This is a genomic window from Microbacterium sp. LS_15, assembly GCF_041954735.1.
Classification (GTDB): domain Bacteria; phylum Actinomycetota; class Actinomycetes; order Actinomycetales; family Microbacteriaceae; genus Microbacterium.
The window spans coordinates 1-43,960 of the sequence record NZ_JAVAYD010000018.1 but is presented as its reverse complement, the minus strand read 5'-3'; the positions used below and the strand labels follow the sequence as shown (position 1 = coordinate 43,960).

The window sequence follows — 43,960 nt, the reverse complement described above, 5'->3', positions numbered from 1 at the left end:
AAAGGGGTGGTTCGCGGAAGGGGTGGGCCGCGGGGGAAGTGGGTCGCGGTGAGGTCTCGCGCAGAACGCGCGTGGAAAGGCGGTGGGTCGCGCAGGTCGCGCACCGGAACGACCCCGACCGTGCCTGCCCGGGCTAGTCTCGAACCATGGCGGGGAACGGGGAGAGGCGATGACGGCCGTACCCGTCGCGATCGGGCGGCGGACGACCGCTTCCGACGCTGCGCTCGCGGCCATGGGCGACCGCCTCGTCGACACCCACGGTCGCGTCCACCGCGACCTGCGCGTCTCGCTGACCGACCGCTGCTCGCTGCGCTGCACCTACTGCATGCCCGAGCAGGGTAACGAGTGGCTCGCGCGCTCCAGCATCCTGTCGACCGACGAGATCGTCGAGGTCGCCGAGGTGGCGGCGAGCCTCGGCATCCGCACGTTCCGTCTCACCGGTGGCGAGCCGCTGCTCCGTCCCGACATCGTCGACGTGGTGCGGCGGGTCGCGCGGATCGAGGGTCCGGACGGTCCCGTCGAGGTCGCCATGACGACGAACGGCATCACGCTCGCGGCCAAGCTGCCTGACCTCATCGACGCGGGGCTCACGCGGCTCAACATCAGCATCGACACGGTCGACCGACAGAAGTTCGCCGACCTGACCCGCCGTGACCGCCTCGGCGACGTCCTGGAGGGGATCGCCGCGGCCGCGGCATCCGAACTCCGCCCGCTCAAGCTGAACGCCGTCGCGATGCGCGGCGTGAACGACGACGAGCTCGTCGACCTCGTGCAGTTCGCGATGGACGTGGGCGCCCAGTTGCGGTTCATCGAGCAGATGCCGTTGGATGCCGGACACACCTGGGACCGCGCCTCGATGGTGACCCGCGAAGAGATCCTCGGCGCGCTCGGCACGCGGTGGCGGCTCGACCCCGTGCCCGGCCGAGGGGGAGCGCCCGCCGAGAAGTGGCGCATCGACGACGGACCGCACGAGGTGGGTGTGATCGCCTCGGTGACCGCCCCGTTCTGCGGCGCGTGCGACCGGCTGCGGCTCACCGCCGACGGGCAGTTCCGCAACTGCCTGTTCTCGAACTCCGAGTACGACCTCGCGGCTGTGCTGCGGCAGGAGTCGGCATCCACCACCGCCGTCCGCGCCGATGCGATCGCCGACCTGCTGCGATCCTGCGTGCACGGCAAGCTGCCCGGTCATGCGATCGACGACCCGTCGTTCCTGCAGCCGGCGCGCGGCATGAACGCCATCGGCGGCTGACCGGCGCGGCGCGTCAACTCCTGCGGCCATCGTCACGTTCTGCGGTCTCGGCTGCGCCCCTTGGCCGCAGAAGTCGACGATGGCCGCAGAAGTGACGGGCCCCGTCAGCCCAGGAACTCCCGGGCGGCGGCCGACAGCGCCGTGACGCCGACCTCGATGGTCGGGTGGATCTCGGGAGCGAAGAACGGCGAGTGGTTGGTGGGGATGTCCCTGTCGAGCGTGCCGGCGGCCATCGCGGTCTGGAACGCCACCGGGTCGACGCCGCCCCAGAACCAGAACACGAGCGGCGCGCCCGAGTCGCGGGCGAACCACGACACGTCCTCGCTGCCGGTGAACATGCCAGGGTCGATGACGGCAGTCTCGCCGAGCGCCTTCTGCAGAGCGGATGTGACGCGGGCGGTCGCCTCGGCGTCGTTGATGGTCGGCGGCAGGGTGTGGTCGGTGCGGATCTCGGGCTCGCGCTCGGCTCCGGAGGCCGCGGCCTCGGCGCGCACGATGCGCTCGACGCTCGCCAGCACCTTGTCGCGCATCTCGTCGGTGGGGTAGCGCAGGCTCAGTTCGAGCTTCGCCTCGGCCGGGATGATGTTGTTCTTCAGTCCCGCGTGGATCGATCCGACCGTCACGACCGCGACGTCGCGCGGGTCGACCTCGCGCGACGCGATCGTCTGCAGCCGCATGACCGTGGCCGCCGCCATGACGACGGGGTCGATGGTGGAGTGGGGGCGGGAGCCGTGCCCGCCGCGCCCGTGCAGGGTGACGGTGAGTCCATCGGATGCCGCCATCTGCGTGCCCGGGCGCACGCCGATCGTTCCGGCCGGCAGCGGCGTCACGTGCTGGCCGAGCACCACATCGGGGCGGGGGAGGCGGTCGAGGATGCCGTCGTCGAGCATCGCGCGCGCACCGGCGCCGTACTCCTCGGCGGGCTGGATGATCACGACGAGCGTGCCGGACCAGTCGGCGCGGTCGGCGACGAGGCGCTCGACGGCGCCGATCATCGCGGTCACGTGCATGTCGTGGCCGCACGCGTGCATGACGGGCACGGTGTTGCCGGCGGGGTCGATGCCGGTCGCGGTGCTGGCGTAGGCGAGGCCGGTCTCCTCACCGACGGGGAGGGCGTCCATGTCGGCTCGGGCCCACACGACCGGGCCGTCGCCGTTCTCGAGCACTCCGATCACCCCGGTGATGCCCACGCCCTCCTGCACGTCGAGTCCGAGGTCGCGCAGATGGGCGGCGGCGATGCCGGCCGTGCGCGTCTCCTGGAACGAGAGCTCGGGATGCTGGTGCAGGTCGATGTAGAGCGCTTCGAGGTCGATCGTCATGGCCCCGAGCCTACTCGCGCGGGTCAGTGCCGGTACGAGGAGAGCGACGGGCCGGGATGCAGCACGCCGTTCACGATCGCGCGGATCGCGAACTCGCTCGCCTCGCCCAGGTCGAACACGTCGCGGTGGAGGAGCCACTGCAGCTGCAGTCCGTCCATGACGGCGAGGATGCTGGCGGCCGCCGTCGCGATCGTGTCGGGCTCGGTCACGCCCTCCTGGGCGCACAGTTCGCGGAACGCCTCGGTGACCTCGCGGCGGAGCGTGGTGTAGCGCTCCTCGAAGTACTCGCGTCCCGGATGGTTGTCGGTGACCGACTCCGACGAGAGCACGGTGTACGCCTGCACGATTCCGGGTCGGCGCTCGTTGGCGATGGCCGTGCGCACGAGGTGCAGGAAGAGCTCGGGTCCGCCCGGGATGTGCTTCTCGGCGAGGTTCTGCACGTCGGCCTGGTCGCGGTAGGCGAGCACCTCGAGCAGCAGCTTCTGCTTCGATCCGAAGTGGTGGAGCACTCCGGCATGCGTGATGCCGACCTGCTCGGCGACGTCGGCGAGGGTGCCGTTCGTGGAGCCCTTGTTGCCGAAGATCTCGACGGCGGCCTTGAGGATCTGCTCGCGCTTCTCACGCGTGGCAGGGCGAACGGGCGCTTTCGCGACGGCATCCTTCGGCATGGCTCCTCCTCTCGTGCACGACCCTACTTGCCAACCTTACTTACTAACGAGTAACCTCGCACCAGCTTACTTTCTCGCCAGTAAGCAAAACAGGAGCGGATGCCCGAGCATCCGTCGCCCACAGCACAACGACCCGTGCCCAAGGAGAAGCAATGAAGCTCAGAAAGTCCCTCATCGCCGCGCTCGCGGTCGGCGCCCTCGGCGCCACGGTCCTCGCAGGATGCTCGTCGGACGGAGGGTCCGGCGACGGCTCCGACGGCGGCGCCGCCCTCACGATCGCGAAGCCCGACGGCGCGATCACCACCGAGTCGAACAACCCCTTCGTCGGCGACTCGTCGGCGTCGAAGTACGGCTACGGCAAGGTCATCTTCGAGACCCTCGGCCTCGTCAACCAGACCGGCGACCGCGGCGTCACCCCCTGGCTCGCCGAGAGCATCGAGTGGAACGACGACTACACCGCGCTGACCGTCGTCCCCCGCAAGGACGTCACCTGGAGCGACGGCGAGCCCTTCACCGCCGACGACATCGTCTACACCTACGAGCTCGTCTCGACGCCCGCGCTCGACACCGCCGGCCTAAAATTCGAGAGCGCCACCGTCGACGGAGACGCCGTGACCCTCACCTTCGGCGAGTCGAAGTTCGTGAACCAGGCGCGCGTTCTGCACGTGCCGATCGTGCCCAAGCACATCTGGGAGAACCTCGACGACCCGGCCACCGACCCCGTCAAGGGCGACGACCTGGTCGGCACCGGACCCTACGCGCTCTCGAACTGGTCGACCGAGTCGGTCACCCTCGAGGCTCGCGACGACTACTGGGGCGGCGACCTGGCCGTGCCCGAGCTGCACTACGTCTCGTACGGCGACAACACGGCGCTGACGACCGCGCTGTCGCAGGGCGAGGCCGATTGGGCGCAGGCGTTCATCCCGCAGATCCAGGAGCAGTTCCTCGACGCCGACCCGGAGCACAACAAGTTCTGGGCGGCCCCGACGACGGGTTCCGCGACCCTGTTCATGAACCTGCAGCAGAAGCCGTTCGACGACGTCGTCTTCCGCCAGGCGCTCGCCTGGGTCATCGACCGCGACGCCTACGTCGACATCGCCCGCGAGGGTGCGAGCGAGCCCGTGTGGTCGGTCACCGGTCTGTCGTCGATCCTCGACGACGAGATCCAGCCGGAGTTCCAGGGCCAGGACTACTCGGTGGATGCCGAGAAGGCGCGCGATCTGCTCGAGTCCGCCGGCTACACGTGGAAGGACGACGCGCTGATCGACCCCGACGGCACCCCCGTCTCGTTCACCCTCTCCGTGCCCTCCGGCTGGAGCGACTGGAACACCGCCCAGGAGCTCATCGCCGAGGACGTCAAGGAGGGCATCGGCGCCGAGGTCAAGATCGACATGCCCGACTGGGGCGGCTGGGCCGACCCGCGCGACAACGGCACGTTCTCGGCCATCATCCACTGGCTGGAGGACAGCGGCACGGCCTACGGCCTCTACACGTCGACCATGGACCCGCGCTGGATCTCGCCCGAGGGCGTCGCCGGCTTCAACTTCGGCCGCTTCGACGACCCCGCCGCGACCGAGGCGCTGAACGCCTACGCCAACGCGTCGTCCGACGAGGAGCGCACCGCCGCCCTCGACATCCTGCAGAAGACGTTCGTCGCACAGGTGCCGGCGATCCCGCTCGGAGCCCACCCGCTGCTCGGCGAGTTCAACACCCGCAACTACGTGGGGTGGCCCTCGGAGGAGGACCCGTACGCGTCGGCCGACCCGACGCAGCAGAACATCGTGCAGATCCTCACGAAGCTGAAGCCGGCCGAGTAAGAAGCAGCCTCACCCGGTCGTTGAGCGAGGACCGAAGGACCGAGACGAAACGCGTCCGTCCCGGAGCGGAACGTCGCACGCAGGCGCAGCGCGTCTCGTCTCGCTCCGCTCGCTCAACGACCGGGTGTTCAGCACCCGACGAAGGACACCACTCATGTCAGAACCCCTGCTCAGCGTGCGCGACTTCTCGGTCGTGTACGACGTCGATCCACCCGTCGAGGCGGTGAGGAACGTCACGCTCGAACTGCAGCGCGGCGAGATCCTCGGCCTCGCCGGAGAGAGCGGATGCGGCAAGACCACCCTCGCGTACGGCGTGCAGCGTCTGCTGCGGGCACCGGCCGTGATCGCCGGAGGCAGCGTGACGTTCCACGATGCATCCGGGGTCGACGTCGACGTGAACGCGCTCGACGTCGAGGCGATGCAGCGTTTCCGCTGGGACAAGGTGTCGATGGTGTTCCAGGGCGCGATGAACGCCCTGAATCCCGTGGCGACGATCGGATCGCAGCTCGAGGACGTCTTCGAGATCCATCGCCCCGACATGACCAGGCGCCAGCGGCGCGCAGAGGCCGAGGACCTGCTCGAGATCGTCAAGGTCGGCCGTCAGCGCATCTCCTCGTTCCCGCATGAGCTGTCGGGCGGCATGCGGCAGCGCGTGATGATCGCGATGGCGCTCGCGCTGCGTCCGCAGCTCATGGTCATGGACGAGCCGACCACCGCGCTCGACGTGCTCGTGCAGCGGGAGATCCTCAAGCAGATCTCGCAGCTGCGGCACGAGTTCGGCTTCTCGGTCATCTTCATCACCCACGACCTGCCGTTGCTGCTGGAGATCAGCGACCGCATCGCGATCATGCGGGCGGGCGAGATCGTCGAGCTGGCGCCGGCCGAGCAGATCTGGACCGACCCGCAGCACGAGTACACGAGGACGCTGCTGTCGTCGTTCCCGCGGCTGACGGGCGAGAGAGGAGTGCTGACGCGATGACCACCCTCGAATTCGCGAACGTCACGAAGGTCTACAACGTCCGGGGAGCCGGGCAGCTCAGGGCCCTCGACGACGTCAGCTTCACCCTCACCTCCGGCCGCACGATCGGACTCGTCGGGCAGTCGGGCAGCGGCAAGTCGACGATCGCGAAGATCCTCACCCAGCTCGAGACGCCGACCAGCGGAGAGGTGCGCCTCGACGGCAAGCCGATCCCGCGACGCGGCAAGGGCCTGCGCGCCTACCGTCAGCAGCTGCGCATGGTCTTCCAGGATCCGTTCGCCTCGCTCAACCCGTACCACTCCATCCGGTACCACCTGGAGCGCCCGATCCGCCTCGACGACGTCGTGCCGAAGAAGGAGACCGAGACCGAGGTGCGCCGCCTCCTCGAGCGCGTGCGCCTCGACGCGGATGCCGTGATCGACCGCCGTCCGCACGAGCTGTCCGGCGGTCAGCGTCAGCGGGTCGCGATCGCGCGCGCCCTGGCATCCCGCCCGACACTGCTCGTCGCCGACGAGCCCGTGTCGATGCTCGACGTGTCGATCCGCCTCGGGGTGCTCACGCTGCTCGCCGACCTGCAGCGCGAGGAGGGGCTCGGGGTGCTGTACATCACGCACGACCTCGCGACGGCCCGTCACTTCAGCGACGAGATCATGGTGCTTAACCAGGGTCGCGTCGTCGAGTACGGCGACGCCGACGACGTCATCCTCGACCCGCAGGACCCGTACACCCGCGAGCTGCGGGCGGCATCGCCCGATCCCGAGAAGCACTTCGCCTCGGCCGGACACCACGGCGTCGGCAACCCAGGAGGAGCCCAGTGACCACCGCATCGCCCGAGCTCGGGCAGACCGGGGTGAATCCCGAGGACGGCAGGCCGGACGCGCTGGAGGTCGGCACCACGGCGACCGCCGCCCGGAAGGGCCGCAAGATCGTGCCGTGGCGCTTCTTCGTGGGGCGCGCGGGCTTCTACCTGTTCACCCTGTGGGCGGCCATCACGATCAACTTCTTCCTGCCGCGGTTCATGAAGGGCGACGCGGTCAGCTCGTACCTCGCCCGCAACCGCAACGTCAGTCCCGAGGCGGCGGAATCCCTCCGCATCCTGCTCGGCATCGACTCCGACAAGTCGCTGTGGCAGCAGTACGTCGAGTACTGGGCCACCCTGCTCCGCGGCGACCTCGGCATCTCGACGCTGCACGGCCTGCGGCCCGTGGCCGAGGTGCTCGGTGCCGCGCTGCCGTGGACCCTCGGCCTCGTCGGCCTCGCGACGATCATCTCGTTCGCGCTGGGCACGGTAGGCGGCGCGATCGTCGGATGGAAGCGGGGGAGCCGGCTCGACGCCCTCATCCCGATCACGACGTTCTTCAACACCATCCCGTACTTCTGGCTCGGTCTCATCGCGATCGCGGTGTTCTCGTCGACCCTGAAGTGGTTCCCGTCGTCGCACGCCTACGACAAGGGGCAGTCGCCGGAGTGGAGCCTCGACTTCATCGGCCAGGTCATCGCGCACGGCACGCTGCCCGCGGTCACGATCATCATCGCCTCGCTCGGCGGCTGGATGCTGGGCATGCGCAACATGATGCTGACCGTGCTCGACGAGGACTACATCACCGTCGCGCAGGCCAAGGGCATGCCGAACCGCCGGGTGCTGTGGGCCTACGCCGCCCGCAACGCGGTGCTGCCGCAGATCCAGAGCTTCGCGCTGTCGATCGGCTTCATCGTCGGCGGCACCATCGTCATGGAGATGGTGTTCAGCTACCCCGGCGTCGGCAAGCTGCTGCTCGACGCCACCAACGCGAAGGACTTCGCTCTCATGCAGGGCGTGTTCCTCGTGATCACCCTGTCGGTGCTGATCGCCAACATCCTCGCCGACATCGTCTACGCATACCTCGACCCGCGCACGCGCCAGACGGAGGCCTGACATGAGCGTCCCCACCCAGTCGGACACCACCGCACCCGACGGCAGCGCCCTCGCCACCGGGATGCCGGAGACGGCGACCTTCCGCACGGCCGGCGCCGACCAGCCCCCGCGCAAGACGTTCTGGTCGCAGTTGGCGCAGGCGTTCGCGATGTTCCGCAACCGCAAGTCGATCGCCGGCCTGATCATCCTCGGGGTGTTCGTGCTCGTGGCGATCTTCGCTCCGCTCATCGCGCCGTACGGAGCGACGCAGAAGGACCGCACGGCTCTGCGCCAGCCGCCCTCGTTCGAGCACTGGCTCGGCACCACCCACATGGGAGAGGACGTGCTCAGCCAGATCATCTTCGGCACCCGCGGCGTGGTCGTGGTCGGCTTCCTGTCGGCGATCATCGCGACCCTCATCGCCATCACGATCGGCGTGATCGCCGGATACGTGCGCGGGTGGAAGAGCGAGTCGCTGTCGGCGCTGACCAACGTGTTCCTCGTGATCCCCGGCATCCCGCTGATCATCATCGTCGCGTCGCAGTTCGAGAACCCGCCGCTCATCGTGATCGCCGCCGTGCTCGGGCTCACCGGCTGGGCATGGGGCGCGCGCGTGCTGCGCGCGCAGACCATGTCGCTGCGCAACCGGGACTTCATCCAAGCGGCCCGTGCGAACGGCGAGCCGCTGCGGCGCATCATCACGGTCGAGATGCTGCCGAACCTCATGGCGCTCATCGCGTCGAGCTTCGTCGGCACCGTGACCGCCGCGATCCTCGGCCTCACCACGCTCGCCTTCATCGGCGTGATCCCCGTGAGCAACCTCAACTGGGGCACGATCCTCTTCTGGGCGCAGCAGAACGGCGCCTTCCCGCGGCTGTGGTGGTGGTACGTGCCGGCCGGACTCTGCATCGCGATCATCGGCGTCGCGCTCTCGCTCATCAACTTCGGCATCGACGAGTACGTCAACCCGCGACTGCGCTCCGCGGGCGAGCGGGCCCGAGCCATGAAGAAGAAGGGCTTGAACGTGAACGACCCGGTGACGGCGGTGCGCAGCATCCCGACCCCGGCGTCCGCCCCGCTCGCCCCGAACGACCCGCACACCGAGAACGCGAAGTGATGACCTCTCCCACCCTGACCGAATCCCTGCCCTACCTCGACCCCGAACTGCCCATCGCCGCCCGCGTCGCCGATCTCCTCGACCGCATGACGGTCGAGGAGAAGGTCGGGCAGATGCTGCAGCTCGACGCCCGCGACGATCTCGACGACCACGTCCTGCGTCGTCATGTCGGGTCGATCCTGCACACCTCGCCCGAGCGGCTGATCCGCGCGAACGAGCTGACGGCGCAGACGCGGCTGCGCATCCCGCTGCTCGTCGGCGAGGACTGCATCCACGGGCACTCGTTCTGGCCGGGCGCCACGATCTACCCGACCCAGCTGGGGATGGCGGCGTCGTGGGACGCCGAGCTCGTCGAGAGAGTGGCTCGCGCCACCGCGGTCGAGGTCGCCGCGACCGGCATCCACTGGACCTTCTCGCCGGTGCTGTGCATCGCCCGCGATCTGCGCTGGGGTCGCGTGGACGAGACGTTCGGAGAGGACCCGTTCCTCATCGGCGAGCTCGCCTCGGCCATGGTGCGGGGGTACCAGGGCGACGGTCTCGACGACCCGACCGCGATCCTCGCGACCGCCAAGCACTTCGCCGGATACTCCGAGACGCAGGGCGGACGCGACGCGAGCGAGGCCGACATCTCGCGGCGCAAGCTGCGCTCGTGGTTCCTTCCGCCGTTCGAGCGCGTCGCGCGCGAGGGATGCCGCACCTTCATGCTCGGCTACCAGACCACCGACGGCGTGCCGATCACCGTCAACGACTGGCTGCTCAGCGACGTGCTGCGCGGCGAGTGGGGGTACACCGGCACCCTCATCACCGACTGGGACAACGTCGGCCGCATGGTGTGGGAGCAGCAGGTGCAGCCCGACTACACGCACGCCGCCGCCGCGGCGGTGAAGGCCGGCAACGACATGGTCATGACGACGCCGAGGTTCTTCGAGGGGGCGCTCGACGCGGTCGCCCGAGGGATGCTGTCGTCCAGTGACTTCGACACCGCGGTCACCCGCATCCTCACGCTCAAGTTCGAGCTCGGCCTGTTCGAGGACCCGCGACTCCCCCGGGACGGACGGGATGCCGTCGTCGGCAGCCCCGCGCACGCCGACCTCAACCTCGAGATCGCCCGCCGCTCGCTCGTGCTGCTCGAGAACGACGGCACACTGCCGCTCTCGCCCACCGCCCCGCTGTCGGTGGCGGTGGTCGGTCCGCTCGCCGACGACGCGCAGACGCAGCTCGGCGACTGGGCGGGAGGATCCGGCCAGGCAGGATGGCTCGACGGCCAGCCCCGCGACATGATCACCACGGTGCTCGACGGCCTCTCCGGCGTCGAGGGCTGGACCGTGACGCACGCACGCGGCGCCGACATCCTCACGCTCGAGGAGGACCCCCGCGGGTCGACGTTCCCCGACGGGCAGCCGCGCCCTCCGGTCGTCGTGCCCGCCGTGCCCGACGAGGCGCTGATCGCCGAGGCGGTCGCCGCAGCCTCGGCATCCGATGTCGTCGTCGCCGTCGTGGGAGACCGCATCGAGCTCGTGGGAGAGGGCCGCTCGACCGCGACGCTCGAGCTGATCGGCGGGCAGAACGCCCTGCTCGACGCGCTGATCGCGACCGGGAAGCCCGTCGTCGTCGTGCTGTTGGCGTCGAAACCGCTCGTGCTCCCGGCATCCGTCTCGCAGGCCGCAGCCGTCATCTGGGCGGCGAATCCCGGCATGCAGGGTGGCAGGGCGCTCGCCGAGATCGTCACGGGAGCCGTGGAGCCGTCGGGGCGCCTGCCGATCTCGTTCGCGCGTCACGTGGGACAGCAGCCGACGTACTACAACCAGATCCGCGGGCAGCACGGCGACCGGTACGCCGACCTCACGCAGTCGCCCGCCTGGGCGTTCGGCGAGGGACTGTCGTACTCGACCGTGGCGTACTCCGATCTCGTGGTGTCGGAGGGGTCGCTCGCGCTCGGCGACACCGTGGTGGCGGAGGTCACCGTGACGAACACCGGATCGCGTCCGGTGCGCGAGACCGTGCAGGTGTACGTGCGCGACGTCGTGACGAGCGTCAGCTGGACCGACCGCGAGCTCAAGGCCTACCGGCAGGTGGACCTCGCGCCGGGGGAGAGCCGCGTCGTGCGGGTCGACCTGCCCGTGGTCGAGTGCTCGATCGTCGACGCGGCCGGTGTGCGCCTCGTGGAGCCGGGGGAGTTCGCCCTGCTCGTCGGACCGAGTTCGCGCGAGCAGTCGCTGCTGTCCGCGTCGTTCACGGTGGTGTAGCGCGCGGCCCGCTCAGTCCTGCAGGCGCTGGGGTCCCGCGCCCTGGCTGCCGAGCGCGTCGTCGGGGTTGAGCAGCCCGCACGCCTTCATCGACAGGCAGCCGCAGCCGATGCATCCGGTCAGCTCGCGTTCGAGGCGCTCGATGCCCTCCCGGCGCTTCTCGAGCTCGCGCTTCCACCGGCGCGATGCGCGCTGCCAGTCGTCATGGCTCGGGGTCTGCGTGAGGGGGACGTCGGCGAACGCCTCCTGCACGTCGGAGAGGGGGATGCCGAGGCGCTTCGCGACCGTGATGAGCGACACCCGGCGCAGCATGTGCCTGGCGTACCGGCGCTGGTTGCCCGGCGTGCGGGTCGAGGCGATGAGTCCCAGACTCTCGTAGAAGTGCAGGGCCGAGGGGGCGACGCCGGTGCGCCGGCTCATCTCGCCGATCGTGAGCGGCTCGTCGGCGGCGTGCGCCGAGCGGTCGGAATCGTTGTGCGCTGTCAAGGGGTCTCCATGATTTGACCTCAAGTGTACTTGAGGTCTTACGGTGGAACCGTGACTCGGAGGAAGACCACTCGATGACCTACGTGATCGCGCTGCCCTGCGTCGACGTCAAGGACCGCGCCTGCATCGACGAATGCCCGGTCGACTGCATCTACGAGGGCGAGCGCTCGCTCTACATCCACCCCGACGAATGCGTCGACTGCGGGGCGTGCGAACCGGTCTGCCCCGTCGAGGCGATCTTCTACGAAGACGATCTGCCCCCAGAATGGCAGGACTACTACAAGGCGAACGTCGAGTTCTTCGACGACATCGGATCCCCCGGTGGCGCCGCCAAGGTCGGCATGATCGAGCACGACCACCCGCTCATCGCCGCACTCCCGCCGCAGGAGGCACACGAATGACCACCACACCGCCGCCCGCACCGGTGCCCTCGCCCGTCGGCGAAGGACTCAAGGCCGCGTTCCGACAGCATCCAGCCGGCGTCGCCATCATCACGGCGACGACCCCCGACGGTCCGGTGGGGCTCACGGCATCCAGCGTCGCCTCCGTCGCGGTCGACCCCGCGGCGATCGTGTTCTCGGTGACCCGCGCCACCGGCAGCGCCGGGGCGATCCTGTCGTCCGACAGCTTCGTCGTGCACCTGATCGACGACGAGCACTCCGACCTCGCGCAGAGCTTCGCGATCAGCGGCGCGGAGCGCTTCACCGACGCGCAGGGCTGGAGCACCCTGCCCACCGGCGAGCCGTACCTGCGCGAGGCGCGCGTCGCGATGCGCTGCCACCCGATGACCACGGTGGCCGTCGGATCGTCGACGGTCGTCATCGCCGAGGTCGATGAGGTGCTGCTCGGCCGCCCTGGTCGCCCGCTCGTCTACATCGACCGCCGCTTCCACTCGCTACCGGGCGCGCAGGACTGACCGGCTCCGTCTCCAGACCATCGAAGGAAGGAATCACCATGTCCAGTCCGTACACCCTCCCCGAGCTGCCGTACGACTACTCGGCGCTCGCCCCGCACATCTCCGGCAAGATCATGGAGCTGCACCACTCGAAGCACCACCAGGCCTACGTCACCGGCGCGAACACGGCGCTCGAGCAGCTGGCGGCCGCGCGCGACGCGGGCGACCTCGCCGCCGTGAACAAGCTCGAGAAGGACCTCGCGTTCAACCTCGGCGGGCACATCAACCACTCGGTGTTCTGGCAGAACCTGTCGCCGGAGGGCGGCGGCAACCCCGAGGGCGAACTGTCGGCGGCGCTCGACGACGCGTTCGGCTCGATCGACGCGTTCCGCGCGCACTTCACCGCCACGGCGCTCGGCGTGCAGGGATCCGGCTGGGCCGTGCTCGCCTGGGACTCGGTCGGCGCCCGCCCCGTGATCTTCCAGCTGTTCGACCAGCAGGGCAACGCTCCTCTCGGCGTCACCCCGCTGCTGCAGCTCGACGTGTGGGAGCACGCCTACTACCTCGACTACCTCAACGTGCGCGCCGACTATGTGAAGGCGTTCTGGGAGATCGTGAACTGGGAGGACGTGCAGCGTCGGTTCCAGCTCGCGCAGGAGAAGACCGCGGGACTCATCGTCCCCTGACCCCCGTCGTCGCCGAAACCCCTCACCGTCGCCGAAACCCCCCGGTACATACGCGCGTATCGGGGGGTTTCGACGCGCACGGTGGGCTCGGCGAGCGGCGCGTCAGACGCGCCGACGGGCATCAGGCGAGCAGCTCGGCGGCCAGCGTCTCGATCCGACGGCGGATGTCGTCGCGGATCGGCCGCACGGCGTCGATGCCCTGCCCGGCGGGATCGTCGAGCTCCCAATCCTCGTAGCGCTTCCCCGGGAAGAACGGGCACGCGTCACCGCATCCCATCGTGATCACCACGTCGGATGCCTGCACGGCATCCGTCGTCAGCACCTTCGGGGACTCGGCGGTGATGTCGATGCCGAGCTCCGCCATCGCCTCGACCGCGACCGGGTTGATGTGCTCGGCGGGCAGCGATCCGGCCGAGCGCACGTCGATGCGGTCGCCCGCGACGGCGCGCAGGAAGCCGGCCGCCATCTGCGAGCGGCCCGCGTTGTGCACGCACACGAACAGGACGGAGGGGATGCCGGGGGCCATGCGTCCAGCATCCCACGCTTCGTGTACTCCCGCTCCCGCCGCCTCACCTTCCTCTCGACGAGAGAGAGCCTCTCGACGAGAGAGGATGCGGGTCAGGCTGTCGTGTACCAGACGGCCGTGTCGACGGGCAGCGCGTCGCCGTCGAACGGCTGACTCGCGACGATCACCGTGGCACCGGCGGGCAGGTCGAGCGGCTCCGTGCCGAGGTTCGCGACGACGTGCACGGCCCCGCGGCGGAAGGCGACGGCATCCGGCCCCGCGTCCTCCCAGATGAGCGAGCCCGAACCGAAGTCGTGCTGCCGGCGCACCGCGAGCAGCCGCGTGTAGAGGGCCAGGGTCGACGTCTCGTCGCCCTTCTCGACGTCGCGGGCGTAGGTCGCCCACTCCGCGGGCTGCGGGAGCCACGAGGCGCCGGTCGCGTTGAAGCCGAACGCCGGGGCGTCGGCCTCCCACGGGATCGGCACGCGGCATCCGTCCCGCCCGTAGCGCTCGCCGTTGGTGCGGAACCAGGTCGGGTCCTGGCGGAACGCGTCGGGGATCTCCATCGCCTCCGGCAGTCCGAGCTCCTCGCCCTGGTAGATGTACGCGGATCCGGGCAGTGCGAGCATCAGGGTCGTCGCCGCGCGGCCCCGGGCGAGACCGATCGCGGTGTCTGGCTTGTTCGGGGTGTTCGGGCCGATGCCGTCGCCCTGCGGGTTCTCCTCGGTGAGGGCCAGGCGCGTCGCGTGGCGCACGACATCGTGGTTCGACAGCACCCAGGTGCTGGGAGCCCCGACGGCGCCGAACTCCTCGAGCGATTCGCGGATGACGTCGCGCAGCGCCTCGGCATCCCACTCGGTCATGAGGTACGGGAAGTTGAACGTCTGGTGCATCTCATCGGGGCGCACCCAGAGCGCGGTCTGCTTCAGCGTCGGCATCCACGCCTCGCCGCACAGCGCGCGGTCGCCGTCGTACTCGGCCAGCACGCGGTGCCAGTCGCGGTAGATGTCGTGCACGCCGTCCTGGCCCCAGTAGGGGACGTCGGTCTCGCCGCCGCCCATCGAGTCGGCGTCGGCCGGCGGGGTGTAGTCGGGCAGGCCGTCGGCCTTGATCATGCCGTGCGCCACGTCGACGCGGAAGCCGTCGACCCCGCGGTCGAGCCAGAAGCGGAGGATCGAGCGGAACTCCTCGCGGACCTCCTCGTTCGTCCAGTCGAAGTCGGGCTGCGTGGGGTCGAAGATGTGCAGGTACCACTGGCCGGGTGTGCCGTCGGCCTCGGTCACGCGCTCCCACATGCCGCCGCCGAACACCGACTCCCAGTTGTTGGGCGGGAGCTCGCCGTTCTCGCCCTTGCCGTCGCGGAAGATGTAGCGCGCGCGCTCGGGGCTCCCAGGCGCCGCCCGCAGCGCGGCCTGGAACCAGGCGTGCTGCGCGGAAGAGTGGTTCGGCACGAGATCGACCACGACGCGGATGCCGCGGCGGTGCGCCTCGTTCAGCATGGTGTCGAAGTCGTCGAGGGTGCCGAACAGCGGGTCTACGTCGCGGTAGTCGGCGACGTCGTAGCCGGCGTCACGCTGCGGGCTCGTCATGAACGGGCTCAGCCAGATCGCGTCGACGCCGAGCTCCTTGAGGGAGTCGAGTCGGCTCGTGATGCCGGGAAGGTCGCCGATGCCGTCGCCCGATGCGTCGGCGAACGAACGGGGGTAGATCTGGTAGATGACGGCGCTGCGCCACCACTCGGAACCGGGGGCTGCGATCTGCTCATGCTGTGCCATGGGATCAGGCTATTGCACGCGTCGCTGCCGGCACCACGCCGGTATCGAATCGTTTCGGGACTGACGCCTTCAGGGCTGTCGCTGCACGAGTCCCAGACGAATGGATGCAGAGACATAGACCTTCGCCACTACTGCGCCCCCATCCGGAATGCCAAAATTCTGCCGTGACCTGCAGGTCGCCCGCGCTGTCGCATCGCGCGGTTCCGACCGAGGGGGTCATGATGTCCGGTACCGCGCGCCGTCCCGTGAGACGGATGGTCGCTGCGATGGTCGTCGCGACGACCGTGCTCGCCGGCGCCGCGACCGTCATCTCCACCGCCGTCGCCTCGGCCGACGATCCGACCCCCGAGGGCACCGCCCCCGACCCCAGTCTCTCGGTCGCGCGGGCGTACGAGTTCCTCGACGGACGCGTCGACGAGTTCTGCGACGGCGCGGGCATGTGCCTGCCGCGCAGCTACCAGGGGGGATTCTTCACCGACCTCCCGACCTGGGACTTCACGCCCTCGTTCGTCTACGACGACGCCCTCGTCATCATCGCGTACACCGCACGCGGCCTCCCCGACGACCTCCGTCGCGCGCAGGCCGTCGGCGACACCCTGCTCTTCGTGCAGGAGAACGACCCGATCGGCGACGGACGGGTGCGCACCTCGTACGAGCCGCACGGCATCCGCCAGGGCCGGATGGAGATCACCGGTCCCGGCACGTTCACCGGCAACCAGGCCTGGGTCGGGATGGCGCTCGCGCGTCTGTTCCACGCGACGGGTGAGCAGAAGTACCTCGACGGCGCTCTCGACATCGCGCAGTGGATCCAGACGAACACCGCCGACATGGCTCGCGTCCCCTACGGCTACACGGGCGGGCAGCTCGAGGACGGCACCTCGCTGGTGTGGAAGTCCACCGAGCACAACAGCGACATCGCGGGCTTCTTCGGCCAGCTCGCCCAGCTCACCGGCGACCCGGTGTGGGCGCAGCGCGCGGGTGTCGCGGCCGATTTCGTCGCGGCCATGCAGGCGGCCGACGGCCACGTCGACACCGGTACCCTGCTCGACGGGAGCACCGTCAACACCCACCCCAAGCCGCTCGACGCGCAGACCTGGAGCTACCTCGGCACGGGCGACGGCCGCTTCGGCGCGGCCCTCGACTGGACCCTCTCGAACCTCGTCGCCAGCGACGGCCCGTACAGCGGCCCGTCGATCAGCGACGTGGACGTGTCGAAGGTGTGGTTCGAGGGGGCAGGGCACCTGGCGCTCTCGTTGAGACTGCGCGACGGGGCCGGTGATGCGGATGCCGCGGAGTCGCTGCTCAGCAGCATCCGTCTCGCGCAGCGGGATGCCCCGAACGGCGACGGCAAGGGTATCGTCGCGACGTCGACCGATGGCCTCGACTCCGGATTCGGCGACCTGTACTACGCGAGTCTGCACACCGGGACGACGGCCTGGTACCTGCTCGCCGCCGCCGGCGACAACCCGTTCGCGCTCCCGGCTCCCTGACCCGCGCCGCGCTGTCCCGTCGTCCCGCGCACTCCCGCGCCCCCCTGACGCGCCCGCCGCTCGCGAGCCACCCTCTTCGTGCCGAACCACCCCCGCATGTGCCGCACGCACGGGGGTGGCTCGGCGCTTCGGGGGTGGCTCGGCGCTGGGAGGACGGCTCGGCGGCGCAGGCGCTGGCCCGCGCCGCTCAGCCGATGTTGGCGGTGATGCGGGCGAGGTGCGCGGCTGCCTCCTCGGCCGAACGCGTCCGTCCGCTGACGCCCGGCCGCTCCTGCCACGGACGCGGTCCGTCGGCGTGCCGGTACTCGACGCCCGCGGCATCCAGACGTGCGAGGTGCTCGGACAGGCGCGGCGCGAACTCCTCGTAGTCGCGGTGGCCGATGGTCCACAGCGCCTCGGCGACGGCCGAGAGGCGGGGGAACGCGCGGTAGTCGAGGCCGCGCATCGAGTCGATGTGCTCGGTCCAGAGGTTCGCCTGGCCGCCGAGCACGTGCTTCGCCTGCTCGGCGTCGAGCTCCGCGGGCACGGGGTCGAAAGCGTAGGCCTTCTCGACGGTCGTGACGGTGCCGGTGGGGATCGGCTCCGACGGCAGGTCGGACTCGCGGTAGTCGAGGTACACCGTGTCCTCGGGGCAGGCCACGACGTCGTTGCCCGAGCGGGCAGCGGTCAGCGCGCCCACCCGTCCGCGCCACGACAGCACGGTCGCCCCGTCGGCGAGGCCGCCCTCGAGGATCTCGTCCCACCCGAGCAGCTTGCGGCCGCGGGATGCCAGGTGCTGGCCGATGCGGCTGACGAACCAGCTCTGCAGCTCCTCCTCGTCGTGCAGGCCGAGTTCCCGCATCCGCTCCTGGGTGCGCTCGTCCTCCGCCCACTGGATCTTCGGGCACTCGTCGCCGCCGATGCAGATGTACTCGGAGGGGAACAGGTCGATCACCTCGTCGAGGACGTCGCAGAGGAAGCCGATGGTCGACTCCTCGACGTTGAAGATCACCGGGTTGATGCCCCACAGCGTCCACGGCGTGGTCGGAGCGCTGTCGCCGACCCCGAGCTCGGGGTATGCGGCGACCGCTGCCTGCGCGTGCCCAGGCAGCTCGATCTCGGGGACGACGGTGATGCCGCGCGCTCCCGCGTAGGCGACGATCTCACGGATGTCGTCCTGCGTGTAGAAGCCACCGTGCGGCCGGCCGTCGGTGTCTGAGCCGTGCGCTGCGCCGAGCTGCGTCTCGGGGCGCCACCCGCCGACCTCGGTGAGGCGCGGGTAGCGGGCGATCTCGACGCGCCAGCCCTGGTCGTCGGTCAGGTGCAGGTGCAGCGTGTTGAGGCGGTGCATCGCGAGCAGATCGATGAACCGCAGCACGTCGCGGGTCGGTGCGAAGTGGCGCACCACGTCGAGCATCGCACCGCGCCAGGGGAACTTCGGCGCGTCGGCGACGCGGGCGGCGGGGGCGGTCCAGCGGATGCCGGGGGCCGGCGACCGGCGGTGGACCGCGGCGGGGAACAGCTGCAGCAGCGCCTGCGCAGCCCAGTGCGCGCCGCGATCGGTCGCGGCGGCGATGCGGACCGCCCGGGGGGTCGTCTCGAGCGCGAAGCCCTCGGCCGCGAGCCCCGGGTCGAGGTCGAGGCGGATGGCGACGGGGGCGTCGGAGGCCTCCTCCACGACGTCGAGCGGCAGCAGGAAGCCGGTCGCCGCGCGCAGCCGTTCCTGGAGCCGTTGCGCCGGCTGGACGAGGTCGGGGTGGGTCGACAGAGCGCTGTCACGGGTGAGTTCGAACTCGCCGTCGGTGAATTCCTGATGGGCGGGACGGGGTAGAAGGGTGGGCATTTCTCGGCGACTCCCTGGTGATTTCGCGGTGGCATGAATTAGTTGGTTACATGCCCTAATAGTTAGTAAATAAAGTGACCTAATTCAGGCGGCGACTGCAGCGCCCGAAGGCGAAACATCGCCGTCATATTGCGGAAACGTCACGGTTCAACTAATACCAACATAATGATTGACAAAGGATATGCAACAGATGTGTACTAACTTTCACCGCGCGACACATCGACGTATCCGAATGCGGTATCCCACCTACCAAGGAGATTCACGTGGCAATCAAGAAAATGACGGCCGTCGGTGCATTGGGCATCGCCTCCGTCCTCGCGCTCAGCGCGTGCTCGGGTCCCGCCGGCACCGGCGACGCCGGTGCACCCAGCGACGGCAAGGTCCCCGAGGTCGACGGCAAAGGCGAGACCCTCACCGTCTGGGTCATGCAGAACGACTACACCGAAGAGACCCTCGCGGCCATCAACGAGGAGTTCACGAAGCAGACCGGCGCCGAGGTCACCATCCAGTCGCAGACCTGGGACGGTATCACGACCAAGCTGACCACGGCCCTCGCCACCGACACCCCGCCCGACGTCGTCGACGTGGGCAACACGCAGATCGCGAGCTACGCGGCGACCGGCGGTCTGCTCGACCTCACCCCGTACAAGGACGACCTCGCGCAGGGCCAGACCTGGCTCGACGGACTCGTCGACCCCGCCACGATCGACGGCGACCTGTACGGCGTCCCCGGCTTCGCCGGCGCCCGCGCCGTCATCTACAACAAGACGATGTGGGCGGCGGCCGGAGTCACCGAGGTGCCCACGACGTTCGACGAGCTCACGGCCGCACTCGACAAGGTGAAGGCCGCCAACGCCCAGACCTCCGACTTCTCGGCCTTCTACCTCCCCGGCCAGTACTTCTACGCGGGCATGCAGTTCGTGTGGGACGCCGGAGGTGACATCGCGACCGACGACGACGGGGAATGGAAGTCGGGCTTCTCGTCCGACGAGGCCATCGAGGGACTGACCGCCTTCAAGGAGTTCCAGAACGAGTACTCGACCGCAGCCTCCGCGACCCTCGACACGTTCGAGCCGAACCAGAGCCAGCTCTTCGCCGACGGCAAGACCTCCGCGATCCTCAACACGAACACCGGCGCGATCCTCAAGATCAACCCCGACCTCGAGGCCGACCTGGGCACCTTCCCGATGCCCGGCATCTCGGGTGAGGCGCAGCCTGTCATGCTCGGTGGTTCCGACTGGGCCGTGCCGGTGAAGTCGAAGAACTCCGACCTGGCTCTGAACTGGGTGAAGATCGCGACGAGCCCCGACATCCAGAAGGACTACGTCTACGGCGTCGACGGGTGGATCCCGAACAGCGTCGAGGGCATCGAGTTCGCCCAGGAGTCCGTGCCCGAGCTGCGCTCGAGCTTCTTCACGGCCGCGCTGAACTCGAAGGCCACCCCGGCCAACGCGAACTGGACGACGATCGAGAGCAACAAGGCCATCAACAATCTGTTCTCCGCCGTCGCCTCCGGCTCGAAGAGCGTCGAGGACGCGGCGAAGGACTTCGACGCCGACGCCGACAAGACGCTCAACATCGAGTGACCCCGGGGATGCCGCGCGCTCGCCGCGCGGCATCCCTCCCCCCTCGACCTCCCCGGCCGCCCCTCTGACGGCCCGTCCGCTCCGACGAAAGGCGAGCCCTTGACCACCACCGCAGTCGAGTCCCCGCCGGCTCCCGCATCATCCCCGCGCCGGGGTCGGCCCGCGTCCGCACGACGGCCTGGCGGCACCACCCGGTCGTCCGCGCCGTTCTGGTTGCTGAGCCCCGCGGGTCTCATGATCGTGTTCGTGACGCTGCTGCCCATCGGGTTCCTCGTCTTCACGTCGTTCACGAACTACAACCAGCGCACGCTGTTCACGGGCGCCTTCGACGTCGTCGGACTCGACCAGTACGCCGCCGTGCTGGCCGACGAGAGCTTCTGGCTCTCGCTCGTCCGCACGATCGTCTTCACCGCAGCGCTCGTCGTGGGCAGCGTTGCGATCGGCGCCGGCATGTCGCATCTGATGACCCGCCTGCCCGCCTCTCTCCGGCACGTCACGACGGTCGTGCTGATCCTCGCCTGGGCGATGCCGAATGTCGCCTCGTCGATCGTGTGGTCGTGGCTGTTCCAGCCGCAGTACGGCGTCATCAACTGGATGCTGACGCAGCTGCGCGTCTTCGGCGACATGACCAGCCGCGACTGGGCGTCCGACCCCGTGCTCGCCTGGATCTGCATCTGGCTGCTCGTCGTCTGGGGCGCGGTCCCGTTCATCGCCCTCACGCTGTACGCCGCCGAGACCCAGGTCGCGGTCGAGCTCAAGGAGGCTGCGCGCCTCGACGGCGCCTCGGAGTGGACGGTCTACCGCGTGGTGGTGCTGCCCTCGATCGCCCCCACGCTCCTGCTGGTGACGATGCTCTCGATCATCTGGGACTTCAACGTCTTCAACCAGATCTGGCTCATCTCGGAGGGCGGACCGAACGGCGCGACCTCGACCCTCGGCGTCTTCACCTACACGACGGCGTTCTCAGGCAACCTGCAGATCGGCACCGGGTCGGCCATCGCGGTCGCCTCGACGATCATCCTCGCGGCGCTCAGCGCCCTGTACATCCGGAACCTCGTGCGCTCGGGAGAGGACCTCTGATGACCACCCGCACCCGCCGTCTGCGTCGACGCCCCTGGATCAGCAGCACCATCGCGATCGTGTTCTGCATCGTGTGGGCGTTCCCCGTCTACTGGATGGTGAACACGGCGTTCAAGCCCCGCTCGGAGATGCTCAGCACGACGCCGCATTTCCTCCCCGAAGCACCCACCCTCGAGAACTTCTTCACGGCGATCGGCAGGGGCCAGTTCCTCGTCTACCTGCAGAACTCCGTGATCGTCGTCGCCGGCGCGGTGATCTTCGCGATCGTCCTCGGCATCTTCGCGGCGGCGGCGCTGTCGCGGTTCCGCTTCCGCGGACGCCGCCCGATCCTCGTGCTCATCCTCATCGTGCAGATGCTCCCGGGCACCGCGCTGCTCATCCCGCAGTTCCTCATCTTCAACTCGATGGGTCTGCTCGGCACCTACTGGGGACTGATCTTCGCGTACGTCGCGAGCGTGCTGCCGTTCTCCATCTGGGTCATGCGCGGGTTCTTCCTCGCGATCCCGATCGAGATCGACGAGGCGGCGCGCATCGACGGCGCCTCCACCTGGCAGGTCCTCACCCGGGTGCTCTTCCCGCTCGTGATGCCGGGCATCGTGTCGAGCAGCGTGTTCGCGTTCATCGCGGCGTGGAACGACTACATCGTGGCGTTCACGTTCATGAAGGACCAGGCGAACTACACGCTGCCGGTCTGGCTGAACTCCTTCACCGTGTCGGTCGGGGGCGAGATGGGCACCGACTACGGAGGGCAGATGGCCGCGGCCACGCTGTTCTCGCTCCCGGTCGTGGTCTTCTTCATGATCATCCAACGCAACCTCGTCACCGGTATGTCCGCCGGTGCGGTGAAGGGCTGACGATGGGCGCCCACGGCATCCCGACCCGCACGACGGTGCGTCTCGCCACGGCGGCCCTGGCCGTCACGACCCTGCTCGGCCTCGGCGTCGCCCCGGCCGCCGCCGCGCAGGCCGCGGCCGCCGACTGGTACGTCGACCCGGCCGGCGAGGTGGACTACGAACGGTCGGCCGACCTCGCCTATGAGTTCCTCGACGACCGCGTCGACGAGTACTGCAGCGCCGACGCGATGTGCCTGCCGCGCAGCTATCAGGGCGGCTTCTTCACCACACCCGACTGGGATTACACCTCGTCGTTCCTCTACGACGACGCCCTGATCGTCATGGCGTACGCCGCGCGCGGCCTGCCCGACGACATCAGGCGCGCGCAGTCGATCGGCGACGCGCTTCTGTTCGTGCAGGCGAACGAGCCGGTGTTCTCCGACGGCCGCACGCGCGCCTCGTATCAGCCGGTCAGCCTGCGCGAGGGTGCGGTGGAGATCGGATCCGGCGCCTCGAACACCGGCAACCAGGCCTGGGTCGGCATGGCGCTCGCCCGTCTCTTCGACCTCACCGGGGAACAGCGCTACCTCGACGGCGCCCTGCGTCTCGCCGACTGGATCGTCACGAACACCGTCGACACCGACCGGGGGCCGTTCGGCTACATCGGCGGCCAGGACGCCGAGGGCAACTCGCTCACGTTCAAATCGACCGAGCACAACATCGACGTCACGGCGTTCTTCACCCAGCTGTCTGTCCTCACCGGCGACGCGTCGTGGACCGACCGTGCCGCGCTCGCCGCGGGCTTCGTCGCGGCCATGCAGACGGACGACGGATTCCTCTGGACCGGCACGCACACCGACGGCGTCTCGACGAACTACTACCCGGTCCCGCTGGATCCGCAGACGTGGAGCTTCCTCGCGACCGGCGATGAGCGATACGGGTCGGCGCTCGCCTGGACGGTCGAGAACCTGCACGCCGTCGACGCGCCGTACGAGGGCCCGGCGTTCAGCAGCGCCGACGTCTCGAAGGTGTGGTTCGAGGGGACGGGGCAGCTCGCCCTCGCCCTGCGCCTCCGCGATGCGCCCGAGGACGCCGCGTACACACGGTCGATCCTCGCCGCAGCCGAGCTCGCGCAGCGTCAGGCCGGGAACGGCGACGGTCGAGGCATCGTCGCGGCGTCCAGTGACGGCCTCGACACCGGGTTCGGGGACCTGTATTACTCGAGCCTGCACACGGGTGCGACATCCTGGTACCTGCTCGCGCTCGCCGCGTACAACCCGTTCCGCCTGGACGACGACGACGCGACGCCGCCGGTCACCGGGACGCCGACGGCGCCCGAGGGAGGAGAAGCGTCGGGCGCCGCCCTCTCACCGAGCGACTCGGCCTCAGCCGCAGCCGCACTCGCGGAGAGCGGAGGGGGCGCGCCGCTCTCCGCTGCGTTCCTCGCCGGGGCTGCGGTGCTCGCCGGCGCCGCGTTGCTGCGTCGTCGCGGCACTGCTCGGCGATGACGTCGGAGGCGCGGCAGGGCTGGACGGATCGGCGCGTCGGGAGACAATGGGCTGTGGCCGATCTCCGCATCACGACCAAGGCGCTCCCCGAGCACAACCGCCTGCGCAATCGCGCCATGCTGCTGCAGACCCTCTTCCACGACGGGCCGCGCAGCCGCGCCGACATCGCGCGCGGTTCGGGTCTGAACAAGGTCACCGTGTCGGCGATCGTCGCCGACCTCATCGAGCAGGGCATCCTCGCCGAGCTCGGACACTCGACCGACGTGCGCGTCGGCAAGCCGGCCACCCTCGTGGCGATCGACGACGACTCGCGATCGATCATCAGCCTCGATCTGTCCGACACCCTGTCGTTCCGCGGTGCCGTGATGAACCTGCGGGGCCGGGTCGTGCACCAGAAGCGCGTCGACATCGTCACCGAGCGGGGAGCCGACGCCGTCGCGCAGGCCATCGCACTCGCCGAGGAGCTCTTCGCCCTCGCCCCGGCACCGGTGCTCGGCATCGGAGTGGGAAGTCCCGGCGTCGTCGACCGGGAGGGTGTCGTGCGCTTCGCCCCGCACCTCGGACTCTTCGACACCGACCTGCGCGGGGCGCTCGGCGATCGGTTCGACCTGCCCGTCCACGTCGTCAACGATGCGAACGGCATGGCGCTGGCCGTGCACACGTTCCGCGAGAACGACGGCCGCAGCATCCTCATCGTCACGATCCAGCGCGGAGCGGGTGCCGGGCTCATCGTGGGGGAGAACCTCATCGACGGTATGGACTTCACGGCCGGCGAGATCGGACACGTCGTCGTCGACCCGCGCCGCCGGACCGAATGCCTCTGCGGACGCTCGGGCTGCCTCGACGCGATCGTCGCCGTGCCGGCCCTCCGGCGCCGGCTCGAGGCAGGCGAGGAGCGGACGGACGTGATCGACGACGCGGCGGATGCCCTCGCCGCCGCCGTCGCGCCCATCATCTCGCTGCTGGGAGCGACCCACGTCGTGATCGTCGGGCCGGAGGACGTGTACGACGAGGAGTTCGCGCAGCGCACCCGTGCGCACCTGGCCGAGCGCACCCTGCCCTCCACGACGAGCTCGATCGGCGTCGACATCGCGTCTGACGGCGCGCTGCTCGCGCTGCAGGGTCCGCTGGTCGCTGTGTTGTCGGCCGAACTGGGCATCTCGTGAGGGTCGGAGGGGAGAAGGCCCTTCCGGAGCACACCCGGCAGGCGAACCGCTCGCTCATCCTGCGCACGCTCTTCCGCAGCGACCCGATGAGTCGCGCCGACCTCGCACGGGCGACCGAGCTCACCAGGGTGAGCGTGTCGCGCATCGTCGACGACCTCGCTGCGGAGGGCATCGTGCGCGAGAGTGGCCCGAGTCCCGAGGGCCGCGTCGGCAAGCCGAGCATGCTCATCGCGCTGAACCCCGACGCGTACCACGTCGTCACCCTCGACCTCTCGGCCTACGCCGAGCTGACGGGCGCGATCATGAACCTCGCCGGCGACGTCGTGCACACCATGGTCGTGCCGACCGACGGCGCGCGCGGCGACGAGCTGCTCGCGAAGGTGTGCGCACTGGCATCCGCCCTCGTGAAGCGGTCGACCGTGCGCGTGCTGGGCGTCGGCGTCGGATCACCCGGTGTCGTCAACGCCGACGGCGTCGTGCGCGAAGCCGTCGCCTTCGGCTGGCGCGACCTCGACGTCGGTGCGGCCGTGTCGGCCGTCGTGCCCGTGCCCGTGCACGTGGCGAACGACGCCAACGCCGCAGCCCTCGCCGCCCGCACCTACGGGCAGCCGGTCGTCGACAACCTCGCCCTCGTGCGCATCGGCCAGGGCATCGGAAGCGGCGTGATCGTCGCAGGAGCGCTCGTGACCGGCGAGCGCTTCACAGCGGGAGAGATCGGGCACGTGCTCGTCGACGAGGGCGGCGAGGTGTGCCGCTGCGGTCGGCGCGGATGCCTCGAGGTCGTCGCGGCGACCCCGTTCCTGCGCCGCCGACTGGCGGATGCCGGAGACGACACCGACGCCGTGCTCGCCGCCGCCGGTCAGGCGCTCGGACGGGTGCTCACGCCGGTCGTGGCCGCTCTCGGCCTTGAGCAGGTGGTGCTGTCCGGGCCTCCGGACGTGGTCGGAGACGTGTTCCTCGAGGCGGCGAAGGCGGCGATCGAGCACGAGGCGCTGGCCATCGTCACCGACGACTTCGAGATCCGCGTGGCGGTGCGCGGCGACGACATCGTGCTGCTCGGCGGCACCGCCCTCGTCGTCGCCGAGGAGCTGGGCATCCGCTGACGCGTCCCGCTCTCGTCGCCGTCTGCGCCCCCGCGCGGAACCACCCCTTTTGCGCCGAGCCACCCCCTTTTGCGCTGTACGCACGGGGGTGGCTCGCGTGGAAGGGGCGGCTCGCGTGGAAAGGGGTGGGGCCGGGGCGGTTCGCGCCGGCGTCAGGCGGCGGCGCGGGCGACTGCGGCGACGGCGCTCGTGAAGAAGTCGAGGCCGTCGACACCGCTGCGCATCGCGGCGGTCGTGTCAGGGCCGAAGCCCGGCTCCGTGGCGTGCTCGGGGTGGGGCATGAGACCCACGACGTTGCCCGCCTCGTTCGTCAGACCCGCGATGTCGCGCAGCGATCCGTTGGGGTTGACGCCCGCGTAGCGGAACGCCACGAGCCCCTCGCCCTCGATGCGGTCGAGCGTCTCGTCGTCGGCGATGTAGCCGCCGTCGGCGTTCTTCAGCGGGATGACGATCTCCTGGCCGGTGCGGAACCGGTTGGTCCACGCGGTGTCGGAGTTCTCGACGATGAGTCTCTGGTCGCGACGCACGAAGTGCTGGTGGTCGTTGCGGATCAGGCCGCCGGGCAGCAGGTGCGCCTCGACGAGCATCTGGAATCCGTTGCAGATGCCGAGCACGGGCATGCCCTTCGCCGCGGCATCCTTCACCTCGGCCATGATCGGCGAGAGCGCGGCGATCGCGCCGGCACGCAGATAGTCGCCGTAGCTGAAGCCACCGGGCAGCACGAGCGCGTCGACGCCTTCGAGGTCGTGCGATCCGTGCCACAGGGCGACGGGCTCGGCACCGGCGATGCGGACGGCGCGCTGCGCGTCGCGGTCGTCGAGCGAACCGGGGAACGTGATGACCCCGATGCGCGTGGTCATTCGGCGACCTCGATGCCGACCACGTCCTCGATCACGGAGTTCGACAGCACGTCGTCGGCGATGCGACGGGCCTCGGCGAGCACCTCTTCGGTGACCTCGCCCTCGACGGTGAGCTCGAAGCGCTTGCCGATGCGGACGTCGGTGAAGCCCTCGACGCCGAGGCGCGCGAACGCTCCGGAGACGGCCTTCCCCTGCGGGTCGAGCAGTTCGGGCTTGGGCATGACGTCGACGACGATGGTGGGCATGACGGCTCCAAGAGTCGCGGGCGGACGGGCACCCTCAGTCTACCGGCTCGCCGGCGCGTCGATTCGCGAGCGGGCGCGGGTCAGGCGTGGAAGACGGTGTGCAGGTCGCCGATCGCCTCGCGCCCGCCCAGGCCGTCGATCTCGAACAGCACCGAGATGCCGACGACGTGGCTGCCGAGGCGCTCCACGAGCTCGCGTCCGGCCGCGAGCGTGCCGCCTGTCGCGAGCACGTCGTCGATCAGCAGCACGCGTGACCCCACGGGCAGGTCGTCGTGCATCTCGATCGTCGCCGTTCCGTACTCGAGGGCGTAGTCGACGGATGCCGCGGGGCGCGGCAGCTTGCCCGCCTTGCGGATCGGGATGAGGCCGACACCCGCCGCGATGGCCGCGGCACCGGCGAGGATGAACCCTCGCGCCTCGATGCCGGCGACCACGTCGAACTGACCGGCGAACGGCTCGACGATCGCGTCGGTCGTGGCCTTTAGTGCCTCGGCATCCGCCAGCAGCGGCGTGATGTCGCGGAAGATGATGCCCGGTTCCGGGTAGTCCGGAATGCTGCGGATCAGCGACTCGGCGCGGGTGAGGGCGGGGGAGAGTTCGGTGTCGGGCACCGGTCAAGGGTACGCCGTCTCCGCACTGTCGAGAATCTCGGACGGGAGCACGTTCTGCGGCCTGGGACGCCAGTGACGGGCCGCAAAGCGTGGCGATGGCCGCAGAAGTTCGCACCATGCTCGCGCTTGACATCGATGGGAGCGCTCCCATAGAGTCGCCACCATTGCTGTGGGAGCGCTCCCACAGCATCCACGACCTTGCATCACCACCGCACGACCCACCACGAAGGAGTGACCTGTGAACACACGTGCCCGCACCCGGATCCTGACGGCGACAGCCGCGGCATCCGTCTCCGCCCTCGCCCTCGCCGGCTGCGCAGCGACCGGATCCGGCGACGCCGAAGGAGGCGACGGTGACATCACGCTCACCGTCACCACGTTCGGCACCTTCGGCTACGACGACCTCTACGACGAGTACGAGAAGGCGCACCCGAACATCACGATCGAGGCGACCAATATCGACACCGGCGGCAACGCCCGCACCGACGCGTTCACCAAGATCGCCGCCGGCTCCGGCCTCAGCGACATCGTCGCGATCGAGGAGGGGTGGCTCGGCGCCATCATGGACGTCTCCGACACCTTCGTCGATCTGCGCGACTACGGCATCGAGGATCGCAAGGGCGACTGGGTCGACTGGAAGTACGGACAGGCGACGGATGCCGAGGGCCGCGTCATCGGCTACGGCACCGACATCGGCCCGAGCGGCATCTGCTACAACGGCGCCGCGTTCGAAGCAGCGGGCCTGCCGAGCGACCGCGAGTCGGTCGCCCAGCTGCTCGACGGCGACTGGGAGAACTACTTCACCGTCGGCGCCGACTACACCGCCAAGACCGGCAAGGCCTGGTACGACCACTCCGGCTTCGTGTGGAACGCCATGGTGAACCAGCTCGACGAGGGCTACTACACCGCCGACGGCGAGCTCAACGTCGAGGGCAACGCCGAGCTGCAGGAGCGCTTCGAGCTGCTCGGCGCGGCGACCGAGGGCGGACAGTCGGCCGCGCAGACCGCGTGGGACTGGAACGGAGGCAAGTCGTTCGTCGACGGCACCTTCGCCACGTTCGTCTGCCCGGGCTGGATGCTGGGCGTCGTGCAGGGGCAGGTCGAGGCAGGCGGCGGCGACGCGACCACCGGCTGGGACTTCGCCGACGTCTTCCCCGGCGGCGCGGCCAACTGGGGCGGTGCGTTCCTGTCGATCCCGGAGTCGTCGCAGCACAAGGAGGCGGCGGCCGAGCTGGCCGACTGGCTGACGCAGCCCGAGCAGCAGGTCAAGCAGTCGGCGGCAGCGGGCAACTTCCCGTCGACCGTGGAGGCGCAGGAGACGCTCGCCGCGGATGCCACACCCAACGCGTTCTTCAACGACGCGCCGACCGGTGCGATCCTCGCCGAGCGCGCCAAGGGCGTGGTCGCGCAGTTCAAGGGCGCAGACGACTCCGTCATCCAGGAGAACGTGTTCGGGCCCGCTCTCAGTGCACTCGACCGCGGTGAGACCGACACCCAGGGCGCCTGGGAGCAGGCGATCGGTCTGCTGAACGAGCTCGTCGGCTGACCTCGTCGCGCGCGTAGGTCACCGCGTTCCGTCTCGCTCCGCTCGCTCGACGACCCGCCGGTCACCCCCGGGTCGTCGAGCGAGGACGACCGAGTCGACCGAGACGAAACGCGGTGACCGGGTCACACTCCGCACCCGGCATCCGACCATCGATAAGGAACCCCCATGACTCTCACCGAAGAGCGTCCGGCGACGGCATCCGTCGCGTCGAAGACGGATGCCGTGCCGCCGCGCTCCTGGCGCCACCGCCTCTCGCGGTTCGACCAGAACGCCTCGCCGTACTTCTACATCTCCCCGTTCTTCCTGTTGTTCGGCCTCGTCGGGCTCTTCCCGCTGCTGTACACGGTGTGGGTGGCGGTGCACGAGTGGGATCTGCTGAAGGGGCAGGGCGAGTTCGTCGGGGCAGGCAACTTCGCCGAGATCCTCGCCGACGGCATGTTCTGGAACTCGGTGGGCAACACCCTGAGCATCTTCGTGCTCTCGGCCGTCCCGCAGCTGGCCGTGGCCCTGCTGATCGCGTACCTCCTCGACCGGGGTCTGCGGGCGCCGACGTTCTGGCGCATGAGCGTGCTGATACCGTTCGTGGTGACGCCGGTCGCGGTGGCGATCATCTTCTCGAGCATCTTCAACGAGGCCGACGGTCTCGCCAACAACCTCCTCAACCTCATGGGGATCGCCGACCAGCAGTGGAAGCACGACACGTTCCTGTCGCACATCGCGATCGCGGTGATGGTGAACTTCCGTTGGACGGGCTACAACGCGCTGATCCTCCTCGCGGCGATGCAGGCCGTGCCCCGAGACCTGTACGAGTCGGCGGCGCTGGACGGCGCGGGGGCGGCTCGGCGGTTCTTCTCGATCACCATCCCGACGATCCGGCCGACGCTGATCTTCGTGATCATCACGGCGACGATCGGCGGTCTGCAGATCTTCGCCGAGCCGCGGCTGTTCGACGTGTCGACGGCCGGCGGCATCGGCGGCAGCGACCGGCAGTTCCAGACGACCGTGCTGTTCCTGTGGGAGATGGCGTTCTTCCGCCGCGACCTCGGCGAGGCGTCGGCGGTCGCCATCCTGCTGTTCCTGCTGATCGTCGGCATCGGCGTCATCAACTTCCTGCTCTCCCGACGGATCTCGACGGGAGACGGGCCACGGACCCGCTCGGCACGACGACGAGCTCGCACCACGACCTCGGAGGACGCACGATGACCGCCACGCAGGCACTCAGCGTGCCGGAGAAGATCCGTCGGCGCAGGGCCGCCGGCGGCAACGCGGGCATCGGCAGCCGTCCCGGCTTCCTCACCTACGGGCTGCTCGCGGCATTCATCATCGGCAGCGTGTATCCGCTGTGGTGGTCGATCGTCGTGGCGAGCGGCACCAACGCGACGCGCGGCGAGACGCTGCCGCTCGTCCCGGGTGGCAACTTCTTCGCCAATGCCGTGAAGGTGCTCGACGCGATCCCGTTCTGGCTCGCGCTCGGCAACTCCTTCCTCATCTCCGCGATCATCACGCTCTCGGTCGTGACGTTCTCGACGCTCGCCGGCTACGCCTTCGCGAAGCTCCGGTTCCGCGGCAGGGACGGGCTCATGGTCTTCGTGATCGCGACCATGGCGATCCCCACGCAGCTCGGCATCATCCCGCTCTTCATGCTCATGCGCGAGCTGGGCTGGACCGGGTCGATCGGCGCCGTGATCGTGCCGACCCTGGTGACGGCGTTCGGCGTCTTCTTCATGCGGCAGTACCTCGTCGACGTGATCCCCGACGAGCTCATCGAGGCGGCGCGGGTCGACGGCGCCAACCAGTTCCGCACGTTCCTCACGGTGGGCGTGCCGGCGGCTCGTCCGGCCATGGCCATCCTGGGACTGTTCACGTTCATGACCGCCTGGACCGACTATCTCTGGCCTCTGATCGTGCTGTCGCCGCAGAACCCGACCCTGCAGACCGCGCTCAGCCAGTTGCAGTCGGGCTACTACATCGACTACTCGATCGTGCTCGCGGGTGCCGTGCTCGCGACGCTCCCGCTGCTCGCGCTGTTCGTCGTCGCGGGGCGCCAGCTCGTGAGTGGCATCATGGCCGGCGCGGTGAAAGGATGACGTCCATGACCCGAGCCTTCCCCGAGGACTTCCTGTTCGGAGCCGCCACGGCGGCCTATCAGATCGAGGGCGCGGCGTTCGAAGACGGCCGGACGGCGTCGATCTGGGATGCATTCAGCAGGGAGCCCGGTGCCGTGGTGCGCGGCGACAACGGCGACGTGGCGTGCGACCACTACCACCGTTACCCGCAGGACGTCGGGCTCATGAAGGAGCTCGGGCTGCAGACCTACCGTTTCTCGACATCGTGGTCGCGGGTGCGTCCGGACGGCGGCGCCGTGAATGCGCAGGGCGTCGACTTCTACGACAGGCTCGTCGACGAGCTGCTCGGCGCCGGCATCCTGCCCTGGCTGACGCTGTACCACTGGGACATGCCGCAGGCGCTGCAGGAGTCGGGCGGCTGGACGAATCGCGACACCGTCGGGCGGTTCCTCGAGTACGCGGGAACGATGCACGACGCGCTCGGCGACCGCGTGAACGTGTGGACGACGCTCAACGAGCCGTGGTGCTCGTCGTTCCTGTCGTACACGGGAGGGGAGCACGCACCCGGCCACACGAGTATCGCCGAGGGGCTGCTCGCCTCGCACCACCTGCTGCTCGCGCACGGCGAGACGGTGCGCGAGCTGCGCGCACGCGACGCGAGCCTCAACCTCGGCATCACGCTCAACCACACGGTCGCGGACCCGGCCGACCCCGCGAACCCGGCCGACGTCGACGCCGCGCGGCGGGTCGACGGGCAGTTCAACCGCTGGTTCCTCGACCCCATCTACCTGGCGCAGTATCCCGCCGACATCGTCGAGGACATCCGTGCGGTCGACGCCGGGGCGATGGCCCGCTTCGAGGATGCCGTGCACGACGGCGACCTCGCGACGATCGCGCAGCGCATCGACACGCAGGGCGTCAACTACTACCACGGAGACCTCGTGGCAGGAGAGGCGCAGGCCGAGCCGCCGCAGGTCAGTGGACCGGCGACCGACCGCCCCGGCCGCAGCCCGTACCCGTCGAGCGCTGGCATCCACCCGGTGGAGCGCGGTCTGCCGCGCACGGCCCAGGACTGGGAGGTGCAGCCCGAGGGTCTCACGCGTCTGCTGCAGCGGGTGTGGACGGAGTACGCCGAGCCCGCAGGCACGGTGCTCTCCGTCACCGAGAACGGCGCCGCCTACGACGACGTCGCCGTGATCGAGGATGGCGAGACCCGGGTGCACGACGAGGACCGCGCGGAGTTCCTCCGCCTGCACCTGGATGCCGTGCTCGACGCGGCGGACGCGGGGGTCGACGTGCGCGGCTTCTTCTACTGGTCGCTGTTCGACAACTTCGAGTGGGCCTGGGGCTACGACAAGCGCTTCGGCATCGTGCGGGTCGACTACGACACGCAGGAGCGGAGCGTGAAGGACTCGGGCCGGGAGTACGCTCGGATCATCGCCGCCCGAGCGCTCTGACACCGGTCGGCGGATCTGGGAAGACCCGACCGTCGGCCGGGTGGAGGGGAGAGCCGTGGCGACTCGCGCGACCATCGAAGAGGTGGCCTCGGCGGCCGGGGTGTCCCGATCGACGGTGTCCCGTGTGGTGAACGGCTCGACCGCGGTGAGCCCCGAGGCGCTCGACGCCGTGCAGCGTGCGATCGCCGAGCTCAACTACGTGCCCAACCGTGCGGCGCGGTCGCTCGCGTCGCGGCAGACGCACGCGATCGCCCTGATCGTGCCCGAGGACACGACGACGTTCTTCGGCGACCCCTTCTTCGCGGCGATCGTCGCGGGCATCACGGGCGCGCTGCGCGGTTCGGACTATCTGCTCAACCTGCTCATCGCGACCGACGACCCCGGCGACAAGATGGCCAGCTTCGTGCGCAACGGCGGCGTCGACGGCGCGCTGATCGTCTCGCACCACACGAGCGACGTGTTCATCGAGCGCGTGGCAGACGCCGTGCCCGTGGTGTGGGGCGGTCGCCCGATGCAGCGCCGCGAGGGCGACTTCGTGGTCGACGTCGACAACGTCGCGGGCGCCCGCGCCGCGACGCAGCATCTGCTCAGCACCGGTCGCCGCCGCATCGCGACGATCACGGGTCCCCTCACCATGGTGTCGTCGGGGGACCGGCTGCAGGGCTTCCGCAACGCGCTGGCGGATGCCGGTCTCGCGCCCTTCGCCGAGGAGGCCGGCGACTACAGCGAGGCCAGCGGGGCGGATGCCGCGCGCCGCATCCTCGCGACGGGCACCCCCGACGCGATCTTCGTCGCGAGCGACCTCATGGCGAGGGGGGCGCTGACGGCCCTGCGCGCCACCGGCATCCGCGTGCCGGACGACGTGGCGCTGGTCGGGTACGACGACTCCTCGGTCGCGCTGACGACGGATCCGCAACTGACGACCGTTCGCCAGCCGATGTACGCGCAGGGCGAGGCGATGGCGGGCGTGCTGCTCTCGCACCTCGCCGGTGAGGCGCCGGAGACGACGACGATCCTGCCGACCGAGCTGGTCGTGCGCGGCTCCGCCTGACCTGGGCGGGAGATACACGGGTGCGGACCCGACGCCCCTCCGAGGGGGCCCGCACCCGTGTGGCCTGCGCGAGCGGTCTGTCATGTGACGGATCGCGAAAGATTGAATGTTCGTTCAAAGGATATCGTAGAGGCGTGGCATCGATTTCGATGTCGTCCGATCCTGGGGAAGTGGACACCATGGCCCGTTCCGACGAGCAGAACAGGCAGGCCCGTGAGCGGGCGCGCGAGAAGATCCTCCTCGCGGCGATAGAACTCTTCGGGGAGAAGGGCGTCGCGGGCGCCAGCATCTCCGACATCACCCGCCGCGCCGGCGTCGCGCAGGGACTCGCGAACTACCACTTCGGCGGCAAGGACCAGCTGATCTCCGCCGTCATCGACCGGTGGTTCGAGACGCTGTTCGGCATCCCGCAGGTTCCCGGCACCCCCGACGAGCGTCTCGCCGGCATCATCGACGGTGTCTTCCTGGCGACAGGCTTCGCGATGCCCGTGCAACGTGCCGTGCTGTCGATGCAGCAGCAGCCGGTCACGCACCGCCTCTTCGCAGAGTCCGAGCAGCGCTTCGGACAGCAGGCCACGGAGTCCGAGAACATCGTGCGCGAGCTCTTCCGCGAGCGCGGCGCCGACGACCCCGCTCTCGAAGAGGTCATGCTGCGCAGCACCCTCGAGGGCGCGATCATCAAGTACGCCGTGTACGGCGAGTCGTTCCCGCTCGAAGACGCCCGGCGTTGGATGCACAGGATCTACGGACTCCCCGAGCCCACGGCACCGCTCGACCTCGACCTGCCCCCGCGCGACGAGGACCTGCGCATCCGCGCGATCCGCGCCGTGCGCAGCTGATGAGGAACGGGCGACGGCTCGGACTCCGGATGCCGCAGCGCGCCGCATCCGGAGTTCGAGCCGTCGTCTGTGTCCCGAGCGGTCAGGCGGGGTCGCCGCCGAGCGGTCCCACCGCCTCGAGGGGCTTCGGGTCGTCGGCGCCCGTCTTGCGCGCCCGGGCGATGAGGTTGCCCAGGTGGTAGATGAGCAGGGCGGCGACCGTGCCGAGCACGATGCCGCCGAACGCGAAGTCGCCGAGGTTCATCGAGAAGCCGGCGATGCCGATCACGAGCGACACCGCGGCCGTGTACTGGTTCACGGGGCGTGAGAAGTCGACCTTGCTGTCGACCCAGATCTTGATGCCGATGATGCCGATCAGGCCGTAGAGCGCCGTCGTCGCTCCGCCGAGTACGCCCGCCGGGATCGAGTTGAACACCTCGCCGACCTTCGGCGAGAACGCCAGCAGGATCGCGAAGAGGCCGGCCACCCAGTACACCGCTGTCGAGTAGACGCGGGTCGCGGCCATCACGCCGATGTTCTCGCCGTAGGTCGTGGTGCCCGAGCCGCCGAAGCCGCCGGCGATGGTCGTCGCGACGCCGTCGGCGATCAGCGCGCGGCCGGTCTGCTTGTTGATCGACGCGTCCTCGGTCATGGTCGCGACGCCGCGCACGTGACCGACGTTCTCGGCGATGAGCACGAGCACGACGGGCAGGAACATCGCGATCGTCGACCAGGTGCCCGGCTCGACGAAGTCGGGGAGCTGGAAGTCGGGGAGGCCGATCCAGGGGGCGTCGGCGATGAGCTCGGCGGGAGTCTTGCCGTCGCGGAGCGCATTCGGCACGTCGAACGACCCGGTGAAGGCGGCCCAGACGAAACCGACCGCGACGCCGAGGAAGATCGAGATACGACCGAGGAACCCGCGGAACAGCACCGCGAACAGGATGATCGCGACGAGCGTGATGGTCGCGGTCACCGGGTCGAGCTGGAAGTTGTTCCACGCGGTCGGCGCGAGGTTGAAGCCGATCAGCGCGACGATCGCGCCGGCGACGACCGGGGGCATCAGCGCGTCGACCCAGCGCAGGCCGGCGAACTGCACGACCAGGCCGACGACCGCGAGCAGGATGCCGACGGCGACCACGCCCGCGAGGGCCGAACGCGTGCCGCCGGCGGCGACCGCGGCGGTGATCGGCGCGATGAACGCGAACGATGAGCCGAGGTAGCTGGGCAGCTGGTTCTTCGTGATCAGCAGGAAGACGAGGGTGCCGAGACCGCTGAACAGCAGGGTCGTCGAGACGGGGAATCCGGTGAGCGTCGGCACGAGGAACGTGGCGCCGAACATCGCCACGACGTGCTGGGCGCCGATCGCGATCGTGGCGGGCCAGTTCAGGCGCTCACCCGGGGTGACGACGGCGCCTGGTTCGACCGTGCGGCCGTTTCCGTGGATCTTCCACAGGGGCATACGGGCTCCTCAGTGATCGGGGGTGTGGGAGTGCTGGAGCAACCCTATCGATTCCTGAGTGTTCCCTGGGTGCGGGGCCGCTCGCGGTGCGGTGTCAGGCTCCCAGGCGGTCGATCAGCTCGCGGTAGCGGTCGGCGGTGCGCTCGACGACATCCTCGGGGAGCGCCGGCGGCTCGCCCCGCTTGTCCCAATTCGCGGCGAGCCAGTCGCGCACGATCTGCTTGTCGAAGCTGGCCATGCGCTCGCTCGGGGTCGTCCCGGTGCGCCAGGCCTCGGCATCCCAGTACCTCGACGAGTCGCTGGTGAGCACCTCGTCGGCCAGGCGCAGCACACCGTCGACGTCGGTGCCGAACTCGAACTTCGTGTCGGCGAGGACGAGGCCGTGCTCCTCTGCGATCGCGGCAGCGCGGGCGTATATCGCGAGGGAGGCGTCACGCAGCTCGGCGGCGCGCTCGGGGCCGACGAGTTCCTCGACCTTCTCGAAGGTGATGTTCTCGTCGTGCTCGCCCATCGGCGCCTTGTATGCCGGCGTGAACAGGGGCTCGGGCAGGCGATCGCCGTTCTGCAGACCCTCGGGAAGGGGGATGCCGCAGACGGTGCCCCTCTCGGTGTACTCCGCCCATCCGGAGCCGGTGATGTATCCGCGCACGACGCACTCGATCGGCAGCATCTCGAGCGATTGGGCGAGCATGGCGCGGTCGGCGACCGACGCGGGCACGTCGCCCTCGGCGAGGTGGTTCGGCACCTCGAGGCGGTCGAACCACCAGCGGCTCAGCCGCGTGAGCAGGGCGCCCTTCTGCGGGATGCCGGGCGACAGCACGAAGTCGAACGCGCTGACACGATCGGACGCCACGACGAGGATGCGGGTGTCTCCCGGCTCGGCGGAGGCATACAGGTCGCGGACCTTGCCCGAGTAGAGGTGGCGCCAGCCGGGGATCGTCTGCGGCGTGCTGTCGGAGGACGTGCGGTCGGAAGCGGTGCCGTCGGAAGGTGTGCTCACCCGCCCATTATCGCGGGTCGTCGAGCGGCTGTCGGCCCTGTGTCAAGGGCTGGTGTCGGCATCCACTGTCCGCGACGCTCGAAGTGACGAGCGGAGGAATCATGTCGAAGGACCTGTCCAAAGGCGACCGGGTGAGCTGGAACACCTCGCAGGGCCGCACCCGCGGCACCGTGCAGCAGAAGAAGACCGCCGACTTCGAGTTCGCGGGGCAGCACTTCACGGCATCCGCCGACGAGCCGGCGTACATCGTGAAGTCGGAGAAGAGCGGAGACGAGGCGGCGCACAAGGGGTCGGCGCTGCGCAAGCTCAAGAGCTGAATCGGGCGGGACTCGCGCAGGCGGCCCCGACGCTCGCTCCCGCCCATCCCGCACGCGACCCTTCGTCCTCCACCGGATGTGCAGGGGATGCCCAGCATCCGGAACATCGATGAGACCGAACATCAGCTGTGCGCGGAGGTGACCCACGGGGGCTGGGTCCGCCCTCGCGCGCTCGCGCACATGTCGGTCGAGGAAGGGCGAGAGTCGTCAGGTGTGCGAAGGGTGGGAGGAGCATCTGGGGTGCGTCCTCCCGCCCGCATCCGGATGCCGGGGCGAAACCGACGCGCGAAGGCGCTGAGACGGGTTGCGTGCGGTGCTCTGCGAAGCGTATAGTCCACCTGGACTAGTCGAGATGGAGGATGCGGTGAAGAGCCCGGTCGACACACTCACGCCCATGGGGGTCATGGTGCTCGCGCTGCTGCGCGAGAGCGACATGCACCCCTATGAGATGGTGCGTCTGCTGCGCGCCCGCCACGACGACCGCCTCATCGCCATCACCAACGGGACGCTGTACCACACCGTCTCCCGGCTGCAGAAGAACGGGCTGATCGACGAGATCGGCATCGACCGTGACGGCAACCGCCCCGAGCGCACCACCTACACGCTGACGGATGCCGGGCGCGACACCGTCATCGCGTGGGTGCGCCGCGAGCTGCCGCGCGTCGATCGGGAGACCGACTTCCGCATCGCGCTCGCCGAATCCCACAACCTCGAACGAGACGACGTGCGCGCGCTGCTGCAGGAGCGTCGCGCCGCACTCGTCGAGACCCACGACATGCACCGCCACGGCCTCGACAAGGCCAGGGCGAAGGGCGTCCCCGCCCAGGTGCTCGTCGAGATCGAGAGGGAGGAGATCCTGCTCGGCGCCGAACTGCGCTGGCTCGACTCGCTCCTCGCCCGACTCGACGGCGACGACCTCCCCTGGGGGCCGACCGCCTTCACCGACACAGATCGCTACCTCGCTCAGCGAAAGGCTGCACAGCAATGACCGAATCCCGTCAGGCGACAGGACCCGACACCGGGACCTTCGCCGCCGGACAGCGCCCCGCGAGCCCCTGGCCCGCCCTGTGGGCGCTCGTCATCGGCTTCTTCATGATCCTCGTCGACACGACGATCGTCTCGGTCGCGAACCCGGCGATCAAGGCCGCGCTCGACCCGAACACCAACAACCTCGACAACGTCGTGTGGGTCACCAGCGCCTACCTGCTCACCTACGCCGTGCCGCTGCTCATCACCGGACGCCTCGGCGACCGCTTCGGCCCGAAGAACATCTACCTCATCGGCCTCGCGATCTTCACGCTCGCGTCGCTCTGGTGCGGTCTGTCGACCTCGCTCGAGGGGCTGATCGTGGCGCGCGCCGCGCAGGGACTCGGCGCGGCGTTCATGACGCCGCAGACGATGGCGGTCATCACGCGCACATTCCCGCCGAACCGCCGGGGCGCCGCCATGGGCCTCTGGGGTGCGACCGCCGGTGTGGCGACGCTCGTCGGCCCGCTGCTCGGCGGCGTCCTCGTCGACGGCCTCGGCTGGGAGTGGATCTTCTTCGTGAACCTCCCCGTCGGCGTCATCGCGTTCATCGCCGCGTGGATCCTCGTACCCAAGCTGCAGACGCACCCGCACCGCTTCGACATCCTCGGCGTCCTGCTCAGCGCGGCCGCCATCTTCCTCGTCGTCTTCGGACTGCAGGAGGGCGAGAAGTACGACTGGGGCGTCATCTGGGGCCCGATCTCGGTGTGGGGCCTGATCATCGCGGGCATCGTCGTGATGGGACTGTTCATCTTGCAGCAGTGGAAGACGAAGAGCGAGGCGCTCGTGCCCCTCGAACTCTTCCGCGACCGCAACTTCTCGGGCGCCAACATCGCGATCGCGACCGTCGGCTTCGCCGTGACGAGCATGTCGCTGCCGCTGATGTTCTTCCTGCAGATCGCGCGCGGACTCGCGCCGACCCAGGCGGCGCTGCTGATGATCCCGATGGCCGTGTTCTCGGGCGTGCTCGCTCCACTGGCCGGGAAGATCCTCGACCGCACCGACCCGCGGTTCATCCTCATCCCCGGGCTCGTCATCTTCGCGTCGGCGCTCGCCTGGTACTCGTCGCTGGTGCGCATGGACACCGAGATCTGGATGTTCCTGTTCCCGTCGGCGCTGCTCGGCATCGGCAGCGCGGGCATGTGGGGGCCGCTCGCCACCACGGCCACGCGTCGCCTCCCGATGCGTCAAGCAGGGGCCGGCGCCGGCATCTACAACACGACCCGCACGATCGGCTCGGTCATCGGATCGGCCGCGATCGCGACGTTCATGCAGGCGCGGCTCGAGGCGAACCTGCCCGGCATGGGCGATTCCGCCGGGTCGATAAGCTCGGGCGGCACCCTGCCCCCGCAGGTCGCCGACGGGTTCGCCGCGGCCATGTCGCAGGCGATCCTGCTCCCGGCGAGCGTGATCGTCATCGGATTGATCGCGGCGTTCTTCCTGCGCGGAGCGCCCAAGGCGACGGATGCCGGTGCGCCCGCCGCATCCGCTCCCGCCGCCGACCCCGCGCCGACGGCCTGACGGGGAGCGGCCTGCAGCGCGTCATGTGTCGCGGAGAGCCGCCTCCCGCAACAAATCCGGGTAGGCATCCGCCACTTCGTCGGAGTCGATTGACGTGATCATCCACGGCAGTTCGTCGTAGGGTTCTGCCTCCAATAGTCTCGCGAGCTCACGCTTCAATCTTCCTGTTATCTCAGAATCTGCGATGAGCGCGATTCGAAACTCCACGACATGGGCTTCAGATGAATTCGCCATAATGCGCCTCTTCTCAGAATCGACGTCCGCCAGGACGACCACTGCGTGAAGACACATCGACTTGGCAGTGGCGCTTGTACTGCCCAGTCTCAATCCGAGTATCGACGTCCTTCAGCGCGGCCGAACGGGCGTTCAGTTCGCTGTTACTCTCACCGTAGCCTTCGACGTAGCCCAAGACGCTATGAGGCTTGATCTGCACCACCTGGCATTTCGCGGTTGCCTTGTACACGGCAGCTTCCGCAGCCGTGGGAAGGCTGAACCCGAGAAAGGCAACCAGTGCGAGGCTAAGAAGAGCTATGCGCCGCCTGGTTTTTGGGGACATGTTGAACTCCTTGTCGTCTGAATCACGCGAGCCTCAGTCGCTCGCGTCACCAGTGAAATGGAGAGCAAAGGTCCCGAAAAGAGGATGAGACCGCTCTATACCGAGATAGCGACATCCTCGGTGCCTCTTGACCTCTAACGAGGAGTCGCTCATCCCGCCCTACCTGCACACGGCGTCTGACCGGATGACAAGACGGCTCGGCACGTTTCGTCTCGCTTCGCTCGCTCAACGACCGGCGGGATGCTGCTCATCCGACGCCAGCCGACGGCCCGCGGTTTGGCGGGCGGGACGGGGTGTGATTGCATCGGGCGATGAGCGTCGAACTCGTCCGCCCCACGTCCGCCCTCTTCGACTCCTGGGCCTCGGCCGTCGCCGAGTTCGGTGAGGGTCACATCGACGGATCGGGTCTCCACGCGCCGGTCACGCCCGACCGGGCCACGCTCGACGCCCTCATCGCGAAGTCCGAACTGCTGGCGGACACGTCGGCCGAACTCCCCGCCGACTCCGTGCACAACGACCTGTACTGGATCGTCGATGACGGCGAGGTCGTCGGGTTCGTCTCGTTCCGGCACGAGCTCAACGAATGGCTGCGCGAGGTCGGCGGCCACATCGGGTACGCGGTGCGCGCATCGCGGCGCCGCGAGGGGTACGCCTCGGCGGGCCTCGCGCTCGCACTGGATCGCGCCCGCGAACTCGGCCTCGATCGGGTGCTCGTCACCTGCGACGACGACAACGTGGGGTCGTACCGCACGATCGAGCGGGCGGGCGGGGTGCTGCAGGACGTGACGGACCAGAGCGCTCGCGGCCACTCGATGCTGCGCCGGTACTGGATCGACGTCGCGGGGCCGCAGGCGCGCGCCAAGTAGGGTGGAACCTCGGCGGCTGTCCGGTCGCAACATCCGATCCGAGGAGCATCCGTCGTGATCCCGAATCCCTTCCCCGCGACCGCGCGCCTGCGCCGACTCGGTCGCACCGTCGGCGCGATGGCGCTGACGGCGTTCGTCGCCGCGGGCGCCCTGCTCGGCGGCGCGACCGCCGCCACGGCCGACACCACCGGCGAGACCTACGTCATCGGCACCGACACCACGTTCGCGCCGTTCGAGTTCACCTCGCCCGAGGGCGACCTCGTCGGCATCGACATGGACCTGCTCCGCGCGATCGCGGAGGACCAGGGGTTCGAGGTCGAGATCCGCCAGCTCGGCTTCGACGCCGCGGTCCAGGCGCTGCAGGCCAACCAGGTCGACGCGGTCATGGCCGGCATGTCGATCACCGACGAGCGCACGCAGACCTTCGACTTCAGCGACCCGTACTTCACCAGCGGCATCCAGCTCGGTGTGCTCGACTCCAGCGACATCCAGTCTCTCGACGACCTCGACGGCAAGGCCGTGGCGGTCAAGACGGGTACGCAGGGTCAGACCTTCGCCGAGGAGAACCAGGACGAGTACGGCTTCCGCATCACGCCGTATCAGGACACGACCGACATGGTGGATGCCGTGAAGGCCGGCCAGGCCGTCGGATACTTCGAGGACTTCCCGGTGCTCGCGTACGGCATCCAGCAGGGCTCGGGCTTCCGCCTGGTCGGCGACCCGGAGCTCGGCGGCGAGTACGGCTTCGCCGTCAACAAGGGGATGAACCCCGAGCTCATCGAGATGTTCAACGCGGGGCTCAAGAACCTGCAGGACTCGGGCGAGTACGACGAGATCGTCGACCGCTACCTCGGCGACGCGGAGGCCGGCGAGGGCGGACAGGCCCAGGCCACCGACATCATCTCGGTCGCCGTGAAGTACTGGCCAGCGCTCATGCAGGGCCTGTGGCTCACGATCCTCGCGACGCTCGTCGCGATCGTGGCGGCCTTCATCCTCGGGCTCGTCTTCGGGTTCGGGCGCATCTCGCGCATCGCGCCGTTCCGCTGGATCGCCACGGCGTACGTCTTCGTGTTCCGCGGCACCCCGATCCTCGTGCAGGCGTTCTTCGTGTTCTTCGCCATCCCGCAGCTGATCCCTGGCCTCACGTTCGACCCGTTCGTCGCAGGGGCGATCACCCTCTCGCTGAACACCGGCGCGTACATGACCGAGATCATCCGCGGCGGCATCCAGGCCGTCGACCCCGGCCAGAACGAGGCGTCGCGGTCGCTGGGTCTCAGCCACTGGAAGACGATGCGCAAGGTCGTGCTGCCGCAGGCGTTCCGCATCATGATCCCGTCGTTCGTGAACCAGGGCATCATCACCCTCAAGGACACGTCGCTCATCAGCGTGATCGGTCTCGCGGAGCTCACGTTCCAGTCGCGGCAGATCATCGCCTCGACGTACCTGTCGGCCCAGGTGCTGACGATCGTCGCCATCATCTACTTCGTCGTGATCACGCTGCTGACGCTGCTCGCGAACCGCCTGGAGAGGACGTTCAACGCATGAGCAAGATCGAGGTCAAGGACCTGCACAAGTCCTTCGGCGACAACGAGGTGCTCAAGGGCATCGACCTGACTGTCGAAGACGGCGAGGTCATCGCGGTGATCGGCCCGTCGGGCTCGGGCAAGTCGACGCTGCTGCGCTGCCTCAACAAGCTGGAGGAGCCCACGTCGGGACACGTCGTCATCGACGGCGTCGACCTCACCGACAAGAGCGTCAAGCTCGACGAGGTGCGGCAGCGCATCGGGATGGTGTTCCAGCACTTCAACCTCTTCCCGCACATGACGGTGCTCGAGAACATCACGCTCGCGCCGGTCGAGACGGGGCAGATGACGAAGGCGGAGGCCCGCGAGCGCGCCCTCGCGCTGCTCGACCGGGTCGGTCTCTCGGAGAAGGCCGGTGCGAAGCCGGCATCCCTCTCCGGCGGTCAGAAGCAGCGTGTGGCGATCGCCCGCGCGCTCGCGATGGACCCCGAGATCATGCTCTTCGACGAGGCGACCAGCGCACTCGACCCCGAGATGGTCGGAGAGGTGCTGCAGGTCATCCGCGACCTCGCGTCCGGTGGCATGACCATGGTGCTCGTCACCCACGAGATGGGGTTCGCGCGCGAGGTCTCTGGTCGCACGGTGTTCATGGACGGCGGTGTCGTCGTCGAGCAGGCGCCTCCCGCCGAGCTGTTCGGAGCCCCCAAGAACGAGCGTCTGAAGGACTTCCTCTCGAAGGTGCTCTGACCCGCCCCTTATTCCCTTCCCGCGAACCACCCCTTTCGCGTCGAACCACCCCTTTCGCGTCGAACCA

41 protein-coding genes are annotated in these 43,960 nt (G+C 69.2%); 29 read left to right on the top strand and 12 right to left on the bottom strand.

From position 1 onward, the window contains the following. The first annotated feature begins 169 nt into the window (after positions 1 to 169). Positions 170 to 1,249, top strand: a complete 1,080-nt coding sequence (gene moaA, locus RAC69_RS15805) for a GTP 3',8-cyclase MoaA (protein WP_375087670.1) — start codon at positions 170 to 172, stop codon at positions 1,247 to 1,249. A 104-nt stretch (positions 1,250 to 1,353) separates the two neighbouring features. Here the strand turns inward: moaA and RAC69_RS15800 are convergent, their stop codons facing one another. Together RAC69_RS15800 and RAC69_RS15795 are read right to left on the bottom strand one after the other, a co-directional pair. Then, a complete protein-coding gene (locus RAC69_RS15800) occupies positions 1,354 to 2,568 on the bottom strand; it encodes an amidohydrolase (protein ID WP_375087669.1) in 1,215 nt (404 codons plus the stop codon). Positions 2,569 to 2,591: 23 nt separating this feature from the next. Next, positions 2,592 to 3,236, bottom strand: coding sequence for a TetR/AcrR family transcriptional regulator (locus RAC69_RS15795; protein WP_375087668.1), 645 nt, complete (start codon positions 3,234 to 3,236; stop codon positions 2,592 to 2,594). Between the two features lie 152 nt (positions 3,237 to 3,388). Here RAC69_RS15795 and RAC69_RS15790 point away from each other — a divergent pair, with 152 nt between their 5' ends. From RAC69_RS15790 to RAC69_RS15765, 6 genes are all read left to right on the top strand, one after another. Further along, positions 3,389 to 5,053 carry an ABC transporter substrate-binding protein gene (locus RAC69_RS15790; protein ID WP_375087667.1) on the top strand — a complete coding sequence of 555 codons (1,665 nt, stop codon included), beginning with the start codon at positions 3,389 to 3,391 and terminating at the stop codon, positions 5,051 to 5,053. Between the two features lie 154 nt (positions 5,054 to 5,207). Further along, positions 5,208 to 6,032 (top strand): ABC transporter ATP-binding protein, encoded by an 825-nt coding sequence (locus RAC69_RS15785; RefSeq protein ID WP_375087666.1) that lies wholly within the window; start codon positions 5,208 to 5,210, stop codon positions 6,030 to 6,032. Continuing rightward, a complete protein-coding gene (locus RAC69_RS15780; RefSeq protein WP_375087665.1) occupies positions 6,029 to 6,850 on the top strand; it encodes an ABC transporter ATP-binding protein in 822 nt (273 codons plus the stop codon). The genes RAC69_RS15785 and RAC69_RS15780 overlap by 4 nt, the downstream gene beginning before the upstream one ends. Continuing rightward, entirely contained in the window at positions 6,847 to 7,947 is a 1,101-nt protein-coding gene (locus RAC69_RS15775; RefSeq protein ID WP_375087664.1) for an ABC transporter permease, read from the top strand. Before RAC69_RS15780 ends, RAC69_RS15775 begins: the two co-directional genes overlap by 4 nt. A 1-nt stretch (position 7,948) precedes the next feature. Continuing rightward, a complete protein-coding gene (locus tag RAC69_RS15770) occupies positions 7,949 to 9,043 on the top strand; it encodes an ABC transporter permease (protein WP_375087663.1) in 1,095 nt (364 codons plus the stop codon). Further along, on the top strand, positions 9,043 to 11,289 hold the full coding sequence (locus tag RAC69_RS15765; RefSeq protein WP_375087662.1) for a glycoside hydrolase family 3 N-terminal domain-containing protein: 2,247 nt from the start codon (positions 9,043 to 9,045) through the stop codon (positions 11,287 to 11,289). The genes RAC69_RS15770 and RAC69_RS15765 overlap by 1 nt, the downstream gene beginning before the upstream one ends. A 12-nt stretch (positions 11,290 to 11,301) precedes the next feature. Here the strand turns inward: RAC69_RS15765 and soxR are convergent, their stop codons facing one another. Beyond that, entirely contained in the window at positions 11,302 to 11,709 is a 408-nt protein-coding gene (gene soxR, locus RAC69_RS15760) for a redox-sensitive transcriptional activator SoxR (protein ID WP_375087671.1), read from the bottom strand. A 140-nt stretch (positions 11,710 to 11,849) separates the two neighbouring features. On the opposite strand from soxR, the gene fdxA reads away from it, so the two are divergent. The 3 genes from fdxA to RAC69_RS15745 are packed head-to-tail and all read left to right on the top strand — an operon-like array spanning position 11,850 to position 13,356. Further along, complete coding sequence (fdxA, locus tag RAC69_RS15755) at positions 11,850 to 12,176, top strand: ferredoxin (protein ID WP_375087661.1); 327 nt, start codon at positions 11,850 to 11,852, stop codon at positions 12,174 to 12,176. After that, positions 12,173 to 12,691, top strand: a complete 519-nt coding sequence (locus RAC69_RS15750) for a flavin reductase family protein (protein WP_375087660.1) — start codon at positions 12,173 to 12,175, stop codon at positions 12,689 to 12,691. Before fdxA ends, RAC69_RS15750 begins: the two co-directional genes overlap by 4 nt. Before the next feature lie 38 nt (positions 12,692 to 12,729). After that, positions 12,730 to 13,356: a superoxide dismutase gene (locus tag RAC69_RS15745; protein ID WP_375087659.1), complete on the top strand. Its 627-nt coding sequence runs from the start codon at positions 12,730 to 12,732 to the stop codon at positions 13,354 to 13,356. Positions 13,357 to 13,477: 121 nt separating this feature from the next. On the opposite strand, the gene RAC69_RS15740 is transcribed toward RAC69_RS15745, so the two are convergent. Next, a complete protein-coding gene (locus RAC69_RS15740; RefSeq protein ID WP_375087658.1) occupies positions 13,478 to 13,882 on the bottom strand; it encodes an arsenate reductase ArsC in 405 nt (134 codons plus the stop codon). Positions 13,883 to 13,974: 92 nt separating this feature from the next. Further along, complete coding sequence (locus tag RAC69_RS15735) at positions 13,975 to 15,636, bottom strand: glycoside hydrolase family 13 protein (protein ID WP_375087657.1); 1,662 nt, start codon at positions 15,634 to 15,636, stop codon at positions 13,975 to 13,977. 254 nt (positions 15,637 to 15,890) lie between these two features. Between RAC69_RS15735 and RAC69_RS15730 the strand changes: the two genes are divergently transcribed. Further along, positions 15,891 to 17,126 (top strand): hypothetical protein, encoded by a 1,236-nt coding sequence (locus RAC69_RS15730; RefSeq protein ID WP_375087656.1) that lies wholly within the window; start codon positions 15,891 to 15,893, stop codon positions 17,124 to 17,126. Positions 17,127 to 17,313: 187 nt separating this feature from the next. On the opposite strand, the gene RAC69_RS15725 is transcribed toward RAC69_RS15730, so the two are convergent. Beyond that, a complete protein-coding gene (locus RAC69_RS15725) occupies positions 17,314 to 18,948 on the bottom strand; it encodes a beta-N-acetylhexosaminidase (protein ID WP_375087655.1) in 1,635 nt (544 codons plus the stop codon). Between the two features lie 263 nt (positions 18,949 to 19,211). Here RAC69_RS15725 and RAC69_RS15720 point away from each other — a divergent pair, with 263 nt between their 5' ends. The 6 genes from RAC69_RS15720 to RAC69_RS15695 all read left to right on the top strand — a co-directional run bounded on the left by RAC69_RS15720 (position 19,212) and on the right by RAC69_RS15695 (position 26,224). Continuing rightward, on the top strand, positions 19,212 to 20,534 hold the full coding sequence (locus tag RAC69_RS15720) for an extracellular solute-binding protein (RefSeq protein ID WP_375087654.1): 1,323 nt from the start codon (positions 19,212 to 19,214) through the stop codon (positions 20,532 to 20,534). A 99-nt stretch (positions 20,535 to 20,633) separates the two neighbouring features. Next, on the top strand, positions 20,634 to 21,614 hold the full coding sequence (locus RAC69_RS15715; protein WP_375087653.1) for a carbohydrate ABC transporter permease: 981 nt from the start codon (positions 20,634 to 20,636) through the stop codon (positions 21,612 to 21,614). Further along, a complete protein-coding gene (locus RAC69_RS15710; RefSeq protein ID WP_375087652.1) occupies positions 21,614 to 22,468 on the top strand; it encodes a carbohydrate ABC transporter permease in 855 nt (284 codons plus the stop codon). The genes RAC69_RS15715 and RAC69_RS15710 overlap by 1 nt, the downstream gene beginning before the upstream one ends. 2 nt (positions 22,469 to 22,470) lie before the next feature. Continuing rightward, positions 22,471 to 23,955: a hypothetical protein gene (locus RAC69_RS15705; RefSeq protein WP_375087651.1), complete on the top strand. Its 1,485-nt coding sequence runs from the start codon at positions 22,471 to 22,473 to the stop codon at positions 23,953 to 23,955. A gap of 53 nt (positions 23,956 to 24,008) precedes the next feature. Continuing rightward, positions 24,009 to 25,121 (top strand): ROK family protein, encoded by a 1,113-nt coding sequence (locus tag RAC69_RS15700; RefSeq protein WP_375087650.1) that lies wholly within the window; start codon positions 24,009 to 24,011, stop codon positions 25,119 to 25,121. Beyond that, complete coding sequence (locus RAC69_RS15695) at positions 25,118 to 26,224, top strand: ROK family protein (protein ID WP_375087649.1); 1,107 nt, start codon at positions 25,118 to 25,120, stop codon at positions 26,222 to 26,224. Before RAC69_RS15700 ends, RAC69_RS15695 begins: the two co-directional genes overlap by 4 nt. A gap of 152 nt (positions 26,225 to 26,376) precedes the next feature. Here the strand turns inward: RAC69_RS15695 and purQ are convergent, their stop codons facing one another. The 3 genes from purQ to RAC69_RS15680 form a co-directional block, all read right to left on the bottom strand. Next, a complete protein-coding gene (purQ, locus tag RAC69_RS15690; protein WP_375087648.1) occupies positions 26,377 to 27,084 on the bottom strand; it encodes a phosphoribosylformylglycinamidine synthase subunit PurQ in 708 nt (235 codons plus the stop codon). After that, on the bottom strand, positions 27,081 to 27,329 hold the full coding sequence (gene purS, locus RAC69_RS15685) for a phosphoribosylformylglycinamidine synthase subunit PurS (RefSeq protein ID WP_341935756.1): 249 nt from the start codon (positions 27,327 to 27,329) through the stop codon (positions 27,081 to 27,083). Before purS ends, purQ begins: the two co-directional genes overlap by 4 nt. Before the next feature lie 80 nt (positions 27,330 to 27,409). Then, positions 27,410 to 27,940, bottom strand: a complete 531-nt coding sequence (locus RAC69_RS15680) for an adenine phosphoribosyltransferase (protein WP_341935755.1) — start codon at positions 27,938 to 27,940, stop codon at positions 27,410 to 27,412. A 238-nt stretch (positions 27,941 to 28,178) separates the two neighbouring features. Here RAC69_RS15680 and RAC69_RS15675 point away from each other — a divergent pair, with 238 nt between their 5' ends. From RAC69_RS15675 to RAC69_RS15650, 6 genes are all read left to right on the top strand, one after another. Further along, complete coding sequence (locus RAC69_RS15675; protein WP_375087647.1) at positions 28,179 to 29,486, top strand: ABC transporter substrate-binding protein; 1,308 nt, start codon at positions 28,179 to 28,181, stop codon at positions 29,484 to 29,486. Positions 29,487 to 29,651: 165 nt separating this feature from the next. Next, entirely contained in the window at positions 29,652 to 30,689 is a 1,038-nt protein-coding gene (locus tag RAC69_RS15670) for a carbohydrate ABC transporter permease (protein ID WP_375087646.1), read from the top strand. Next, complete coding sequence (locus tag RAC69_RS15665) at positions 30,686 to 31,573, top strand: carbohydrate ABC transporter permease (RefSeq protein ID WP_375087645.1); 888 nt, start codon at positions 30,686 to 30,688, stop codon at positions 31,571 to 31,573. The genes RAC69_RS15670 and RAC69_RS15665 overlap by 4 nt, the downstream gene beginning before the upstream one ends. Before the next feature lie 5 nt (positions 31,574 to 31,578). Then, the gene (locus RAC69_RS15660) at positions 31,579 to 33,009 is read left to right on the top strand and encodes a GH1 family beta-glucosidase (RefSeq protein ID WP_375087644.1); all 1,431 of its coding nucleotides are present in this window, start codon (positions 31,579 to 31,581) and stop codon (positions 33,007 to 33,009) included. Between the two features lie 55 nt (positions 33,010 to 33,064). Then, positions 33,065 to 34,060: a LacI family DNA-binding transcriptional regulator gene (locus RAC69_RS15655; RefSeq protein ID WP_375087643.1), complete on the top strand. Its 996-nt coding sequence runs from the start codon at positions 33,065 to 33,067 to the stop codon at positions 34,058 to 34,060. Between the two features lie 179 nt (positions 34,061 to 34,239). Then, positions 34,240 to 34,899, top strand: a complete 660-nt coding sequence (locus RAC69_RS15650; protein ID WP_375087642.1) for a TetR/AcrR family transcriptional regulator — start codon at positions 34,240 to 34,242, stop codon at positions 34,897 to 34,899. Between the two features lie 82 nt (positions 34,900 to 34,981). On the opposite strand, the gene RAC69_RS15645 is transcribed toward RAC69_RS15650, so the two are convergent. Both RAC69_RS15645 and RAC69_RS15640 read right to left on the bottom strand, forming a co-directional pair. Continuing rightward, positions 34,982 to 36,337 (bottom strand): uracil-xanthine permease family protein, encoded by a 1,356-nt coding sequence (locus tag RAC69_RS15645; protein WP_375087641.1) that lies wholly within the window; start codon positions 36,335 to 36,337, stop codon positions 34,982 to 34,984. A 94-nt stretch (positions 36,338 to 36,431) separates the two neighbouring features. Next, positions 36,432 to 37,337, bottom strand: a complete 906-nt coding sequence (locus RAC69_RS15640; protein ID WP_375087640.1) for a phosphoribosylaminoimidazolesuccinocarboxamide synthase — start codon at positions 37,335 to 37,337, stop codon at positions 36,432 to 36,434. Between the two features lie 101 nt (positions 37,338 to 37,438). On the opposite strand from RAC69_RS15640, the gene RAC69_RS15635 reads away from it, so the two are divergent. The 3 genes from RAC69_RS15635 to RAC69_RS15625 all read left to right on the top strand — a co-directional run bounded on the left by RAC69_RS15635 (position 37,439) and on the right by RAC69_RS15625 (position 40,201). Next, positions 37,439 to 37,654: a DUF2945 domain-containing protein gene (locus RAC69_RS15635; RefSeq protein ID WP_375087639.1), complete on the top strand. Its 216-nt coding sequence runs from the start codon at positions 37,439 to 37,441 to the stop codon at positions 37,652 to 37,654. A 352-nt stretch (positions 37,655 to 38,006) separates the two neighbouring features. Then, positions 38,007 to 38,642 carry a PadR family transcriptional regulator gene (locus RAC69_RS15630; RefSeq protein ID WP_375087638.1) on the top strand — a complete coding sequence of 212 codons (636 nt, stop codon included), beginning with the start codon at positions 38,007 to 38,009 and terminating at the stop codon, positions 38,640 to 38,642. Next, entirely contained in the window at positions 38,639 to 40,201 is a 1,563-nt protein-coding gene (locus RAC69_RS15625) for an MFS transporter (protein ID WP_375087637.1), read from the top strand. Before RAC69_RS15630 ends, RAC69_RS15625 begins: the two co-directional genes overlap by 4 nt. 21 nt (positions 40,202 to 40,222) lie before the next feature. On the opposite strand, the gene RAC69_RS15620 is transcribed toward RAC69_RS15625, so the two are convergent. Beyond that, the gene (locus tag RAC69_RS15620; protein WP_375087636.1) at positions 40,223 to 40,477 is read right to left on the bottom strand and encodes a hypothetical protein; all 255 of its coding nucleotides are present in this window, start codon (positions 40,475 to 40,477) and stop codon (positions 40,223 to 40,225) included. A 591-nt stretch (positions 40,478 to 41,068) separates the two neighbouring features. On the opposite strand from RAC69_RS15620, the gene RAC69_RS15615 reads away from it, so the two are divergent. From RAC69_RS15615 to RAC69_RS15605, 3 genes are read left to right on the top strand one after another with little or no spacing between them, the layout of a single operon-like run. Further along, positions 41,069 to 41,623: a GNAT family N-acetyltransferase gene (locus RAC69_RS15615; RefSeq protein ID WP_375087635.1), complete on the top strand. Its 555-nt coding sequence runs from the start codon at positions 41,069 to 41,071 to the stop codon at positions 41,621 to 41,623. Positions 41,624 to 41,677: 54 nt separating this feature from the next. Beyond that, the gene (locus tag RAC69_RS15610) at positions 41,678 to 43,168 is read left to right on the top strand and encodes an amino acid ABC transporter substrate-binding protein/permease (protein ID WP_375087634.1); all 1,491 of its coding nucleotides are present in this window, start codon (positions 41,678 to 41,680) and stop codon (positions 43,166 to 43,168) included. Next, positions 43,165 to 43,893 carry an amino acid ABC transporter ATP-binding protein gene (locus RAC69_RS15605; RefSeq protein ID WP_375087633.1) on the top strand — a complete coding sequence of 243 codons (729 nt, stop codon included), beginning with the start codon at positions 43,165 to 43,167 and terminating at the stop codon, positions 43,891 to 43,893. Before RAC69_RS15610 ends, RAC69_RS15605 begins: the two co-directional genes overlap by 4 nt. Positions 43,894 to 43,960: the final 67 nt, after the last annotated feature.

What these genes read in the sequence shown, in the direction of transcription:
- RAC69_RS15765 (WP_375087662.1), top strand. Translation starts at nt 9,043, where the DNA reads ATGACCTCTCCCACCCTGACCGAATCCCTGCCCTACCTCGACCCCGAA.
- RAC69_RS15780 (WP_375087665.1), top strand. Translation starts at nt 6,029, where the DNA reads ATGACCACCCTCGAATTCGCGAACGTCACGAAGGTCTACAACGTCCGG.
- RAC69_RS15750 (WP_375087660.1), top strand. Translation starts at nt 12,173, where the DNA reads ATGACCACCACACCGCCGCCCGCACCGGTGCCCTCGCCCGTCGGCGAA.
- RAC69_RS15705 (WP_375087651.1), top strand. Translation starts at nt 22,471, where the DNA reads ATGGGCGCCCACGGCATCCCGACCCGCACGACGGTGCGTCTCGCCACG.
- RAC69_RS15630 (WP_375087638.1), top strand. Translation starts at nt 38,007, where the DNA reads ATGGAGGATGCGGTGAAGAGCCCGGTCGACACACTCACGCCCATGGGG.
- RAC69_RS15740 (WP_375087658.1), bottom strand. Translation starts at nt 13,882, where the DNA reads ATGGCCCCCGGCATCCCCTCCGTCCTGTTCGTGTGCGTGCACAACGCG.
- RAC69_RS15770 (WP_375087663.1), top strand. Translation starts at nt 7,949, where the DNA reads ATGAGCGTCCCCACCCAGTCGGACACCACCGCACCCGACGGCAGCGCC.
- RAC69_RS15625 (WP_375087637.1), top strand. Translation starts at nt 38,639, where the DNA reads ATGACCGAATCCCGTCAGGCGACAGGACCCGACACCGGGACCTTCGCC.
- RAC69_RS15745 (WP_375087659.1), top strand. Translation starts at nt 12,730, where the DNA reads ATGTCCAGTCCGTACACCCTCCCCGAGCTGCCGTACGACTACTCGGCG.
- RAC69_RS15635 (WP_375087639.1), top strand. Translation starts at nt 37,439, where the DNA reads ATGTCGAAGGACCTGTCCAAAGGCGACCGGGTGAGCTGGAACACCTCG.
- RAC69_RS15665 (WP_375087645.1), top strand. Translation starts at nt 30,686, where the DNA reads ATGACCGCCACGCAGGCACTCAGCGTGCCGGAGAAGATCCGTCGGCGC.
- RAC69_RS15735 (WP_375087657.1), bottom strand. Translation starts at nt 15,636, where the DNA reads ATGGCACAGCATGAGCAGATCGCAGCCCCCGGTTCCGAGTGGTGGCGC.
- RAC69_RS15660 (WP_375087644.1), top strand. Translation starts at nt 31,579, where the DNA reads ATGACCCGAGCCTTCCCCGAGGACTTCCTGTTCGGAGCCGCCACGGCG.
- RAC69_RS15710 (WP_375087652.1), top strand. Translation starts at nt 21,614, where the DNA reads ATGACCACCCGCACCCGCCGTCTGCGTCGACGCCCCTGGATCAGCAGC.
- RAC69_RS15645 (WP_375087641.1), bottom strand. Translation starts at nt 36,337, where the DNA reads ATGCCCCTGTGGAAGATCCACGGAAACGGCCGCACGGTCGAACCAGGC.
- purQ (WP_375087648.1), bottom strand. Translation starts at nt 27,084, where the DNA reads ATGACCACGCGCATCGGGGTCATCACGTTCCCCGGTTCGCTCGACGAC.
- RAC69_RS15725 (WP_375087655.1), bottom strand. Translation starts at nt 18,948, where the DNA reads ATGCCCACCCTTCTACCCCGTCCCGCCCATCAGGAATTCACCGACGGC.
- RAC69_RS15615 (WP_375087635.1), top strand. Translation starts at nt 41,069, where the DNA reads ATGAGCGTCGAACTCGTCCGCCCCACGTCCGCCCTCTTCGACTCCTGG.
- RAC69_RS15785 (WP_375087666.1), top strand. Translation starts at nt 5,208, where the DNA reads ATGTCAGAACCCCTGCTCAGCGTGCGCGACTTCTCGGTCGTGTACGAC.
- RAC69_RS15670 (WP_375087646.1), top strand. Translation starts at nt 29,652, where the DNA reads ATGACTCTCACCGAAGAGCGTCCGGCGACGGCATCCGTCGCGTCGAAG.
- RAC69_RS15650 (WP_375087642.1), top strand. Translation starts at nt 34,240, where the DNA reads ATGGCCCGTTCCGACGAGCAGAACAGGCAGGCCCGTGAGCGGGCGCGC.
- fdxA (WP_375087661.1), top strand. Translation starts at nt 11,850, where the DNA reads ATGACCTACGTGATCGCGCTGCCCTGCGTCGACGTCAAGGACCGCGCC.
- RAC69_RS15800 (WP_375087669.1), bottom strand. Translation starts at nt 2,568, where the DNA reads ATGACGATCGACCTCGAAGCGCTCTACATCGACCTGCACCAGCATCCC.
- RAC69_RS15795 (WP_375087668.1), bottom strand. Translation starts at nt 3,236, where the DNA reads ATGCCGAAGGATGCCGTCGCGAAAGCGCCCGTTCGCCCTGCCACGCGT.
- purS (WP_341935756.1), bottom strand. Translation starts at nt 27,329, where the DNA reads ATGCCCACCATCGTCGTCGACGTCATGCCCAAGCCCGAACTGCTCGAC.
- moaA (WP_375087670.1), top strand. Translation starts at nt 170, where the DNA reads ATGACGGCCGTACCCGTCGCGATCGGGCGGCGGACGACCGCTTCCGAC.
- RAC69_RS15730 (WP_375087656.1), top strand. Translation starts at nt 15,891, where the DNA reads ATGGTCGCTGCGATGGTCGTCGCGACGACCGTGCTCGCCGGCGCCGCG.
- RAC69_RS15605 (WP_375087633.1), top strand. Translation starts at nt 43,165, where the DNA reads ATGAGCAAGATCGAGGTCAAGGACCTGCACAAGTCCTTCGGCGACAAC.
- soxR (WP_375087671.1), bottom strand. Translation starts at nt 11,709, where the DNA reads ATGAGCCGGCGCACCGGCGTCGCCCCCTCGGCCCTGCACTTCTACGAG.
- RAC69_RS15790 (WP_375087667.1), top strand. Translation starts at nt 3,389, where the DNA reads ATGAAGCTCAGAAAGTCCCTCATCGCCGCGCTCGCGGTCGGCGCCCTC.